Here is a 54,568-nt window from a genome sequence, read left to right on the forward strand (position 1 = left end):
ACCTCCCCGTGCGCGGTGAAGACCGCACGACGCTCACCGGTGACCGAGTCGTCCAGACGGGCGATCTCGGTGGCGGGGGTTATGGTGAGGCGCTCGGAGTGGATCGCCTGGTCCGGAGCCCGGGCGGCCTCCAGCAGCAAAAGAACCTCGCAGGGCCGATCGAAGCTATAGGTCAGGTCGGCCTGGATCGACAGTCGCATGAGGTCCTCCGCGCGCCCAACGCGTGGGAGCAGCCGATGTTGCTGGAGCTCCCAGGCTTAGATGGAAAGAGCCGGTCGGCTGCAAGCCCCTCAGGCCTCTGGCGAGGGACCCTCGCGCATCAGGAAGGCGAGGATTTCGGCGACGGCCACGAACAGCCGCTCGGGAATCTCGCTGTCGACCTCGACCTTGGAGAGCGCCTCGGCCAGCAGGGGATTGTGCTCCAGCGGCACGCCATGGGCCTCCGCGGCGGCGATGATCCGCTCGCCCACCAGGCCGCGGCCGGCGGCCACCACCCGGGGGGCGCCGGGGGCGTCATACTTCAGGGCGACGGCGAGGCGGCGGTCGTTGTTCATGCCGACTGGTCCAACAGGCGCCCGGAGCTGGTGGTGGGCGCGGGCGGCGGTCCCGAATGGATGGCCAGCTCCAGCTGCAGATTGGCGGCCGCCAGGGCCTGGGCCAGCACGGGCTGGGCGGCGCGCAGGCGCTCGGCCGCGTCGGGGCGCAGGACCCAGAGGCTGACGCGGGCCAGGTCGCCGTCGAAGGCCACCTGGGCGTCGATAGGGCCCACCGGCTCGAAGTCGACCGAGAACCGGGCCCGCCACAGAGGCTCCCGCTCCTCGTCGCGGGCGCGGCCCTGGCTATCGCGGCTGATCTCGAACTGCGCAACGCCAGGTCCCTGGGGGGTCTGCAGCGGCGTCTCGAACATCCAGCGGGTGGGCTCGCCTGGCTTATCCGGTTCGGGCAAGGAGGCGAGCTGCAGCAGATCCAGGTGGGCCAGGGCGCCTTGCGTCTCGGCGGCCAGGGCTTCGCCGATGGCGGCGGCGCTGGCGTTCAGCGGCAGGCTGGGCATGGCCGCCTTCTGGGCGGAGGTCGGCGCGCCGCCGTAGGGCGGGCGAGGGGTGGCGCCGGGCGGGCGTCGAGTGGCGGGGCCCAACGCCTGGCGCAGGACCAGCAGGGCGGCCTTGAGGTCGCCGCCCAGCGGCGAGGTCTCGGGATCGGCCGCGAGGTTGGCTTCCAGGAACAGGCCCGATGTCTTCAGCGCGCGCTTGATATCGGCGCCCCGCACCTCGGGGTCCAGCGGGATCAGCTGGGTCAGCATCTGCATCGCGGCGGCCCGGGCCGGCGGGGAGAGGACCTGGGCGCGCAGGGCCTGGTTGAGGTCGGCCATCAGGGGCGCCAGGCCGCTCTGGCGGGTCAGGGCGGTGCGAAGGGCCTGGGCCGTGGCCTGGGCCGGGGTCTGGGGCAGGAGCGGCGCGAGGCCGGGCTGGGTGGAGGTCTTGGGTGCCCCGACCCGGGTGGGCCCCTCGACCGGCTGGGCCGGATCGACCGCGTCGGCCTCCACGGCGCGCTGCATCTCGCGCAGCAGCTGGCCGCCCTGAACGCGGGTGACCGGGCGCACGGGCGTGAGCGCCGGCACCTGGGCGGCGGTGGGGATCGTCCCTAGGGGTGCGACCTTCATGGCGCGGCCTGGCTGGACACGTCCTGATTCTACGGGCGCCGGGTGAAGCGGGTCTTAAGGAAACCGGTCTGTGCGGCGCTCCGCCGGACGCGCGTCGCCGCCGGTCAGGCCGCGCGGCTGGACCGCCGCCCGTCGGTCATCGGGCCGGGGGCTTGGCCGGGGCCTGATAGGGGAGATAGCCGCGCTCGACCATACGGCGCATGGCTTCATACGCCTCCGCCAGCTCCTCATAGGCCTGGCGCAGACGGCCCAGGCGCGAGATCTGTTCGTGGCTGGGGCTTATGGCCTCGCTCAAGGCCAGGGCCTCCTTGACCCACTGGGCGCGGGCCATGGCGGCGGCCACCGCCATTCGTTGGAACTTCTGGGCGTCGGCATGTCCGAGCACCGCGCCGATCACCTCCGTGTTGGAGGCGAAGGCCGTATAGTCGATCTGCTCAAGCTGGCCGCGCATGCGACGCTGAGCATGGGGGTCGTCGTCGGTATCCTGCGGCTCGAAGTGATCGGTCGCGTGCCGGTGGAAGCTGGATGCGCGGGTGGCCATGTCGGCTCCCTCTCCTTGTTCGGCCCTGTTCCTAGGCCGAACAGACCTTCAAACCCGTTAAGAGCCGGGGTCGAGGCACAACCTTACTCGCCTTTTAAGGGTGATTGGAAAGGGTTGCTTCAACTTGCCGGGGCAAGTTGCGCCATCGTGTCACGGGCATGGGTCCGCTGACGCTCCCAGAAGGGGAAGGTGTGCATGACCCAATTCCTGAAACGCTTCATCGCCGACGACTCTGGCGCCACGGCCATCGAGTATGGCCTGATCGCAGCCCTGATCGCGGTCGTCCTGATCGCCTCCATGTCCGTGCTGGGGGAAAAGGTCGGTGGCACCTTCGACAAGGTCGGCAACGAGATGCCGCAATAGCGGCCAGGTCCCAACCCCAGAGGGTTGGAGCGTGACAGTGGGCTCCACCATCCCGTCGCGCTTCAGGCCGGAGCGGCCCCCCCGCTGCTCCGGCCGCCTCCGCGGCCTCGCCGCCCCAAGGTTACTAGACCGCGATACCTGATCACTCGTTCGTCAAACCAAGCCTTGACGAGCCGAGCCCCCCTCCAGTCTGGCGCCCGAAATTGGCTGCCCGGCGCTGGCGACGTCTGGTCGAATTTCTCCACTGGCGCGTGACGCGGCCTTCGGGCTTTCTGCCACTGGGGAACCAATACGGGGGAATCGGCCATGACCGCCGCCAAGCGTCTGAGCCCGGGCTTCATCGTCGCCATCTGCTTCTGCATCGCGGCCCTGGAGGGCTACGACATCCAGGCCTTCGGGGTCTCGGCCCCGCACATGGCGCCCGAACTCGGGCTCAACCCGGGCCAGATGGGGTGGGCCGGCAGCGCGGCGATGATCGGGCTGGTCATGGGCGCCATCACCGGCGGCTGGTTCGCCGACCGGGTAGGACGCAAGCCGGTGCTGGCGGTCTCGGTGGCGGCTTTCGGATTGTTCTCGGTGGCGACGGCCTTCGCCAACAGCTTCGAGACCCTGACGGTGGCCCGCCTGCTCACCGGCATCGGCTTCGGCGGGGCCCTGCCCAACCTGATCGCCATCGCCACCGAGATCAGCACACCCTCGAAACGGGCGGCCACCACCACCAGCATGTTCTGCGGCCTGCCGGCGGGCGGGGCCCTGGTCTCCCTGCTGGCCAGTCACGGCGGCGAGACCGTCGACTGGCGGATGATCTTCCTGATCGGCGGCGCCCTGCCGCTGCTGCTGGTCCCGGTCATCCTGCGGCTGCTGCCGGAGACCCGGCCCGAGCATGATCCCGCCGCCGACCGCGGCCTGGCCCGGGGACTGTTCTCCGAGCGCCGCGCGGTCACCACCTTTCTCATCTGGATCGTGTTCGGCCTGAACCTGCTGGTCACCTACCTGCTGCTCAACTGGCTGCCGACCCTGGTGGTGGCCAAGGGCTTCACCGCCGCCGACGGCGCCGCCGCGTCCCTGTGGTTCAACGCCTTCAGCGTGATCGGCGCCCTGCTGCTGGGCTGGCTGGCGGACCGGGTCGGGTTCCGCTGGCCGCTGCTGGCGGTGTTCCTGGTGCTGGCCGGGGCCATGTACGGCCTGGCCCAGGCCACGGCCCTGCCGGCGACCTTCGGCTTCGCCGCCGCGGCGGGCTTCACGGTGGTGGGGGGGCTCTATGTGCTCTACGCGCTTGCGCCCATCTACTACCCCGTCCATGTCCGGGCCGCCGGCGCCGGGGCGGCCATCGCGGTGGGGCGCCTGGGGTCCATCGCCGGCCCCCTGATCGCCGGCGAACTGCGCGGGGCGGGGTACAGCGCCGACCAGGTGTTCCAGTCCATGGTCCCGGTGGTGCTAGTGGGCGGGGTGGCGGTCCTGACCCTGTTGAGCGTCGGCAAGCCAGTGAAGGCCTAGTTGTTCAGTCCCGATGTGTAGGGGACTCAGTTTAGCTGAGTGCTCACACCGGGAGGAGCTATGGGCCAGATACTCCACGGCAGCGCCACGACCACGCAGGCCATCCGAGCGGCGATACAGCGATCGAAGGCTCCGCTCAAAGAGCTAGCGGCGAGGTATGGCCTCAACCGCAAGACCGTCGCCAAGTGGCGGAAGCGGAGCTTCCTTGAGGACGCGCCGATGGGCCCTAAGGCGCCGCGCTCGACGGTACTGACGGGAGAGGAAGAGGCCGTGGTGGTCGCCTTCCGCAAGCACACGCTGCTGCCGCTGGACGATTGTCTGTACGCCCTGCAGGCGACGATCCCGCACCTGACCCGCTCAGCCCTGCACCGCTGCTTCCAGCGCCACGGCATCAGCCGGCTACCCGAGATCGCCGGCGACAAGCCCGGCAAGCAACCCTTCAAGCGCTAACCACTAGGCTACTTCCACATCGACATCGCCGAGGTCCGGACCGAGGAAGGTAAGCTCCACCTCTTCGTGGCCGTGGACCGGACATCGAAGTACGCCTTCGCCCGGCTGGTGAAGCGCGCCACGGGCATGGCGGCCAGAGCCTTCCTCGATGAGTTGATCTCGGCCGTCCCGTATCAGACCACACCGTGCTCACCGACAATGGCATCCAGTTCGCCGACCTGCCCAAGAACCGTGCGGGACCGACGGCCATGTGGCGCGGCCATCCCTTCGACCGTGCCTGCCACGAGCACGACATCGAGCATCGCCTGACCAAGCCAAACCACCCTTGGACGAACGGCCAGGTCGAGCGGATGAACCGGACTCTCAAAGAGGCCACCGTCAGACGAATTCGCTACGACACCCACAGGCAGCTTGAGGACCACCTCGCCGCCTTCCTGGACGCCTACAACTTCGCCAGGCGGCTTAAGACCTTACGAGGCCTCACACCCTACGAAGCCATCTGCAAGGCATGGGCAGATGAACTGCAACGCTTCAGGCTCGATCCCGTCCACTTGACCTCGGGATTGAACACCTAGAGCACTTTCCGAGCCGGATGACTCGGGAGGGATTCCCTTGAAGCGGCGAGTCTGATTCACCCTGGCTGCCGGTGAGGAGGCCGCCGGTGATGGGCAAGCCTCTTTCTTTGGATCTTCGCGAGCGGGTGGTTGCGGCAGTCGATGGCGGGCTGTCGCGACGCAAGGCGGCGGAGCGGTTTGGGGTCAGCATCTCCAGCGCGATCCGGTGGGCCAGCCTGCGGCGGCGGACGGGCGACGTGCGGCCTCAGCGCCTGGGCGGCGACAAGCGCTCGGCGAGGATTGAGGCGCATGCGCCGCTGATCCTGTCGCTGGTGGAGGCCAGGGGCGACATCACCCTGGTGGAGTTGCGCTCGGCGCTGGCCGAGCGGGGTATCGCCGTGGCGGTCTCCACGCTGTGGCGGTTCTTCGACCGTCACGCGATCACGTTCAAAAAAAGACCGGGCATGCGGCCGAGCAGGCGCGTGCCGACGTCCTGAGCCGCCGTCAGGCCTGGTTCGCCGCCCAGCCCGACCTCGACCCCGAGCGGCTGGTCTTTATCGACGAGACCGGCGCCTCCACCAAAATGGCGCGCCGCCACGGCCGGGCGCCGCGGGGGCAGCGGCTGCGGATGAGCGTGCATCACGGCCACTGTAAGACCACCACCTTCGTCGGTGCTCTGCGCCTTTCTGGGATGACCGCGCCCATGGTGCTGGACCGGGCCATGACCGCGGCCTGGTTCCTGGCTTACGTGGAGCAGATCCTCGCCCCCACCCTCAGCCCCGGCGACATCGTGATCATGGACAACCTGCCCGCCCACAAGGGCGCCGCCGTCCGCCGCGCCATCGAGGCGACCGGCGCGGAGTTGCGCCTGCTGCCGCCCTACTCGCCCGACTTCAACCCCATCGAGAACGCCTTCGCCCAGCTCAAGGCCCTGCTCCGCAAGGCCGCCGTCCGCACCGTCTACAGCCTCGAACGCGCCATCGCTGACGCCATCGACGCCTTCACCCCAAGCGAGTGCGCCAATTACTTCGCCGCCCCCGGGTACGATGCGACGTGATCGGAATCTGCTATAGAGCATTCTGCGACCTGATTGAACCGTTGGGGATTCCCAGTGGCGCGCGGATTCAGCCGGATATCATGCTGGCTAAGATGCAGGCGAGCACGTTGTTCCGGTTAGCACCACCGCGGTCTGGCGGTTCTTCGACCGTCGCAGGATCACGCTAAAAAAAGTCGGCGCACGCTGATGAGAGAAGTCGGCGAGGGTCAGGCCGATCTGGTAGTGGATCCAGGCGTGCTCGCCCAATTCGCTCAGAAGGTCGGCGAAGTAGGTCTCGGCTTCCTTGTTGCGCCCGGCGCGGCGCAGCATGACCCTCAGGGACCCGTGCATTCGGTGCTCGTGGGGCAGGGCCGCGACCGCCCGCTCCAGCACAGGCAAGGTCTCCACGGCGCCCTTGGTGTCCGCGGCGAGCGAGGTCAGATCCAGCCAGGCGTCGACATAGTCGGGCTTAAGCTTGACCGCCAGGTTGAAGCGCATCTCGGCCTTGTCCAACTCGCCGGCGAACCAGTAGGCCCGCCCAAGCGAGCGCTGGTGTTCGGCGTTGGTCGGCTGCTGGCGGAGGATTTTGGTGAAGACCTCGATGGCCGCCGGGTTCTTCAGATCATTCAGGATATTGCCGCGGTTGATCTGCGGCGTCAGGTTCTTGGGATTGATCTTGATGGCGCGGTCCAGGGCCTTGAGCCCCTCCGCCTGCAGTCCCAGCCGGCGCAGCGCGACGCCCAGAATATTCCACAGTTCAAGATCGCGGGGATGGTGCTCCGTGGCCACCCTCGCCCAGTGCTCGGCCTGATCGTACAGCTTGCCGCGGATCAGGACCGCCGTGAAGTTCTGATAGATTCGCGGCGAGACGTTTGGTCCAGTGTCAGCTGTTCGGCCGTCAGGCGAATGCCCTCGGCCCGGTCTCCCGCCCTGAAGGCGGCGTCAGCCGGGGCAAAGCGGTTGTTCGACATCTCGGCGTCCTGTCACGCGTGAGGGCTCGGGAGTCTGAGGCGCCGTCGGCCGCGATTGGGGGTTGGTCATGTGCGGGGCGTTCGCCCGCGGTTGGCGGCAATCTAGAGCGCGGTGGTCGCGGCGCCAACCGGCGTGGTCCTCAGCTCCGATATTCGCGGAAGCGCCACTTGAGGGCCAGGATCGCGGCCGACAGCGCCAGGCAGACGACGTTGGAGGCGGCCACCGGCCAACTTCCGATAAGAATGCCGTAGGCGATCCAAAGGGCGAACCCGGTCACCGTGACCACATACATCCGCAGGGAGACGGAGGTGGCGTCCTTCTCGCGCCAGATCTTGATGATCTGGGGGGTGAAGCTGGCCATGGAGCAGAGCGCCGCCAGCGTGCCCACGATATCGGTCATCGAGAGATTGTTCATGGCGTGGGCCCTCTTCGAGGCCACAGAACGGGCGTCCAAGTCGCGGGTTGCGAAACGCCTGCGAGAAAGGCTCTGGCCGATGGTGTTCCGAGCCAAGGGCAGGCGAAGCCGCGCCCGGTCGTGGGCCGCGGCTTTGCAGGCGGCGTGGACGGGGCGCGATCTCTGTTCTGAGTCTCGGAGGCCTAGAAGGCGATCTGGGATCGCAGGTTCACGGCGCGGTAGTCCTGGCCGATGGCGGCCCCGGCGGCGTTCTTCCGCTCCACGCTGACGTCATAATAGTCGAGCATGAACTTGACGGCGGGGTTGGGGAACCAGTTGACGCCGAGGGTCCAGATAACCTGCTCTCCACCGCGCACCCGCTCGGCGACTATCGGGCTGTTTTCCGCGTAGTTGAGATCGACGGTCGAATAGCGCGCCGCGAGCTCCCACGCGCCCCACTGGCCGTTCGCGCGATCGAACGGCTTGTCGACGCCAGGCGCGTCGAAGGCCGCTGTCGTGGTGTTGTACTTGCGGCGCTCACCGGTCAGCACCCAGCTGCCCTGAGCATACCAGCCGTTGAAGCTGGGGTCGGAGGCGCCGGCGGCCGGGTTGCGGCGGTCGATGGAGAAATCGACGTACTCGGCCTGGAGGTACAGGTTCTGCTTCTGGGCGGCCAATTCCAGGCCGTAGGCCTGGGCGCCCCTGGCGTCGATCTGCCCGGTGTCCACCAGGCGGGAGCCGTCGACCCGCAGTTCAGGACGCTCGCGCAGCTGCAGGGCGTAGCGGGTCCCGGCGGCCGCGCCCAGGTCGGTGGGCTGGGCCACGATGCTGGCGTTCGCGCCCACATGAATCATCCAGTCGGCGCCATGGAGCGGTGTGCCCGCGACCCGCAGGGCGTAGCCCTGCTGTTCGTCGAACGCCGGGGCGTTGAAGGCCGTGGTCCCGGAATTGAGGCTCTGAACCAGGGCGCCGGTGGCGATGGCGGAAGCGAACCAGCGGTCGCCGTTACCGATGACGCCGGCGCCGATGCGAGTGTCGCCGCCGGCCAGGCCGCGGGCGATGTCGGCCACGGCCGGACGTTCCGGGAACAGGGCTCCGTTGGTGGAGGCCGCGTCTTCGAGGCCGAGCGGCGGCGCAAAGGCCCCAACCCGGAAGCGCAGCGGCTTGAGGCCGGAATACTGCACCCACATTTCCTGGATCCGCCCGGAATCCTCGGCTCCAGACCCGCCGAAATCGAAGAGGATATTGTAGTCGAAGGCGCCGAAAACCTTGCCGTCGACGCCGATGCGGGCGCGGCGGAAGTTCGCGCCGCCCGACAGATCGCGGACGGTGACGGCGGCCGGCAGGCGGTCGTGCTGGTCGTACTTGGCGGTGTCGAGTTGCATCACCCCGTGAAGGGTGGCGGAGAAGGCGCCATCGGAGGAGCTGATGGTCGGCTTGCCGCCCGCGATGGAGGCCGTGGTCACCCTGGCCGGCGCGGGGGCCGGGGCGGCCGGCAAGGCGGCGATGCTGGCGGCTGTCGAGACCTTCAGGTCGGCGATCTGGGCCTGCAGCAGCGACAGTTGCGCCTCAAGGGCTGCGATCTTGGCGTCGGTCGCGGGATCGGCCGCGGCCAGGCCGGGCCAGGCCAGGACAAGACCTGCGGCCCCCAGAAGCAGTTTCGATTTAAAAGCCATCTGGCCTCTGGCCCCTCGGTTGTCTGAGTTTTCCGAGACTGTGGTCCGTGGAGATCGGACAAAGCCTATCGGATAAGTAGAGGTTGTTTTTGAACCGGTCGTAGATTTCGAATCGCCCCACCACTTGGGCCGATGTCATGTCAGTGTCATAAGTCTCGGGCCTGCTCAAACTTTGCAGCCGCGGAGAATCGTTTTGTCGCAGACGCCGCCGCGCGGATGGCTCCGGCTTTCGGGCCCGGCGCTGATCACTGGCGGGCTGGGAATCCTTGCTGTGCTGGCCCTGGGCGCTGGGGGGCTGGCCGAGCCGGACGTGGCTACCTGGACGGCGGCCGCCCTCACGGTGTTGGTTCTGGCGGTGGTCTGGCGAAGCGCCCGTGTGGTCGATCCCGAGGGACAGCCACCCCTGGTGCCCACGCGTCCGCCGCACGAAAACGCGCCGCCCTATGTCAGCATCATCAACGCGCTGCCCGATCCGGTGCTGGTGATCGCCGCCCATGAACCCGATGACCTCACAGGTCGGCGTTTCGTCATGGTGAATGACGCCGCCCGCGACCTGCTGCGGATTCAGTTTGAGGCAGGCCTGCTGGTCACCGCCATCCGCGATCCCCAGGTGCTGGAGGCGGTGGACGAGGCCTTGTTCGGCGGCCTCGACAGTCAAGCGGTCTATGAGATGGGCGGCGCCCAGGCCCGGGTCCTGAAGGCCTTCGCCAAGCCCCTGGGCGAAGCGCCCGACGGTTCACGCCTGGCCCTGCTGGTGCTCCGTGACGAGACCGACATCCGCCGAGCCGAGCAGACCCGGGCCGATTTCCTGGCCAACGCCAGCCACGAGCTACGCACCCCGCTGGCCTCCCTCTCCGGGTTCATTGAAACCCTGCGCGGCCACGCCCGCACCGACGAGGGCGCGCGGGAGAAGTTCCTCACCATCATGTCGACCCAGGCCGAACGGATGGCGCGCCTTATCGACGACCTCTTGTCGCTCTCGCGGATCGAGCTCAACGAGCACATCGCCCCTCAAGGCGAGACCGACCTGGCGTCCGCGGTGATGGATGTGATCGACGCCCTGGGACCGCTCGCCCGAGAGCGCGGCGTGACCCTGGTTCCCTGCCTGCCGCCCCGCGGCGTCGCCGTGGTCTCGGGCGATCGGGACCAGATCGTGCAGGTCGCTCAGAACCTGGTGGACAACGCGCTGAAGTACTCGCCACGCGAAGGATCTGTGAAGATCGCCCTGGTGAGCGGGCTGACCGCGGACGCGGCCGCCGCGCCCTTGAGGGCGCAGTCGGCGCGACTGTCCCTGCTGACGCCCGACCACGGCCCTGATCTCTATGCCGCGCTGCGGGTCACCGACTCCGGTGTGGGCCTGAAGCGTGAGCACCTGCCGCGGCTGACCGAGCGATTCTACCGGGTCGAAGGCCAGAAGAGCGGCGAGCGGTCCGGCACCGGCCTGGGCCTGGCCATCGTCAAGCACATCATGAACCGCCACCGCGGGGGCCTGGCGGTGGAGAGCGTGGAGGGGGAGGGGGCGACCTTCAGCGCCTATTTCCCGCTGATTCCGGGCTCTCTCGCCCTGCCAGCCGTCCCATCTCCGGGGGCTGTTACAAAACCGTCGTAGAAGTGTCGTAAGCGGACAGTATTGCGCAGGCAGGTTCCGCGCGGCGTGGGATGACCTCCCATCTTGTTCTGGCTTGGGAGCCGCGATGCTCACCTGGATCGCCTTGCTGGCGCTCTTCCTGTTCTCCGGCGCCACCTATGCCTTTGGACGTCACAAGGCCCAGCGCCTGGCGTCGACCGTCAAGTCGGGCTCGTTCCACTCCCTGCCGGGCTATCATGGCAGCTATGTCGCCCTGTGGGCCGGCCTGCCCGCGGCCCTGATCGTCCTGGCCGCGGCCATGCTCGGCGGCCGCATGGAGGCCGCCCTGCTGCGCGCGGACCCGCCCGCCGCGGTTTCGGCGCTGACCCCCCAGGGCCAGAATGTCTTTTATGACGACGCCCGGGCCCTGGCCCACGGCTCGCAGGCCAGCGAGACGGTCTATGCCGGAGACCTAAAGACCGCCATCGAGGCCAAGGCCGCCCAGGCCAAGCGCCTGGAGCAGCTCATCCAGTACGGCGCGCTCGCCGCGGGCGTGGTGGTGGGTCTGGCCGGCCTCGCCCTGGCCTATCCCCGCATTGGCCCGACCTTCCGGGCTCGCAACCGGGTTGAGGGATGGATCGCCGTCCTGTTCCTGGCCTGCGCGGTCACCGCCATCCTCACCACCGTCGGCATTGTCGGCTCCCTGGTCTGGGAGAGCTGGCGCTTCTTCCAGTCGGTGTCGCCGGTCGACTTCCTGTTCGGGACCCAGTGGGACCCGCAGATCGCCATGCGCAGCGACCAGTACGCTTCCAAGGGCGCGTTCGGCGCGGTGCCGCTGTTCGCAGGCACCTTCCTCATCATGATGATCGCCATGCTGGTGGCGGCTCCCATCGGCCTTTACTCGGCGATCTACCTTTCGGAATACGCCAATCCCCTGACGCGAGGGGTGGTCAAGCCGCTGCTGGAGATCCTCGCCGGCGTGCCGACCGTGGTCTACGGCTTCTTCGCCGCCTTGACCGTCGGGCCGATCTTCCGTGAGGCCTTCAACAACCTGGGCGCCCTGTTGATCGGCGGCCCGCTGGACAGCCTCGGCATCTATCTCAGCCAGGTGCAGAACCAGATGGCCCTGGTGGCGGGCGCCGTGATGGGGATCATGCTGATCCCCTTCGTTTCGTCCCTCTCCGACGACATCATGAACGCCGTGCCCCACTCCCTGCGGGACGGCAGCCTGGCCATGGGCGCCACCCGCTCGGAAACGGTGAAGCTGGTGGTCCTGCCCGCCGCCCTGCCGGGCATCATGGCGGCCATGCTGCTGGCGGTGTCGCGGGCCATTGGCGAGACCATGATCGTCACCATGGCCGCGGGGCTTCAGGCCAAGACCACGCTCAATCCGCTCGATACGGTGACCACCGTGACGGTGCAGATCGTCACCCTGCTGACCGGTGACCAGGAATTCGACAGCCCCAAGACCCTTTCAGCCTTCGGACTGGGCCTGACCCTCTTCGTGATGACCTTCATCCTGAACGTGATCGCCCTGCGCATCGTCCAGAAGTACCGGGAACAGTATGACTGACGGCGCCCTCCCCAAGGACAAGACCGCCTTCCGCCAAGGGCTGGAGACGCGTCTGAAGAAGCGCTACGCCCAGGAGCGACGCTTCCGGCTGTACGGCCAGCTGGCGATCGTCTTCGCCCTCGGCTTCCTCGTGATGCTGGTGGGCCGGATCGGCCTGCAGGGCTATTCCACCTTCATCGACTACCAGGTCACCCAGACCATCTATGTCGACCCCGCGAAGGTGAACGCGGCCGACATCGTCGGCTCCAATTTCGACCGGCTTGTGGCCGAACAGATGCTGGCCAGGATGGGCGAGACCGACGACGAGTCCGGCGAGGCGTCGGGCAAGATGATGGACATCATCTCCAACGACTTCGGCTACCAGCTCCTGGAGATGGTCCGGGATGATCCGTCCCTGATCGGCAAGCAGGTCACCCTGAGCGGCCCCGTGAAGGCCGACGCCGCGCTCTACTACAAGGGTGAGCTGAAGCGCTCCACGCCGCAGGACGAGCGCAAGCTCGACGACCGTCAGCTCACCTGGCTCGACAAGATGCAGGCCTCCGGCGCCGTCTCGAAGGGCTTCAACCTGGACTTCCTCACCAAGTCCGACTCCACCGAGCCGGAACAGGCCGGCGTGCTCGGCGCCGTGGTCGGCTCGGCCATGATGCTGCTGGTGACCGCGGTTCTGGCCGTGCCCATCGGGGTGCTGGCGGCGACCTATCTGGAAGAGTTCGCGCCCAAGAACCGCTGGACCGACCTGATTGAGGTCAACATCAACAACCTCGCCGCCGTGCCCTCCATCGTCTACGGCCTGCTCGGCCTGGCGGTGTTCATCAACTGGATGCACGTGCCCCGGTCCTCGCCCCTGGTGGGCGGGCTGGTCCTGGCGCTGATGGCCCTGCCCACGGTGATCATCGCCACCCGCTCGGCGCTGAAGGCGGTGCCCCCCTCCATCCGGGAAGCGGCCCTGGGGGTCGGCGCCTCGCGCACCCAGACCGTGTTCCACCATGTCCTGCCCCTGGCCATGCCGGGCGTCATGACCGGCGCGATCCTGTCGCTGGCTCACGCGCTCGGCGAGACCGCCCCCCTGCTGATGATCGGCATGATCTCCTTCGTGCCCGGCGTGCCCGAGGGCTTCACCGGGGCGGCCACCGTCCTGCCGGTCCAGGTCTTCATCTGGGAAAATGCCTCGGAGCGCGCCTTCCATGAGCGCACCGCCGCGGCGATTCTCGTCCTCCTCGCCTTCATGATCATCATGAACCTGGCTGCGATCCTCCTGCGCCGCCGCTTCGAACGCCGGTGGTAGTCAGATGATCCGGCGTCAAATCCCAAGGTCCCCCATGCCCGCCCAGCGTGACGACAGCCAGGCCCACGGCTCGGCGCCCGTCCATATCACCGTCGACCGCGCCCACGCCGGCGGTCCCCAGCACGCGATCAAAATCCGCGCCCGCGACGTCAACGTCTTCTACGGTGACAAGCAGGCTCTGTTCGACGTTTCCCTGGACGTGCCGGAAAAGGCGGTGACAGCCCTGATCGGTCCCTCCGGCTGCGGCAAGTCGACCTTCCTGCGTTGCATCAATCGGATGAACGACACCATCCCCGGCGCCACGGTCCGCGGTCGGATCGAACTCGACGGCGAGGACGTCAACGACCGGGCCATCGACCCCGTCATCTTGCGCGGCCGGGTGGGCATGGTGTTCCAGAAGCCCAATCCCTTTCCCAAGACCATCTTCGAGAACGTCGCCTACGGGGCCCGCATCCACGGCCTGACCACCAGCAAGTCCGAGCTGGAGGCCCTGGTGGAAACCTCGCTGAAGAAGGCCGGCCTTTGGGGCGAGGTGGCCGACCGACTGCACCAACCCGGAACCGGCCTGTCCGGCGGCCAGCAGCAGCGCTTGGTGATCGCCCGCGCCATCGCCGTCTCCCCCGAGGTGATCCTGATGGACGAGCCCTGCTCGGCCCTGGACCCCATCGCCACGGCGCGGATCGAGGAACTGATCGACGAGCTGCGCAACCAGTACTGCATCGTCATCGTCACCCACTCCATGGCCCAGGCCGCGCGGGTGTCGCAGAAGACCGCCTTCTTCCACCTGGGCAAGCTGGTGGAGGCCGGTCCTACCGGGGAGATCTTCACCAACCCGCGCGACAGCCGCACCCAGGACTACATCACCGGCCGGTTCGGCTAGGGGAACGGACATGAACGAGCACATCGTCAAATCCTACGAAGACGAGTTGAACACGCTGACCGCCGAGTGCGCCCGGATGGGCGGCCTGACGGAGGCCCAGGTCGGCGACGGCATCGACGCAGTCGTCCGCCGCGACACCACCCTGGCCGAGGCCGTTGTCGCCCGCGACGAGCGGCTGGATGTCCTGGAAGCCGACATCGAGCGCAAGGCGATCCGGCTGATCGCCCTGCGCCAGCCCATGGCCAATGACCTGCGCAAGACCGTGGCGGCCATGAAGATCGCCATGAACCTCGAACGCTGCGGGGACCTGGCCAAGAACATCGCCAAGCGCACCCTGGTGCTGACCGAAGCCGAGCCCATGAGCCCCCTGACCCGCTCCATCGAGCGGATGGGCAAGCTGGTCCTGGGCCGGCTGAAGGACGTGCTGGACGCCTATACCGCGTCGGATCTGGACCGGGCGCTCGCCGTCTGGTCCCGCGACGACGAGGTGGACGAGCACTACAACAGCCTGTTCCGCGAACTGCTGACCTACATGATGGGCGATCCGCGCACGATCACCGCCTGCGCCCACATGCTGTTCGTGGCCAAGAACCTCGAGCGCATCGGGGACCACGCCACCAACATCGCCGAGATCATCCACTACGAAATCACCGGGGCCGAGACGATCGGCTCGGCCCGGCCCAAGACTGACGCCCTGGCGAAGGAAATCTGAGAATGATCCCCTACATCCTGGTGGTGGAAGACGAGGACGCTCTTTCCACCCTGCTGCAGTACAACCTCGAGAAGGAAGGCTACGACGTGGCCGTCGCCACGGACGGCGAGGAGGCCCTGACCCAGGTCAGCGAGCGCCTGCCCGACCTGGTGGTGCTGGACTGGATGCTGCCCAAGGTCTCGGGCATCGAGGTGTGCCGCCGGCTCCGCCAGCGCAGCGAGACCCGCAACATCCCGATCATCATGCTGACGGCGCGGGGCGAGGAGAGCGATCGCATCCGCGGCCTCGACACCGGCGCCGACGACTACATCATAAAGCCCTTCGCCATGAGCGAGCTCTCGGCGCGCATCCGCGCCGTGCTGCGGCGCATCCGCCCGGGCCTCGCCGAGGACCGTGTCCATATCGGTGACCTGGTGATCGACCGCGTGGCGCACCGGGTGAAGCGGGCCGGCAGCGAGATCCACCTCGGTCCGACCGAATTCCGGCTGCTGGACTATCTGATGCAGCATCCGGGACGGGTATTCTCGCGCGAGCAGCTGCTGGACGCCGTCTGGGGCTCGGACGTCTATGTCGAGGCCCGCACGGTGGACGTCCACATCGGCCGCCTGCGCAAGGCCCTCAACCGTCAGGAAGCCGAGGCCGATCCCATCCGCACGGTGCGCTCGGCCGGCTACTCCCTGGATATGGACGCCTGACTTCAGGCGTCTCGGTGCAGGCGTTCCAGGTGCTCGACCTCGGCGCGTGAGCCCAGCATCACGGAAATCCGCTGGTGCAGGTCGGTGACCTCGGCGTCGAGGATGGGACCGTGGCCATCGAAGGCCGCGCCGCCCGCCTGCTCCACCAGCATCGACATCGGGTTGGCCTCGTACATCAGGCGCAGCTTGCCGGCCCGGTCGGGCTCGCGCGCGTCCCAGGGGTAGAGGAAGACGCCGCCGCGCATCATGATCCGGTGGACGTCGGCCACCATCGACGCGATCCAGCGCATGTTGAAGTTCTTGCCCCGGGGTCCGGTCTCGCCCTCCAGGCAGGTCTCGATATAGCCGCGCACCGCCGGCGCCCAATGGCGCAGGTTCGAGGCGTTGATCGCGTACTCCTTGGTCTCCACCGGTATGGTCACGCCAGACCCGGTCTGCAGCCAGTCGCCGGTTTCCGGGTCCAGGGTGAAGGCGTCGACGCCGTCGCCAAGGGTCAGGACAAGGGTGGTCTGCGGGCCATAGACCACGTAGCCGGCGGCGACCTGCGCGCGGCCCTTCTGCAGGAAATCCGCCACGACGGCCGGGCGCGGGGTGTCCACGCGGGGCGCGGGCAGGATCGAGAAGATCGTGCCGATGGAGACGTTGACGTCGATGTTGCTGGAGCCGTCCAGGGGATCAAACAGCAGCAGGTAGCCACCCTCGGGCGTGAGGTCGCGGACCGGATGGATGTCGTCCATCTCCTCCGAGGCCATGGCCATCAGAGCTTGCGACGCGCCGCAGCTTTCCAGCAGCATGTCGTTGGAGATGACGTCCAGCTTCTTCTGGACTTCGCCCTGGACGTTTTGGCTCTCGAGCGCCCCGAACACCTCCCCCAGCGCCCCGCGACGCACCAGAGCGCTGATCTCGGCGCTGGTCTGCACGACCGCCAGAATGAGGTCGGTGAGGGACGGTTGGCAGGCCTTGGCGGCCAGGCAGTCGCGGAGGGTGGTGGGCATCAATCGTCCATCGGAAGGCGCCCGCCAGGGGCTCGCGGACCTAAGATCACAACCGGGTGCGATGGGACAAGCCCTGGCGGCTTGACCCACCGGGTAGCAGGCGAAAGCACAAGCTAGTCAAATTCGGGCGTCACTGACCTAGATTCGAGAATGCAGGCGCGCGTAGTCCGTAATCACTCGCGCCTATGCCCTACGGCGGCGATGGCTCGCATTCAGTGCTCTGAGCTCGTTTACCGTACTGATGACGAGGTTATGTGCTGCCGGATGATCCTCAGGGTCGACTAGGGCTGCCAATACAGACAATTTTGCATAAATGGCATCGTAAGTTGTGGCGCTCAATTTTAGAACGACGGCTGACAACTCCTCACGTTGCTTAAATAGTTCGTCGAGACGCGCGTCAATATCACGCAATTCGTGCGCCGGGCCTAAATTTTCCTGAGCTGTCTCGCTTAGACTTAGCCAGTTGTAGTCACGCGCGAGGGAGCTTTCCACCTCCGCCCATCTTAGCGTCAGCGCTTGGATGCGAGCGTTCAATTTCAGCCACTGGTCGCACACGATGATTGGCTGGATGGCGTTCATTGAGCATGCCCCAACTGCCAATGCACCGGAGCTAGACGGTGTCGCTCGACGGCTTGACGCGGTTCTCGCCTGTTCGAAGAGTGGTGGAGCATTGCCTTATCCAAAAGCGCTACGGCGGCCCTGACGAACTAGGAGAATGCTACTTATCGTCATCACTAGCAATGCTACCTATCGTCTGTCGACGTAGAGTCATCACTTCGTGATCGTTGGAGGATGAAGGGGCCGCCATCAAGATTGCGTCGCACCGTCGCCGACAACGTAAAGAGACTGCGCGCGTCATTGGGCATGAGTCAGGAGGCGCTTGCAGCCGAAGCAGGTCTTCACCGTACCTACATCGGGGCAATTGAACGAGCGGAGAGGAATCTCTCTCTAGATAATGTTGAGCGAATTGCTTCTGCCCTTAGGGTCAAGCCGGCATCTCTTATGGAGTAACTGCATAGGGCCACACATTGTTGCTGCTATTCAGGTTGCTCAATTTCTATGGAGCTCAAAGGATCTGAGCCGCAGCTAGACTCTTCCTCAGCATGGCTGCCGCTTGACCGGCTGGGTCTATCGGGCGAAAGCGCATCATGAACATCCTCCTCGTCGGTTCGGGCGGGCGCGAACATGCCCTGGCCTGGAAGATCGCGGCCTCGCCGCTCCTGGGGCGCCTGGTGATCGCGCCCGGCAACCCCGGCATGACGGCCCTGGGGGAGCTGAGGCCGATCAAGCCCAATGACGTGCCGGCCCTGGTGGCCCTGGCCCGGGAGATCGCCGCCGACCTGGTGGTGATCGGGCCCGAGGTCTCCGTCGAGGCGGGCCTCGCCGACGCCCTGGCCGAGGGCTCCATTCCCTGCTTCGGGCCGGTCGCGCAGGCCGGCCAGCTTGAGAGCTCCAAGGCCTTCACCAAGGCCTTCTGCGACCGTCACAGCCTACCAACCTCGGCCTATGGCGTGTTCGAGGACGCCGCCATGGCCAAGGCCGCCCTCGCCGGCTTCAAGCCGCCCTACGTGATCAAGGCCGACGGCCTCGCGGCCGGCAAGGGCGTGGTGATCGCCGAAGACCTGACGACCGCCGAGGCCGCCATCGACGACGCCCTTGGGGGCCGGTTCGGAACCGCTGGCGCACGGGTGGTGATCGAGGAGTTCCTGGTGGGCGAGATCGGATCGCTGTTCGCCCTGTGCGACGGCAAGACCTCGATCCTGTTCGGCGGCGCCCAGGATCACAAGCGGGCCTATGACAACGAGCAGGGGCCCAACACCGGCGGCATGGGCACCTATTCCCCCGCGCCGGTCTTCACCCCGGCCCTGATGGACCAGACGCGCGAGCGCCTGGCCGAGCGCGCCTTCGCCGGGATCGCGGCGGAGGGGGCCCCCTATCGCGGCGTGCTGTTCGTGGAGCTGATGGCGACCGCGGACGGTCCCAAGCTGGTGGAATTCAACGTCCGGTTCGGCGATCCCGAGTGCCAGGTGCTGATGCTGCGGCTGGAGAGCGACCTGGTCCCCTATCTGCTGGCCTGCGCCACCGGGACCCTGGACCAGATGCCCGCGCCCGTGTGGCGCGACGAGGCGGCCATGTGCGTCGTCATCGCCGCCGAAGGCTATCCCGACGCCCCCAGGACCGGGGCCGCCATCACCGGGGCCGAGCAGGACTTCGGCCCGGACGTGGTGGTCTTCCACGCCGGGACCTCGCGGGACGGCGACGGAACGCTGCGGGCCAGCGGCGGCCGGGTGCTGAATGTCTGCGCGCGGGGGCCCAGCCTGCAGGCGGCCCGCGACAGGGCCTATGCGGCGGTGGCCCAGATCCAACTGCCCGGCGGCTTCCACCGCTCCGACATCGGCTGGCGCGTGCTGGGCAAGACCGCCTGATCTTCGAAGTTCCGGTATGAAGATCGCCTCTTGCCTTGCCGTCAGGGCTGGGGGGTCGGTATGGTGTTTTCAAACACGCGTAAGAGAACAAGGGGAACGCCCATGGCCGAAGTCACCGAGCAGGCGCGCGAGCAGCTCAACACCGGCACCAAAGAGGTCGTGGAGAGCCACAAGTTCGACGAAGCCGCCCTGGCCGCCTGGATGGAAGCCAATGTCGCGGGCTATGCCGGGCCCCTGGAGGTCCGTCAGTTCAAGGGCGGGCAGTCGAACCCCACCTACCAGCTGGTGACCCCGAACAAGAAATACGTCCTGCGCCGCAAGCCGCCGGGCAAGCTGCTGCCCTCGGCCCACGCTGTGGACCGCGAGTACAAGGTGATCACCGCCCTGCACACCACCGGTTTCCCGGTGGCCAAGTCCTGGGGCCTGTGCGTCGACGACAGCGTCATCGGCACCATGTTCTACGTGATGGACATGGTGGAGGGCCGCATCCTCTGGGATCAGAGCCTGCCCCAGTACGAGCCGGCCGAGCGCCACGCCATCTACATGGCCAAGCTCAAGACCCTGGCTGACCTGCACAACACCGACCACGAGGCCATCGGCCTGGGCGACTATGGCCGGCCGGGCAACTATATGGGCCGTCAGGTCGATCGCTGGACCAAGCAGTACAAGGCCAGCGAGACCGAGCACATCGAGGAGATGGAGCGGCTGATCAAGTGGCTGCCCGAGAGCCTGCCTGAGCAGGAGCGCACCTCCGTCGTGCACGGCGACTACCGCCTGGACAACATGGTGCTGCACGCCACTGAGCCGCGGGTGGTGGCGGTCCTGGACTGGGAGCTCTCGACCCTGGGCGAGCCCCTGGCCGACTTCACCTATCTGCTGATGAACTGGGTCAATGGCGGCATCTCGGCTATCCCCGACCTCAAGGCGCACGGCATCCCGACCCTGGACGAGTACGTCGCCGAATACTGCCGGCTGACCAACCGCGAGGCCCTGCACGACCTCAACTGGTTCTTCTCCTACAACATGTTCCGGCTGGCCGGGATCTGTCAGGGGATCGTGGGCCGCGCCCGGGACGGTACGGCCAACAGCCCGCAGGCCGCCGCCATGGCCCTGCGCGTGCCGCAGCTGGCCAAGGCCAGCTGGGCCTACGCCCAGAAGGCCGGCGCTAAGGTTTAAGGGCTAGGTCCAGCAGCGCCTCGAGGGCGGCGTCGTCCTCGAACACCGCTGCGACCGGCCAGGCGCTGATCTTCGCGCGCCACGCCGGCGGCAGGCGCGCCCAGTCCTTTTCGGTGGTCACCAGCCCCGCACCGAAGGTCGCCGCGCGGTCGGCCAGGGCCTGCAGGGTACGTTCGTCATAGGCCCTGTGGTCGGGGAAGGGCGCGAAGTCCTTCAGGTCGCATCCCGAAGCCTCGAGGGACCGCTCCACCTTCCACGGCTTGCCGACGCCGGCGAACCCGACCTGCGGCCCTGACGGGGGCGGGGCCGTGGGCGCCAGCCGGGCGATCAGCACGGGCTTGCCGGCGAACACCGCCACCAGGTCAGGATCGGGCGCCTCCACGTCCGACGGCAGCATCAGGATCACCGCGTCGGCCCGGGCCAGACCGACGGCCAGGGGCTCGCGCAGAGGACCGGCGGGGAAGACCGCCCCGTCACCGAGCGGCCATTCGTTGTTGCGAGTCTCGCCGTCCACCACCACCAGGGACAGGGTCTTCTTGATGGAGGGGTTCTGGTGGCCGTCGTCCATCACCACGGCCTGGGCGCCGGCCCAGGCGGCCGCCAGGGCGCCGTTGGCCCGGTTGCGCGAGATCCAGATCGGCGCGTCGCCGGCCAGCATCAGCGGCTCGTCGCCCACCTGGGCCGCCGTGTGCCCGGTCGGGTCCACCTGCACGGGCCCTTCAAGGGATCCGCCATAGCCCTTGGACAGTCCATGCGCATCGACGTGCCGCGCGCGCAGACGCCTCAGCAGTTCACGCACCACGGGGGTCTTGCCCGTGCCCCCGGCGGTGAGGTTGCCGACGCAGATCACCGGCACGCCGGGGTCGATGGGGGTGGTCTTGGCGATCCGCCGCGCCGTCACCGCCGCCCAGATCCAGGACAACGGTGTCAGCAGGGCGCGGCTGACGGGCGCCGGGGCGTGGTCGCGAACGTACCACCAGCGGGGCGTGGACAGCTTCATGCCGGCAGCAGGGGTTCGAGCAGGGCCATGGCTTGGTCCAGGGCCCCGCCCTGGCGGTCGGCATAGGCCAGGGCGGCCTCGCCCATCCGGCGGCCGATGTGCGGGTAGGTGTCGAGACCCCTCAGATGCCGGGCCAGGTTCGTGCTGTCGGCGGCCTCGATGGCGGCTGCCTGGGCGAAGAGGTCGGCATAGAGGGATGCGGCGTTGAAGGTATGGGGCCCGGTCAGGATCGGCTTTTCCAGGCGGGCCGGCTCCAGGGGATTGTGGCCGCCGATCCCGGGCAGGAAGCCGCCGCCCATCACCACCACGTCCGCCAGGCTGTAGAGCAGCCCCATCTCGCCGAGGGTGTCGGCCACATAGGCGGTGGTCTTGGCCGTCAGGGGCTCGCCTGCCGCCCGCCGGGCGACTTCGAAACCGGCCAGCAGGCCCGCGATCGCTTCGCCCCGCCCGGGGTGTCGAGGCGCGATCACCAGCAAGGTGTCGGCCAGCTCAGCCTGCCGGAACCCCTCGATGACGATCTCGTCCTCGCCCGGATGGGTGTTGGCGGCCAGGACCACGCGGCGATCGCCGACCGCTGTCTTCAGGCGCGCCAGTTCTGCGGCGTCGACGGGCAGGGCCTCGCCCACCGTCTTGAGGTTCAGCAGCTGGCTCGTGCGCGCGCCGAGGCGCTTGAGCCGCATCTGTGTCTCGGTCTCCTGCGGCGCGATCAGGTCGAAGGCGTCTAGCACCAGCTTGGCGGCGGCGGGGACCTTGGCCCAGCCCTGGGCGCTGCCCTCCGTCATCCGGGCGGAGAGGAGGGCCAGTTTCACCCTACGCTCATGGGCGCCAAGGATCAGGTTGGGCCAGAGCTCGCTCTCCACCAGGACGCCAAGGTCGGGCTCCCAATGATCGAGGAAGCGGCGCACGGCGCCCGGCGCGTCCAGGGGGATGTACTGGTGGATCACCTGGGCGGGCAGGCGTTTGGCCAGCAGCTCGGCGGAGGTCCGTGTGCCCGAGGTGACCAGCAGCGCCAGTTCCGGCCGCCTGGCCTTCAGGGCGCTGACCAGGGGCAGCAGGGACATGCTCTCGCCGACACTGACCCCATGAAGCCAGACCAACCGGCCCTCGGGGCGGGTGACGTTGGCGTGGCCCAGCCGCTCCCCCAGCCGCGCGGCGTCCTCCTTGCCGGCCTTCACCCGCCGCGCCAGCAGGGGCCCGGCGAGCGGTTCCAGAAGACCCAGGGCGGCGGCGTAGAGCTGGAGGGAGAGCGGGCGTCTCACACGGCTTCCGCGGGCGAGAGCCGGCAGACCTCGGTCCCGCCGGTCTCCACCTGCAGGGTGCAGTGGCCGATCTTGAACCTCTTCTCGAGACCCTCGCAGGCGGCGTGCAGGAAGGCGTCGCCGTCAGGGTTGTCGGGTCGCGTGACGTGGGCGGTCATCGCCGTCTCGGTGGTGCTCATCGCCCAGACGTGCAGGTCGTGGACATCGGTGACGCCGGGCAGGGCGGTGAGCCAGCCGCGCACCTCGGCCACATCGATCCCCTTGGGCGCGGCGTCGAGGGCCAGGTTCACAGAGTCCTTCAGCAGGCCCCAGGTCCCCAGGACGATGACCCCGGCGATGACCAGGCTGAGCGCCGGGTCGATCCAGCCGAGGCCGGTCAGGGCCATCGCGCCTGCGCCGATCACCACCGCCAGACTTACGGCTGCGTCGCTAGCCATGTGCAGGAAGGCCCCGCGGACATTGAGATCGTCGTGGCCGCGCATGAACATAAGGGCCGTCGCCGTGTTGATCACCACCCCGATGGCCGCGACGATCATCACCGGCGCGGTGGCGACATCGGCGGGCTCGGCGAAGCGGCGCACGGCCTCGGAGACGATGACGCCTACCGCCACCAGGAGGAGGACGGCGTTGGCCAGCGAGGCCAGGATGGTGGCCTTGCGCAGGCCGTAGGTGCGGTTGGCCCTGGGCGCCCGGCGGGCCAGTACGGTCGCGCCCCAGGCCAGTAGCAGGCTCAGCACGTCAGAGAGATTGTGGCCGGCGTCGGCCAGCAGGGCCAGGGACCCGGACCACAGGCCCGCGGCGACCTCGGCCAGGACGAACGCGAAATTCAGCCCCACCCCGACGGCGAAGGCGCGGCCAAAGTCCTTGGGCGCATGGCTGTGGCCGTGGCCGCCATGGGCATGGCTATGCCCGCCGTGATCGTGATGATCATGGTCCTGGTGGTCATGATGCGAGTGATCGTGGGCCATGCCCCTATGTCTCACCCCGTGCGCGTCGGATCAATCCGCCGACACCCTCGCCTCGGCCTGACGGGTGGCCGCCGACAGCCTGGCCGCCCAGTCGGCGGTGAGCGCCTCGATGGCCGCGTCGTCGGCGTCGGCCGGAACGTAGTAGGGCCCCTCCCAGATCGCCGAGCCCCGGCCGAAGGGGGCGGCGACCATGGCGGTGTCCCAGCTCCCCAGCCGTTTGGCGGGAGAGACAGCCAGGCCCACCAGCAGCACCGGCGCGCCCGTGCGCCGGGCGATCTGCAGGGCCCCAGGCGCCATCACCTCGTTGGGACCGCGGGGGCCATCGGGCGTGACGATCAGCACCCCGCCGCCCTTCACCCAGGACATGGCCTCGCGGAAGGCGGCCACCAAGGCGCGGGCCTTGGCCGAGTCGCCCTTCTTGGCCGAGGAGGCGCGGATGGAGGGGAAGCCGTTGTGAGCCATGGCCTGGGCGAAGAACTCCCCGTCGGCCGAGGGCGACACCAGGCAGTGGGCGAGCTTGGATTGTTTCAGGACCGGGGCGATGGTCAGGGCCACCGGGATGCGGCCGTGCCAGAGCAGGGCGATAACCCCTGGCTCGGCGCTCAGCACGGGGTTCACCGCCGCGAGGTTCTCGTGGCGCCAGCGCACGCTGTGGCGGATCAGGCTCATATAGCCGGCCAGGACCCAGCCCAGGAAGGCCTGAACGGCTGGGCGGCGGATGAACTTCTTCACGCGGCGGTCTCGGCCTCGAGGTCCTGGCTGCGGGCCAGGCGCGCATAGAGGCCGCGCTTCTTGATCAGGGAATCGTGGTCGCCGGTCTCCACGACCTGGCCCTTGTCGATCACATAGATGCGGTCGGCGCCGCGCACGGTCGACAGGCGGTGAGCGATCAGAATGGTGGTGCGTCCGGCCATCAGGCGGGCCAGGGCGGCCTGGACCTGGGCCTCGCTTTCGGTGTCGAGCGCGCTGGTGGCCTCGTCCAGCAGCAGGATGGGGGCGTCCTTCAGGAAGGCGCGCGCGATGGCGATCCGCTGCCTCTGGCCGCCCGACAGTCGGGCCCCGGCCTCGCCCACCAGGGTGTCGTAGCCGGCGGGCAGGGAGAGGATGAAGTCGTGAGCGGCGGCGGCCCTGGCGGCGGTCTCGATCTCCGCCTGACTGGCGTCGGGACGCGCATAGGCGATGTTGGCGCGGATGGTGTCGTCGAACAGGAAGGGTTCCTGCGTCACCAGGGCGATCTGGGCGCGCAGGGAGGCCAGGGTCACGTCGCGGATGTCCACGCCGTCAATGGTCACTCCACCGTCGGTGGCGTCGTAGAAGCGGGGGATCAGGTTCAGGATGGTGGTCTTGCCGCCCCCGGAGGGGCCCACCAGGGCGACGGTCTCGCCGCGGCGGACCTCCAGGGTCACGTCCCGCAGGGTGGGCGGACCGCCGGCATAGGCGAAGCTGACGCCCTTGAAGCAGATCGTGGTCTCGCCGCGGGGCAGGGGGGCGGCCCCCGGCTGCTCCCGCACTTCGGGTTCGACGTCCAGGGCGGCGAACAGGCGGCGCGCCGCGCTCATCCCCTCGGCCATCACCGTCGCCAGGTTGGAGAGCTGGCGCAGGGACTGGGAGGCCAACCCCAGGGCCAGGAGGAAGGCCATGAAGGCCCCGACGTTCATGTCGCCCGACTGCGAGCGCCAGCCGGCATAGGCGATGACGGCCGCCGTGATCAGGGTCATCACCAGCTCGGTGGCCGGGGCGGCGCGGGCCCGCGCATTGGCACCCTTCACCAGATGCTTCTGGCGGCGCTGCACCACCTCGGCGACCCGGGCCTCCTCGTAGGATTCGCGGTTCTCGATCTTCACCACCCGAACCCCGTCCAGGCTTTCCATGATGGCGGTGGAGAGGGCCGAGGTCTCGGCCATGGCTCCCTTGGCGGCCTTGGTGGTCTTCTTGGAGAACCGGCGCATGATGAAGCCGGTCAGGGGGGCGGCGGCCACCAGGGTCAGGGACAGCAGCAGATCGTTGGAGACCATCACGGTGATGGCGCCGATCACCGTCAGGGCGTGCTGGGTGTAGTTGATCACCCCGGACGTGGCCGCTTCCCGGATCAGGCTGGCGTCATACAGCACCGACGAGACATAGGCGCCGGAGTGCTGGGTCCGCAGGTGGGCGAGGTCGGCGCGAACCAGCTTGCCGAACAGCTGCACCTGAACATCGCCCACCACGGCGTTGCCGATCTGGTTGACCAGGGAGGCCTGGATCACCTGGGCCAGCGCCCGGCCGATGGCCAGGGCGGCGATGGTCAGGGGCACCATCACCAGGGCGCCGGGCTTGTGGTTGACCAGCAGGTCGTTGATCGCCGGCTCGAAGATCTGAACCAGCTTGGCCGACAGCGCCGCCACGGCGATGGCGGCCAGCATGGCGCAGGTCCAGGCCTTCCAGCGGGGCCGCATATAGACCCCGGCGATCCGCGCGATCAGGGCGCGGGCCGAAAGCTCGGGCTCGGTGGTAGGCGCGGTCATCATCCTGGGGTCGGCTGTCAGGGACGGGAAGTCAAGCTTCCGGCGATGCGCTAAGATGCGGCGCCGCATGGATGAGGGGGTGCGCCAGATGAAGATCTACGGACTGCGGATCTGGGTCGATGACATGGCGGCCGCCAGGCGATTCTATGGGGAGACCCTGAGTCTGACAGCCAAGTGGGACATGGAGATGGCGGTCGGCTACGACCTCGGGATCGACTTGATCGTCGAGCGCGACGACGGGAGCCATGAGGACGAGAACCTGGTGGGCCGCTTCGTCGGGACCTCGATCCAGGTGGACGACATCCAGGCGACCTATGAGGCCCTGAAGGCCAAGGGCGTGCCCTTCCTGGGACCGCCGGAGAAGATGCCGTGGGGCGGGACCCTGGCCCACTTCAAGGATCCGGCGGGCAATACGCTCACCCTGCTGCAATAGCTGGGACCACCCGCCGCGCTTCCGTTTGGCGGCGTCACGGCCTAGTTAGGGGCCGAACACCCGGAGCCCCCCTTGGCCGACTTCGATCTCTCCACGCCCGGCGGGCGGATTTCCACGACGCTGAACTATCTCTGGAACGACCACGCCTATCTGCGGCTGGGCTTCTCCAACGCCCACTGGATCAGCGACGAGCTGGTGCGCACCAACCAGCCCTGGCCGTTCCAGCTGGCGGCGTGGAAGCGCCGCGGCGTCAAGACCATCATCAACCTGCGCGGCGGGTTCGACGCCAGCTTCCACGCCCTGGAGAAGGACGCCTGCCAACGGCTCGGCCTGACCATGGTGGACTTCACCATCACCAGCCGCGAGGTCCCCAGCCGCGCGCGGGTGCACGGCGCGAAGGCGCTGTTCGAGACCATCGAGTACCCAGCGCTGATGCACTGCAAGTCCGGGGCGGACCGGGCCGGGATCATGAGCGTCTTCTACATGCACTTCCGGCAGGGCAAGACGATCGGTGAGGCCCTGGAGCAGCTGTCGCTCAAGTACCTGCACATCAAGCAGGGCAAGACCGGGGTGCTGGACTACACCTTCGAGCGCTACCTGGCGGAGGGTGAACCGGCCGGCCAGACCTTCCTCGAATGGGTCGACAGCCCCGCTTACGACGAGGCCAAAATAAAGGCCGATTTCCGCAGCCAGATGTGGGGCCGGCTGCTCACCGAGGGCCTGCTCAAACGGGAGTAGAACCATGCCCACACGCCGCGCCCTGATCGGTGGCCTGATGGCCGCGCCGGCCTGGGCTCAGGCGGCGGGTGACCCGGGCGAGGCCCTGGCGCGGGCGGCTCGCGCTCAGGTGGGCGTCACCACCGGCTATGACCCGGCCTATGTGCGGCTCGCCTATCCGGGGGGCGATGTCCCGCGGACCACCGGGGTCTGCTGCGACGTGGTGATCCGCGCGGCCCGCGACGCCTGGAGGGCGGACCTTCAACAGCTCATCCACGGGGACATGACCCGACACTTCGGCGCCTATCCCCAGGCCTGGAGCCTGGCCAAGCCTGACACCAATATCGACCATCGCCGGGTGCTGAACCTGGAGACCTATTGGGGGCGGATTGGCGCCCAGATCTGGCGCGCCAGGCGGCCGGCCTTCGGGCGGGGATTCCCGGAGCCTCTGGCGGTGGGCGACATCCTGACCTGGCGCCTGCTGATCGGCGACCGGCCGCATGTGGGGATCGTCACGGCCACCGGCGGGCTCACCCGCGTGGTCCATAACATCGGCCAGGGCGCGCGGGAGGAGAGCCTCGGCATCCTCCTGCAGCTCAAGCCGGTGGGCCACTATCGCTGGCGGCCGCGCCCGGCCTAGTGGTCGTGATGATCGTCCTTGTCGGGCTCGAGCAGCTTGTGGGCGTGGATGATGAAGTATCGCATCAGGGCGTTGTCCACCGTCGACTGGGCCTTCATCCGCCACGCGGCGACCGCCTCGGCGTGGCTGGCGTAGGCGCCCACCAGATCGACCTTGGTCAGGTCGCGAAAGGTATTGTGCTCGAGGTCTTCAAGTTCGCCACCGATGACGAGGTGCAGGAGCTGCTTGTCGGGCATGGCTGAGGTTTCCGAAGTGAATCAATTCCTCAAGGCGATATGCCCGACGCGGTTAAGGATCAATGGCGCCAGTCGCGGCGCGGCGCAGACGAGGCTGGACTGCGAGGGTTCTGCGCGATTGTAGGCGAAGGGGCGGCCAAGATGATCCCCGCAATAGGCGCCGGCCTCGCGAGCGATCAGATCGGCGGCGGCCAGGTCCCAGTCGCTTTTGCGCACGATGGCGATGGCCGCGTCGAAGGCGCCCGAGGCCACAAGGCACATGCGGTAGGCCGTCGAATTGCGGGCCTCGATCCGCATGGCCGGCCAGGCCTGTGGCCAGGAGGGATGCTCGAACATCCGCTGGTCGCCGATCATGCCGCAGCCCTCCACCAGGTCGCAGGCGCTGGCGCGGATCAGCTCCCCGTTCATGTGCGAGCCCTGGCCGGCGACGGCGGTGTAGGTCTCCTCGACATCAGGCGCGAAGACCACGCCGGCGATCGGCAGACCATCCTCCACCACGGCGATGGAGACCGCCCACCAGGGCCGGTCGCGAATGAAGGCCCGGGTGCCGTCGATGGGGTCGACGACGAAGAGCCGGCGATTGGACAGTCGGTCGGTGTTGTCGGCGGTCTCTTCCGACAGCCAGCCATAGTCCGGCCGTGCGGCGCGCAGGCGTTGGGTCAGCAGCGCGTCGGTGGCGAGGTCGGCGTTGGTGACCTGGGTGTTGTCGGACTTGATCTCGACGCTCAGGCCCTCGTCGCGCATGCGTACCGCAAGGCGGCCGGCCTCCAGGGCCGCGGCGACGATCAGCTCCAGATCGGCGCCCGCATCGGTCATTTCCCGGCTATGGCCAGTCCGTCCACGAGGATCGACGGCGCATTGGCCGAACCCCGGAACTCCAGGTCCGATCCGGGGATCAGGCGGGCATAGATGTCGATCAGGTTGCCGGCCACGGTGATCTCAGCCACCGGATAGGCCAGGACGCCGTTCTCGAACCAGAAGCCGGCGCAGCCCACTGACCAGTCGCCGGTATTGCCGTTGAGCGAGGGGCCGAACATCGAGGTGATCAGGACGCCGCTGCCGGCGTCGGCCATCAGTTCCGCCTGGGTCTTGGTTCCGGGCTGCAGGGTCAGGTTGGTGGTGGAGACGCCCGGGGGACCCGCGAGTCCGCGCGAGGCGTGACCGGTGGTGTTCAGGCCCAGCTGGCGGGCGGAGGAGGAGTTCATCAGCCAGGTGCTGAGCACGCCGTCGTCGATCAGGTTCCAGGCGCGATTGCCCACCCCCTCGTCGTCGAAGGGCGAGGAGCCCAGGCCGCGCACCTTGTGCGGGTCGTCGGTGACGTTGATCCCCTTGGAGAAGACCTGGGCCCCCAGCCTGTCCTTCAGGAAGGAGTTGCCCCGCGCGATGGCGGGACCGGAAATGGCGCCGATCAGCGGACCGATCAGCGACATGGCCAGGCGGTTTTCGAAGATCACCGGGGCGGTGGTCGAGTTGATCTTGCGGGCGCCCAGCCTCGCCGCCGCGCGGCGTCCGGCCTCCGCCCCGATGCTCTCGGGCGTCGGCAGGTCGGCCTGCCAGCGGGTGGAGCGGCCGTCATAGCCGCCTTCCATCTCGTCGCCGTCGCTGGCGATCACCGAGACGCCGATGGAATAGCTCGAAGCGCGATGAACGCCGGAAAAGCCGCCCGAGGTCACCAGCCGCCATTGGCCCGAGGAGGTGGAGGCCGATCCGCCGTCGGAGTTGGCGACGCGGGGCATGGCGCGGCCGGCCTCCTCGGCGGCGCGGGCGCGATCCTCCAGCTGCTCCGGCGTCGGCTCGGAGCTGTCGTAGAGGTCGAGGTCCGGGAAGGGGCCTCGCGCCAGGCGGCTGGCGTCGGCGAGGCCGGCATAGGGGTCCTCCGGCGCGAGACGGGCCATGGCCACGGCGCGTTCCACCAGCTTGGCGCGGGCCTCGGCCGAGACGTCGGAGCCGGAGACGGTGGCCTGCTGCTTGCCGACGAAGACCCGCAAACCAAGGTCGCGGGACTCCTCGCGCTCCACCTCTTCCAGCTTGCCCAGGCGGACATTGATGCTCAGGGCGGCGCGCTCGGCGCCGACGGCTTCAGCGGCGTCGGCGCCGGCCTTCAGGGCGGCGGCGACGACATCGGCTAACAGGCTCTCTTCCATCCCGTGGATATGGCCGGGCGCGGGCCCCGGGGCAACCCTGACGTCGTCCAGTCCGGAAGCGGGGCCGCCCCTAGGGTTTGGCGGCCCGCTTCGGCGCCCGGATGCCGAGGGCCTCGCGCATGACCTCGAAGATGTCGGTCTGGTCGATCAGGCCGCCCAGGCGATCGGCCCCCGGTCCCTGGGCGTAGGCGGCGACGTCCTCCCCCGTATGGGCCGCGCTGTTCATCTGAATGCCGGCCGGGGCGCGATAGCCGGGTGCCAGCGTATTCACCGTCGTGGGGTCGACGCGGCTCTCCCCGGCCTTGGGACCGCCTGGACCCGTCTGATAGTTCAGGATGCCGTAGGCCTTGCCGTCCCCCGCCAGCCTGGGCTTGCCCTGCGCGTCAGTGACCAGGCCCAGGATCGGGCTATCGCGGTGTCCGCCGTTGATTGTCAGGCCGTGGCTGTGATCGGCCGTCACCAGGATCAGGGTGTCGGCCCGGTCGGTCATGGCCAGGGCCTGGTCGATGGCGGCGTCGAACTCCACGGTCTCGTTCAGGGCGTCGCGGACCAGGCCGGCGTGGTGGGCCTTGTCGATCAGTCCGCCCTCCACCATCAGGAAATAGCCCTTGGGGTTCTGGGACAGCAGCGAGATCGCGGCCTTGGTCATGTCCGTCAGGCGCGGCGCCTGGACCGGGCGGCTGCTCTCGCGGGCCATGCTTTCTCCGGCGAACAGACCCAGAAGGTGGCGCGTTCCCTTGGGCAGCTTGGACAGGCCCTCGGCGGTGTCAACGAAGGCCGCATTGGGCCGCCTGGCCCATTCCCGCGTCAGGTCGCGGCCGTCGAGCCGCTTGGCCGGGGTGAAGAAGGTCGCCCCGCCGCCCAGGGCCACGTCCAGCCTCATGGCTTCGGGGGCGTCCACCAGTTGGCGGGCGATATCGACGCATCCCTCGGCGGCGGCTTCCTTCGGCATGGCGAAGTCCCCTTGCCAGCTGCGGGCGCTGGTATGGGCGTAGAGCGCCGCCGGCGTGGCGTCGGTGATGGCCGCGGTGCTGACGGCGCCCGTCGACATTCCTCGCTGCTTGACCAGTTCGGCCAGGGTGTCGACCCGGCCGGCGATGGCCGACGCACAGCTCTGGCGATTGACGGTCGCGTCGACACCCAAGGCGCCGTTGATGGTCCGCACCCCGGTCATCATGGCCGAGGCGCCATTGGCCGAGTCGGTCACCAGGCTGTCGGCCGAATAGGTCTTCACCAGGGCGAGGTTGGGGAAGCGTTCAAAGGTCAGCCGGTTCGAGGCGCCATCGACCCCCCGCAGCTGACCCTGATAGATGCGCGCGGCCGTGAGGGTCGAAACCCCCATGCCGTCGCCGACGAACAGGATGACGTTGCGAGCCTTCTGCGGCTCCGCCGACTGGGCGGCTCCAACGAGGGAGAGGCCGACAGCGAGCGCCGCCCCCGCGCTAACAGCGCGTCGAAATCCGAAGGAAGTCCTCACGTCCATCCACTCCCAGACCACCGGCCTCTGTGAAGGGCCGCCGGTCTTTGGAGCCGACAACCCGATCTGGATCTCATCGGCCAGATTGATCACACCCGGATGACGGCGGACGCGATTGGTCGGTTCTTAGGCGCAGGACATCCATCGGCGGCTTGGCTTGCGCCGGATGCAAGGCCCGCTAGGCGATGGCGTAGAACAGCAGGGCCACGCCGATGAACACATAGGCGACCCAGGTGGCCAGGACCCCGATGACCCGGGGGAAAGATGTCCCGCCGCTGTTGGAGAGGCCGATGGCGTGCAGGCAGCGGCCTGTGAACATCACAAAGCCCGCCAGGTGAATGGCCAGGCTGGGCGCGCTGACCAGGGCCAGGACCGCGATCCCGCACATGGCGGCGGGGATGTACTCGGTCGCGTTGCCGAAGGCGCGGATGGCCTGGGCCAGCTCGGGGATGCCCTCGTCGCCCAGGGCCACCTTGTGCTTCTGCCGCTGGCGCACCACCAGCAGGGACAGCACGAGCAGCAGGAACAGGTGCAGCCCGACCCAGAGGGCGGCGGCGTTGCCCGAGAACGATGTTACGGCGTCCATGGTGTCACTATCCCCGATATGCGGCGGCAGTTGGGGTGGAAACGCCCCAAAGGGCAACCCCTGCCGCTATTTGACCGGCGCGCCGCCGCCCGGCAGCCCCAGCCGGGACCATTTCTCGCTCACCAGCTTCACGGTCGCCTCGTCCATGCCGAGCTTCTCGCCCCACTCGCGATGGGTCTCGGGGGGCCATTTGTTGGTGGCGTCCAGGCCGACCTTGGACCCCAGCCCGCTCTCGGGCGAGGCGAAGTCCAGATAGTCGATGGGGGTGCCCTCGATCAGGGTGATGTCGCGGGCCGGATCCATGCGGGTCGACAGGGCCCACATGACGTCCTTCCAGTCGCGGGCGTCGATGTCGTCGTCCACGACGATCACCCACTTGGTGTACATGAACTGCCGCAGATAGCTCCAGACGCCCATCATCACCCGCTTGGCGTGGCCCGGGTAGGCCTTCTTCATGGAGACCACGGCGATGCGGTAGGAGCAGCCCTCCGGCGGCAGCCAGAAGTCGACGATCTCCGGGAACTGCTGGCGCAGCAGGGGGATGAAGACCTCGTTCAACGCCTCGCCCAGCACGGAGGGTTCGTCCGGCGGCCGGCCGGTGAAGGTGGTCAGATAGATGGGGTTCTTCCGCATGGTGATGGCGCTCACCTGGAAGATCGGGAACTGCTCGACGGAATTGTAGTAGCCCGTGTGATCGCCGTAGGGGCCCTCATCGGCATATTCATCAAGAAGAACGTGGCCCTCGATGACGATCTCGGCGTTGGCCGGGACCATCAGGGGGACGGTCTTGGCGGGGACCAGCTCCACCTTGGCGCCGCGCATCAGGCCGGCGAACTGGTACTCCGAAAGGGTCTCTGGGACCGGTGTCACCGCGGCCAGGATGGTGCCGGGATCGGCGCCGATCACCGCGCAGGCGGGCAGGGGCTCGCGCTTGCCGGCGCTCTTCCAGCGGCGGTGGTGCTGGGCGCCCCCGCGGTGGGCCAACCAGCGCATGAGGGTGCGGTCCTTGCCCAGCAGCTGCATGCGGTAGATGCCGAGGTTGTAGTCGTCCTCGCGGTCCTCCGACGGACCCTTGGTCACCACCAGGGGCCAGGTGATCAGGGGCGCGGGCTCGCCGGGCCAGCAGGTTTGAATAGGAAGCTTGTTCAGGTCGATCTGGTCGCCGGTCCAGACGATCTCCTGCACCGGCGCCTTCTTCACCGTGGCCGGGCGCATGGACATCACGGTCTTGGCCAAGGGCAGCATGTCCCAGGCGTCCTTCAGGCCGCGCGGCGGCTCGGGTGCGCGCAGGAAGGCCAGCAGTTCGCCCACCTCGCGCAGCTCGGCGGCGGTGGTGCGTTCCTGGTTGTCCAGGGTGACCCCCATGGCCACGCGTTTCACGGTGCCAAACAGGTTGACCAGGCAGGGCATGCCCGAGGGCTCGCCGTCGGCGCGGGTGACGTTCTCGAACAGGACGGCCGGGCCACCGGTGGCCAGCAGGCGGCGCTGGATCTCAGTCATCTCGAGAACCGACGAGACGGGCTCGGCGACGCGCACCAGTTCCCCGGCGGCCTCCAGCTTGGCGATGAAATCCCGCAGGGACCGATAGGCCATGTGCTCTCCGAAATCAGTTGGCCGGAAGCTAGGGCCCGCCCCCGCCTCTGTCACCCTTTGCGGTGCGGGGCGGGCGGGGTAAAATCAAACCCATGAAACGCCTCGACCTCGACGACATGCCCCCCAAGCTCGCTCAGATGCTCACCGGCCTCGCCGAGGGCGAGGAACTGCTGCTGGTGCAGGGCGGCATGGTGGCCGGCCACCTCACCGGCGGGGCGCCGGTGGCCAAGGCGGGCGAAGGCGAGCCGCCGCCCCCACCCGAGGAGCAGGCCAAGGAAATCTTCGAGCAGTTTCGCTCTATGATGGAGGACGACTTCTAGGCCTTGGCGGCGTCGAATTCCTTGATCAGCTTCTTCGGCGCGATCTGCCGCCACTTGCGCTCCAGGAAGCCGCGGAACGAGCCGGGGTGCAGAGTCTCGATGCGGGCCAGCACGCTGGGATAGTCCTTGTAGTGCGGGGTGATGTGGAAGGTCGTGGGCTCGGCCTCCATCAGCATGTCGCGCTCGTCGAAGCTGACGCCCATCAGCACCACGCTCTGGTCCTCGCCGCGCAGGCGGGTGAAGAACTTGCCGTTCACCTTGTAGGCGGGCGCGCCGTAGGACTCGCCCTCCTCGGCGCCGGGAAACGACAGGATGATCTCGCGCATCTCGTCGGGCGTCATGGGAGTCTCCGTGCTTCAGGCGAGGCTCGCCCCAGGCGCCGCCATCGTCAATCGCGTCCTGCTTGGTGGCGTCAGTAGGCGAGCGCCACCCCGTCCTTGCGCATCTCGGTGGCGGCGGCGTAGCGGCCGGGCCAGCGCTCGATGGCCTGATACCCGCCATAGCCGCCGGGCTCCGGGGCCATGACCCAGCCGATCTTGGCCAGCGCCTGTTTCGTCGCCTCGGGCACGCCGGTCTCCAGGTTGAGCACGCCGATCCCCTGCTGCGCCTCGCCGGTGGGTTCGGTAGAGCCGCCGTGATGCCAGCGCGGCGAGTCGCCGGCTTCCTGAAGGCCGAGGCCGAAGTCCACCATGTTGGAGATGATCTGCGCCTGGCCCTGGGGCTGCATGTCGCCGCCCATGACGCCGAAGGACAGCCAGGGCTGGTCGCCCTTGGTGGCGAAGCCGGGGATGATGGTCTGGAAGGGCCGCTTGCCCGGGGCGTAGAGATTGGGGTGGCCGTCAGTCAGGGCGAAGAGTTCGCCGCGGTCCTGGAGCATGAAGCCCAGGCCGTCGGGCATCAGGCCCGAGCCCATGCCGCGATAGTTGGACTGGATGATGGAGACCATCATGCCGTCGGCGTCGCTGGTGGTGAAATAGGTGGTGTCGCCGTGGCCGGGCGCCTGGCCCGGATTGACCGGGGTCAGGATGGCGTCCGGGCGGATCAGCCTGGCGCGCGCCTTGGCGTAGGCCTTGGAGATCAGCCACTCGGTGGGGATCTTGGCGAAGTCGGGATCGGCGTAGTATCGGGCGCGGTCCTCGAAGGCCAGGCGCTTGGCCTCCACCCCATGGTGGATGGCGGCGGCGGACTGGAAGCCCATCGCCTTGAGGTCGAATTCCTCCATGATGTTCAGGGCCTGCAGGGTGGCCAGACCCTGGCTGTTGGGGGACAGGCCCCAGACGTCCACGCCGCGATAATTGACCCTGTGCGGCGGGTCCCAGCGGCTGTGGTGAGCGGCCAGGTCGGCCTTGGTCATCCAGCCGCCGATGCGCTTGAAATAGCGCTCGATGGTGGAGGCGATCTCGCCCTCGTAGAAGGCGTCGCGCCCGCCATCGGCGATCAGGCCGTAGGTGCGGCCAAGGCCTGGATTGCGGAACACCTCGCCCTCGATCGGGGTCTTGCCGCTGGGCGCCCAGACCGACTTGAAGTTCTCCACCTCCTCCAGCCCGGCGCCCGGCCTGGTGAAGTTCTTGAGGGAGCGTTCCAGGTAGTAGGCGACGTTCTGGCTGACTGGGGCGCCCTCATCGCAGTGGGCGATGGCGGAGGTGAACAGGTCCTTCCACTTCAGCTTGCCGTAGCGCTGGTGCAGGGTCCACCAGGCGTCGACGGCGCCCGGCACACTGACCGAGACCGCGCCATAGGCGGGGATGAGGCCCTTCTTCGAGCGCGCACGCACCGTCTCCAGCGACAGGCCCTTAGGGCTGCGGCCCGAGCCGTTGAGGCCCACGACCTGTCTGGTCTTCGGGTCCCACAGCATGACGAAGCAGTCGCCGCCGATCCCGCAGGCGATGGGCTCGACAAACCCCAGCACCGCATTGGCGGCGATGGCCGCATCCACCGCCGACCCGCCGGCCTTGAGGATCTCGATGGCGGCCAGGCTCGCCAGCGGGTGGGCGGTGGCCGCCGCGCCGTGGACGCCCCAGGCGGCGCTGCGGCTGGCGAAGGTGGCGCCGTCCACGCGGTCGCCGCCGCGCACGTCGGGGCGGTTGCGGTTGGGATTGTCGCCCCGCGCATCAGCCAGGGCGCGGTTGGCCAGGGCGGCGGCGGGGAGGGCGGCGAGGAAGGTGCGGCGGCGCATGCGGGCTCCAAGACTGGACGTCGCGCACTATGACTCAGGCGCCAGGGCGCGTGAAACTTTCCTCGGCGCCCCTATCGCCTTGATGGAGACATCGCTCTGTCAGCCCCCGGCTATCTATCCGAAACTACAGCCCAGGCCCTGCGCCGAATTCAGCCCTCGGTGAATACCGCGAGTTCATTCCCGCTGGGGTCGCGGAAGTGGAAGCGGCGGCCGCCAGGGTAGCTGTAGATGGGCCTGGCGACCTCGCCGCCGGCGGCGGTCACCTTGGCCAGCATGGCCTCCAGGTCCGTGGTGAAGATCACCACCAGGGGCGCCGCCGCAGCCTCGGCCGCATCGGCCTGGAAGCCGCCGTCCAGGCCGCTGTCGTCGAAGGCCGCATAGCTCGGGCCGTAGTCGGTGAAGCGCCAGCCAAAGGCCTCGCCGTAGAAGCTCTTGGTGGCCGGCAGGTCCCGGCCGGGCAGCTCCACATAGTCGATCTTGCCGTCTTCGCGCATTTCGGTCGCCACTCTCTGTTCCGTATTTGTTCTATCTCTAAAAGCTCAGGCCGGGAGAGTCCAGACCGAGGTCTTCTTGACCTCCTGGTCCTCCAACTCGCGGGTGGTGGCGACCTGGTATTCGGCCAGCTTGGTGAGGCCCGAGCGGGGGAAATAGGAGCGGCCCGGATCGCCGATCAGCACGGTGGTCCCCCGCGCGCGGGCGGCGGCCAGCCAGGCCATGACGGCGTCGGCCATGGGCTTTTCGTAGCAGATGTCGCCGGCCAGGATGACGTCGGCCGGCGGCGCGGGCGAGTCCAGCAGGTTGGCGTCAGTGAAATCCACGCTGACCCCGTTGACCTGGGCGTTGAGGGAGAGCGCCGCGCCGCAGAAGCCGTCGATGTCGGCGGCCAGGACGTAGGCCGCGCCGGCCCGCATCGCCGCAATCCCGACGATCCCGGAGCCCGAGGCGAAGTCGACCACCCGCTTGCCGGCGACGACCTCGGGATGGTCGAGGATATAGCGGGCCAGGGCCTGGCCGCCGGCCCAGGCGAAGGCCCAGAAGGGCGGCGGAAGGCCGATCTCGGCCAGGGCTTCCTCGGTCATCTTCCAGATCGGGGTGATCTCGTCGGCGAGATGCAGCACCAGCTCCGGCGTGTGGGGCGGGGTCTGCAGCCGGGTGTTTTCGAGGATGAAGGCGCGGCGGCCCTCAAGGCTGGGATCGATCATCCCCCCGCTTAGAGACTTTCAGTCGAAAACTGAAAGCCTCTAGGTCTTTTGCTTGGTCGCGTGATGGGCGCCTGAACCGGGGGCCACGTCAGGCTGTCACGCTCGCGCGGTCAGGCTTCCCCGCCGCCAGGGACAAGACCTTCAGGTAGCCACCCGGCTCCACTAGCATGCCCTTGGTGACCCCCGCCTTGGCCAGGGCCCGGTGCGCGTGGGGCAGCTGGTAGCAGGGCAGGTGCATGAACATGTGATGTTCGCAGTGGTAGTTCACATAGTAGGGGGCCAGCAGGGCGCGCTCGATCAGGTTGGCCTTTGTGGTGCGGGCATGGCGCAGGGGATCAGGCTCGTCCTTGGCGATGCAGGCGTGCTCGGCGATGTTCCTCAAGCGGGTGATCATCGGATACCAGGTGGCCTGGGGCAGGACCCACAGCACGGGCCAGGCCCACCAGGCGCCGAAGGGCAGGCCGATGGCGGTGATGACCACGCCGCCCAGCAGCCAGCGACGCTTGCGGCGCACCTCCTCGGCCAGGATGGGCAACACGGGCTGACCGGGCTTGCGGGCCTTCAGCCGGGCGACGAGATCGCCGAACCGCTGCTTGAAGAAGGTCTGGCCGGTGAGGTCGCGGACCAGCTTGCGGCGCAGGGACTTGCGCGTGATCGGAAACGGCACCGAGAGGCCGAGGTCCGGATCCTCGGCCTGCTGGGCGAAGCGGTGGTGGGTGAGGTGATAGGGCCGGTAGCGGGCCAGGCCGCCGCCGGTCAGCCACTCGCCGGCCCAGTCGTTGACCTTGAGGTTCCTGTGCAAAGCGCCGTGGGCGGCGTCGTGCATGAGGATGGCGAGGCCCAGCTGCCGACCGCCGATGATCATCACCGCCAGGGGCAGGGTCAGCGGCCAGGCCACCACCATGGCCCCGGCCGCCAGGATGACGATCCAGGCGTGGGCCAGCAGGGCCAGGCCCCGCCAGTTGGAATGGGCGGCGAGGCGCGCCCACTGGTCGGGCGCGAAATAGGTCTTGGGATCGACGCGGGATGCGGCTGCCATGATCACCATTGTCCCACAAAACATCGTGACGAAACAGCGTGACCCAAGGTCACGACAGGTCTTGGGGAAGATGGCCGCGCGGCCTAGGTTGGCGTCAGGATTTCCCCGGAGACCCGAATGCGCGCGCCGATCCGTCTGGCCTTGCTGGCCCTGACCGCAACCTTGATGGCCGGGGGCGCCCAGGCCGCCAGCTTCAATTGCGATCGCGCGCGGACCCAGGACGAACTGACCATCTGCGCGACCCTGAAGCTGAACGACCAGGACGTGCGCATGGCCCAGCTCTACCACATCGCCCAGCATCTGGTGGCGATGGGCGCGCGGGGCGCCATCCAGGACGATCAGCAGGCGTGGCTGAAGACGCGGCGGGCCTGCGGCGCGGACCGCACCTGCCTGGCGCGGGCCTATACCCGGCGGATCGCGGCGCTGAACACCGTGCTGGAGCGCGTCTACCAGAAGGGGCCGTTCTAGGCGTCTCGCCTGAAGGCGCTTAGAGCGCCGAGGCCGGCCCGTCCCACATGCCGGCGGTCATGGCGATCACCAGCAGCAGACCCGCCAGGCTGTTGGACTTGAAGAGGGCCAGGGCGGCCACGCCGTCTCTGACGTCCAGCCGCGCGGCCTGCCGCGACAGGTGGACGCCGAACAGGGCGGCTGGCGGCAGGAAGAGGGGGCCCAGGCCCCCGACCCAGGCCGCGGCCAGGGCCAGGACGAAGGCGGTCACATAGAAGCCGAGCACCGCCTTGGGCGCCGCGTCGCCCAGCCGCAGGGCCGAGGACTTCACGCCGGCCAGGGCGTCGTCCTCCAGGTCCTGGACCGCGTAGATGGTGTCATAGCCCAGGGTCCAGAAGACGCCGGCCGCATAGAGCAGGATGGCGGGCCAATCGACCCGGCCGGTGATAGCGGCATAGCCCAGCAGGGCGCCCCAGTTGAAGGTCAGGCCCAGCCAGGCCTGCGGCCACCAGGTGATCCGCTTCATGAAGGGATAGGCCGCCACAAGGGCCAGGGAGGCGACGCCGAGGCCGATGGCCACCGGCCCCATGGTCAGCAGGATGGCCAGCGAGATCATGGCGCAGGCGACGACGAAGGCCCAGGCCTGCTTGACGCTGATCTGGCCCGCCGGGATCGGGCGGGCGGCGGTGCGCGCCACCTTGGCGTCGAAGTCGCGATCGACGATGTCGTTATAGGCGCAGCCGGCCGCGCGCATCAGGGCGGCGCCGACGAAGAAGGCCGCCATCAGCAGCGGGTCTGACCACCGGCTCTGCATGGCGGCGGCCAGCGCGATCCCCTGCCAGCCCGGCAACATCAGCAGCCAGATGCCGGTGGGGCGGTCGAAGCGTCCCAGTTTCAGCCAGGGGCGCAGGGCCGCAGGCGCGTATCGGTCCACCCAGTTGGTGGGGGCGGCGTCGGGGAGGTGGGTGGTCATCTTGCCCTCTCCATAGCAGCACCGTGGCTTTCGCGCCGCAGTCAGAATTTGGCGTAACGCCGTCGCTTGACGGGGGAATCCGAGCCGCCTAGCTTCCGGCCTCCACACGCGACCGGAAAGGAGGGTCATCAAAGATGAAAGTCATCGCAACGACCACCCTCCGCCGACGCGCCGCCGGGTCCTTCTGCTGACCTGAGAGATTTCCCGGCCCGCGCGTCCGCTGCGCCCGCCCCAAGGGATCCCTCCCGCGACCCGTGCTGGACCTCCAGCCGCTCCCATTCTCCATGACGTCGATGATGCGCGCGCCGCGTCCCTCGCCGTCACCGCACTCCGACGGCTCACATGACGCAAGCCTACGACGATGAGGACGCCAATCGTCCCCGCACCCTGACCAACAGCCAGGTGATCGGCTTCATGGCCGGCCACTGGATGGCCGAGCCTCGGCGGTTCGCGCTGCTCGCCGTGCTGATGCTGGCCTCGACCGCCTGCGACCTGTCGATCCCCTGGGCGACCCGGGCCCTGATCGACGCGGTGGCGACGCCCACCTCGCCCACCGACCAGGCGTGGATCGCCTGGGCCGCGCTCTCGGGGCTCTACCTGGCCTTCTACTGTCTGCGCAGCTTCATGTTCCGCATGTCCAACGGCTACTATTCGCGGATCATGGCGCGGATGGTGACGGGCGCCTTCGCGCGGGTGCAGGCCTTTTCCGCCGACTGGCACGCCTCCAACTTCGCCGGCGCCACGGTGCGGCGGGTGAGCCGGGCCATGTGGGGCTATGACAGCGCCTCGGACGCCCTGCTGTGGATGCTGACGCCAACCCTGATCGTGCTGTCGGGCCTGGCCATCTCCATCGGCCTGAAGTGGCCGGCGGCGGGGATTTTCGTGGCCGTCCTGGTTGTCGCCTTCGCCATCTTCAACATCGTGGTCTCCACCCACTTCATCCGCCCGGCCAACCTGGCCTCCACGGCCCTGGACTCCCAGATCGGCGCCAACCTGGCCGACGCCATCGGCGGCAATCCGGTGGTGAAGGGTTTCGGCGCCGAGGCCCGCGAGGAAAAGCGGTTCAGCGACCATGTCGCCATCTGGCGGACAGCCCAGAACAAGACCTGGGACCGGTTCAACACCGTGGGCTGGGGACAGAACCTGTTCCTGGTGATCCTGCAGGCGGGCCTGACGGGACAGCTGGTCTATGCCTGGAGCCATGGCGACGCGACGCCCGGCGACGTGGCCTTCGGCATCACCTCCTTCATCGTCATGGCCGGCTATATGAGGAACTTCAGCGAGATCACCCGCATGCTGCAGAAGGGCCTCGACGACATGGTGGATGTCGCCACCTACATGCGCACCGAGCCGCAGCTGGCCGACAAGCCGCACGCGGCGCCCTTCCGCGGCGAACTGGGGGAGGTGGTCTTCGACCGCGTGACCTTCGGCTACGAGAACGCCGCGCGGCCGCTGTACCGGGACTTCACCCTGGTGGTGGCGCCCGGCGAACGGGTGGCCCTGGTGGGGCCGACGGGGGCCGGCAAGTCGACCTTCGTCAAGCTGCTGCAGCGGCTCTACGACGTGCAGTCCGGCCGCATCCTGATCGACGGCCAGGACATCGCCCATGTCAGCCAGGGCAGCCTGCGGCGCGCCATCGCCGTGGTGCCCCAGGACCCGGCCCTGTTCCACCGCACCATCGCCGAGAACATCAGCTATGCCCGGCCCGAGGCGACGGAGGACGAGGTGATCCTGGCCGCCAAGCGGGCCCGGGCGCACGACTTCATCGCCAGCCTGCCGAAGGGCTATCACACGCTGGTCGGTGAGCGCGGCGTGAAGCTGTCGGGCGGCGAGCGCCAGCGGGTGGCCATCGCGCGCGCCTTCCTGGCCGACGCGCCGATCCTGGTGCTGGACGAGGCCACCTCGTCCCTGGACGTGGAGACCGAGCGCCAGGTGCAGGCGGCCATGGAGGAACTGATGATGGGCCGCACCACGGTGGTGATCGCCCACCGGCTGTCGACCATCCGGGGCGCTGATCGCATCCTGGTGTTCGAGGGCGGCCAGCTGGTGGAGGAGGGCCGCCATGCGGACCTGGTGGCGCGCGGCGGGGCCTATGCCCGGCTGCACGCCGTGACGGAGGCGGGCGCGTGACCGAGCACTATGAAGAGGTCGACGAGTCGGCCAACCGGGTCCTGAGCAACCGCCAGGTCCTGGGGTTCGTCATGGGCTACTGGCTCCGACGACCGTGGCTGCTGGCCGGCACCCTGGTGACGACCCTGGCCGGGATCGGGTTCGACCTGGCCATGCCCTGGGCGTCGGGGCGGCTGGTGGACGCGGTGACCGCGGGACCTTCGTCGCAGGACACCGCCTGGGTGGCCTGGGGCCTGTTCGTCGGGGTCTATCTGGTGGGCTCCCTCATGCGCAACCTCGCGCCGCGGTTCTGGATTCCCCTGGCGGCCGGCAACATGCGGGAGATCACCGAGGAGGGGTTCGGCAAGGTGCAGTCCTTCTCCGCCGACTGGCACGGCGACAACTTCTCGGGCGCCACGGTGCGCAAGCTGAGCCGCGCCATGTGGGGCTATGACGAGGTCTCCGACGCCGTGGTCATGTGGCTGGGTCCGGCGCTGGCGGTGCTGCTGGGCCTGTCGGTGATGATGATCCTGCGCTGGCCGATGGTGGGCCTGTTCTCCCTGGCCACGGTGATCTTCTACATCGCCTCCAACGTCTTCCTGACCAGCACCTTCGGGCGGCCGCTGAACCTCAAGTCGGTGGGGCTCGACAGCCGGATCGGCGGGGCGATCGCCGACTCCGTCGCCTCCAACGCCACGGTGCGCGCCTTCGGGGCCGAGGACCGGGAGGCGACCCGGATCGCCGGGGTGACCCAGCTTTGGTCCAAGGCGGTCCAGCGCACCTGGACCCGGTTCACCGACATCTGGCTGGTGCAGAACCTGCTGCTCGTCCTGCTGCAGGCGGGGCTTACCGGCCTGCTGCTGCGGCTGTGGGCGCGGGGCGAGGCGACGCCCGGCGACGTGGCCTTCGGGGTCACCTCCTTCATGTTGATGAGCGGATACCTGCGCAACATCGGCGACAATATCCGCATGCTGCAGAAGGGCCTGGACGACGTCGAGGACGTGGCCCGCTACCTGACGCTCGAGCCCCAGGTGGCCGATGCGCCGGGCGCGCCGGCCTTCGCGGGCGACCTGGGGGAGGTGGTCTTCGACCGCGCCACCTTCGGCTACAAGTCGGCGCAGACCGCGCTCTACCGCGACTTCTCGCTGAGGATCGCGCCGGGGGAACGGATCGCCCTGGTGGGGCCGACCGGGTCGGGCAAGTCGACCTTCGTCAAGCTGGTCCAGCGGCTCTATGACCTGGATGGCGGCCGTATCCTGATCGACGGTCAGGACGTGGCCAAGGTGACCCAAGGCAGTCTGCGGCGCGCCATCGCGGTGGTGCCGCAGGATCCGGCCCTGTTCCACCGCACCATCGGCGAGAACATCAGCTACGCCCGGCCCGAGGCGACCCGTGACGAGATCGAACTGGCCGCCCGCCGGGCGCGGGCCCACGACTTCATCACCCGCCTGCCCAGGGGCTACGAGACCCTGGTGGGGGAGCGCGGCGTGAAGCTGTCGGGCGGCGAGCGCCAGCGGGTGGCCATCGCGCGGGCCTTCCTGGCGGATGCCCCCATCCTGGTGCTGGACGAAGCCACCTCGTCCCTGGACGTGGAGACCGAGCGGGAGGTGCAGGCGGCGATGGAGGAGCTGATGGTGGGCCGCACCACCATCGTCATCGCCCACCGCCTGTCGACCATCCGCGGCGCCGACCGCATCCTGGTCTTCGACAACGGCCAGGTGGTCGAGGAGGGTCGCCATGCCGAGCTGGTGAGCCGGGGCGGGGCCTACGCCCGGCTGCACGCGGTGACGATGGGGGCGGTTTAGGCGCCAGGTGAAGTGGTTCCGCCGCCCCCCGAAACTGGTTCGGTATCCGAACTAGTTCTGGGCCGCGGCGAGGCGCAACGCCAGGTCGCCCTTGGGTTCCACGCGGACGCTGCCCAGGCCGAGCCAGCGCGCCATGAGCTGAAGTTCGGTCATCAACCGGCCAGGCGTTTCGCCGTCGGCCGAAGGTTCGGCGTGGGCCGACTGCACCACCAGGACGCCGGCCTTGCGGTCGGCCTTGAGGTCGACGCGGGCGGTGATGGCTTCGCCCTGCAGGAAGGGCAGGACATAGTAGCCATGCACCCGCTTCTCCGCCGGGGTGTAGATCTCCAGCCGGACCCGGACCCCGAACAGCCGCTCGGTGCGCTCGCGGAACCAGATCAGGTTGTCGAACGGCGAGAGCAGGGCGCCGGCGGTGATCCTGCGCGGCCGCCGCGCGCCGGGGTCGAGATAGGCCGGCGGGTCCCAGCCCTTCACCGACACCGGCAGCAGGTCGCCGGCCTCCACCAGCTCCGCCAGACGCGCCTTGGTGTCGGCCACCGGCATGCGGAAATAGTCGCGCAGGTCTCGTTCGGTCGCCACGCCCTGGGCGCGGGCGGCGATGCGCAGCAACTGGCGCTGGGCCTCGTCGCGGGGCGGGGTGGGGGCGTCGCGCACCGACCTGGGATGCACGTCGTCCGGCAGGCCATAGACCCGCTCGAAGGTGGTGCGCCGGGTGGCCGTGGTGATCTCGCCGGCCCAGAACAGGCATTCCATCGCCCGCTTGCCCTCGCTCCAGCCCCACCAGCCGCCGCGGCCCTTTTCGCCGATCTGGAGCTCGCCGGCGGAGATGGCGCCGCGGGCGTGGATCTCGGCCAGCGCCTTGTCGATGAAGGTCCGGTTCTCGCGCAGGAAACGGGCGACCCCCTTCCAGGTCCCGAGCCCCTCGCGGGCGTCGTCCATCCGCCAGCGCATCAGGGGCTGCACGGCGTGGGGGGCGAGGGACGCCTCGTGCATCCAGTATTCGAACAGGGCCGGCTTCTTGCCCCAGGCGATCTCCTCCAGCAGGGGCCGGGGATAGGCGCCGAGCCGGGAGAACAGCGGCAGGTAGTGGGTGCGGCTGACCACATTGACCGAGTCGATCTGCAGCAGACCCAGCCGGTCGATGGTCTTCAGCAGGTGACGTTTGCCGGGGTCGGCCGGGCGGCGATCGGCGAACCCCTGCGCGGCCAAGGCGATGCGCCGGGCCTCAAGGGCGCTGATCGTCGGCGTCACGCCCTTACCGCTCCAGACGTCCGTCGGTGAGGGCCTCGATCACGAAGGGGAAGACGATCTCCGGATCGGGGTTCTTGATCTGCTTGGCGATCTCCTTCGGGGCGATGGCGTTGACGATATGGCGCATGACGTTGAGCCGCCCGGCGTCCTTGTCGTCGTTGCGCACGCAAACCCAGGGACTTGGGGCCGCATGGGTGCGCTTGAGCATCTCGTCACGGGCGGTGGTGTAGTCGTCCCAGCGGCTCTGGGCGGCCTCGTCCAGGGGGCTCGACTTCAGCACCTTCAGCGGGTCGGAGTGGCGTTCGGCCAGGCGCTTGGCCTGTTCCTTCTTGGAGACGTCGAGCCACAGCTTGACGATGTTCACGCCGCTCTCCACCAGCATGGCCTCGAAGGCGGAGACGTCCCGCAGGAAGGTCTCGTGTTCCTCGGGCGTGCAGAAGCCCATCACCGGCTCCACGCCGCCCCGATTGTACCAGGAGCGGTTGAAGATCACGAGTTCGCCAGCCGCCGGCAGGTAGGGCACGTAGCGCTGGAAATACCATTGGCTGCGCTCGCGGTCCGAGGGCTTGGGCAGGGCGACCACGCGGGTGGCGCGCACCGACAGGTGTTCGGTCAGGCGCTTGATCGTGCCGTCCTTCCCCGCCGCGTCGCGGCCCTCGAAGATGATCAGCACCTTGGCGCCGCTCTCCATCGCCTTCTGCTGGAAGCGCACCAGGGCGAGCTGGGCCTGTTCGAGACTGTTGAGGTCGTCGTCGGACTTATCGTTTTTGGACATGGGGCGAACCTAGTCGAGAAATGCCCCGCGGGCAGGGAAAAATCCCATCAGGCGCCTGGTCACCCTGTCTCCCGGGCGGCGCGCATCTAGGTCACCGGCAGGGGCTCCATGCCGAGCGCCCGCCGGAAGGTGTTGTGGTAGTGGTGCAGGGGCGGCTCGTTGCGCCCGAACAGCAGCTGGTCCTGCAGGCCGGCGGCCAGGGCGCGCTGGGTGGTTTCGGCGGTGGCGTAGTCCTCGGCGGCCACCACGGCGGTGAAGCCTTCGGAGAACAGCATGGCCATTCCCGGATTCTCGGCCAGAACCTCGCGGTCGAAATAGTAGCTGATCTGCGAGATCGACCGGCCCGCATTCTCGGGGTCGGGATAGACGCGAACGACCGCGATGCGCTTGTTTCCGACGTTCACCACCACGTTGGGGAACAGGAAATAGACCGGGAAGCCGCCCTGCTCGATGGTCCAGTCGGCCTCGGGCCGCCCTCGCAGATCGTCGATCCCCTTGAGGCACAGGACCATGCGGTGGTTGCGCTGGTAGGACCGGTAGGACAGCACGTCGCCGTGGAAGTTGTTGGCCAGGGTGTCCTTGTGAAGGCGCTTGAAATGGTAGGTCTCGCCAAAGGTGTCGGTGGCCAGCTTCCAGTTCAGCTTCATGTCCAGGGTCTGTTCGTGGGCCAGGACGTAACGGCCCCAGTTCCAGTGCTCCAGATCGTCGGCGACGCCCTGGAACAGGGTCTCGGTGTCGATCACACCCTTCGGATCGGGATGGACCAGCAGGAAGCCGAACCGTTCGGCGGCCGGCAGTTCGATCAGGCCCAGGCACGCCTTGTCGATGGTTCCGAACTGGTCCTCCTGGGGCACGCCGACCAGGGCGCCTGTGGCGTCATAGGTCCAGGCGTGGAAGGGGCAGGAGAACCGCGACTTCCGGCCCCGGCGCGCCTGTTCCACCATCGCCCCGCGATGGCGGCAGGAGTTGAGGAAGGCGCGGACGTCGCCCGCCTTATCCCGGGTCACCAGGATCGGGATGCCGAGGTCGTTGCAGGTGATGAAGCTGCCGGGTTCGGGCAGGTCGGCGGTCATGCCGACGATCTGGGGGTGACCGCGGAAGAAGGTCTCCCATTCGCGTTTGGCGAGGTCGGGGCAGGTGTAGGTGCTGGCCGGGCAGGACATCACCCCGCCGGCGTCGGCGTTCACGCCTTCGTCCAATTGGGTCATCAGCTCACGCAGGACTTCGATCTGGACAGCCGGTTTCATGTCGAGCTTGCCTCGGTGGGGATGGCGGCGCTGAGCACGCGGAAGGTGGTGGCGATCTGGTCGCGCCGCGCCTGGAGCGGCTGGGCGCGGCGGCTGGAGACCCGCAGGCCCTGGTTGACCAGCATCAGGAAGGCGGCCAGTTCGTCGGCCTGGGCCGGGGGGCAGCCGGCGTCTCGCAGGCAGTCCTCGAATCCCGCCTGGACCTGCGCCAGCCGCGCGGCGGCGTGGGCGCTCAGCCCGTCATCGACATCGGCCATTTCCAGCACGGTGTTCACCAGCAGGCAGCCCCATTCGGCCTTGCCGCCGGGCGGGTCGACGACGCTGCGGTCGAAGAACTGGCGCAAGGCCTCCAGGGGCGGCTGACCGTCGCGGGCGCGGGCCAGGATCTGCAGGGTGCGGGTGGCGAACAGGTCCAGGCATTCCAGCATCAGGCCGCGCTTGTCGCCGAAGGCGGCGTAGAGGCTGCTGCGGCTGATCCCCATCTCGGCGAGCAGATCGGGGAGGGACGCGGCCTGGTAGCCTTGACGCCAAAAGACCCGCATCGCCCGGTCCAGGGCGGCGTCACGATTGAATTCGAGGGGCCGGGCCATTGAGATATTCTGGACCGTTCAGTCCAGAATGCAAGCCCGTTGCTGAAGCTGGGCCGGCGGTCAGCCGGTGAGGCGTTTCCTCGCAGGCCGGGCAGCACTAGAACCCTCCCATGATCCGCCTCTTCGTGCCCCACGATCTCGCCGCCACGCTCGCCCTGCCGCTGGACGACGGCCAGAGCCGCTACCTGGCCGCGGTGATGCGCCAGGGGGTGGGCGACGAGCTGCTGGTGTTCAATGGCCGCGACGGGGAGTGGCGAGCGACCATCATCGAGACGGGCAAGCGGCGGGTGATTCTGCGGGCCGACCGGCTGGAACGGGCCCAGGCGATGGGCCCGGACCTGGACCTGGTGATCGCGGTGGTCAAACGCGGGCGGCTGGAGACCATCGTCGAGAAGGCCGCCGAACTGGGCGCGCGCCGGGTCCAGCCGGTGCTGACCGAGCGCACCAACGCCGACCGGGTGCGGGTGGACCGGCTGCAGGCCATCGCCGTGGAGGCCGCCGAGCAGACCGGCCGGCTGGACGTGCCGGAAATCCTTGAACCTGTGAAGCTGGACCGGCTGCTGAAGGCCTGGAGCGGCCGCCGGCTGCTGTTCTGCGACGAGGCGGGGGACGCGCAACCGGTGACGGAGGCGCTTTCCGGTGGGGTTTCTGAACCCTGGGCGATCCTCATCGGTCCGGAGGGCGGGTTCTCGGCCGCCGAGCGCGAACGCTTGCGGGGCTTGGATTTCGCGGTCCCGGCGACGCTGGGCCCCCGGATCCTTCGGGCCGACACCGCGGCGATTAGCGCCATGACCCTGTGGCAAGCTTCGCTGGGGGACTGGCGAACATCTTGAGCTTTGGAGAATTGCGCCCACCTGAGTGAACGGCGTAAAGATCGCCGCCGCTTTGGGATCGACGCCCGTTCGGCGTGTTTGTGTGGGTTGGGGAGATAGATATGGCCGACGTCCTGGGCGACGACCGACCCCTCACGTTCGAGGATCTGGTCCATTGGTTCCAAGAAGGCGAGAAGCCGGCCGACCAATGGCGGGTGGGCGCCGAGCACGAGAAGTTCGTGTTTCGCCTGGGGAGCCACGAGCCGGTCGCCTATGACGGGCCCAAGGGCATCAAGGCGCTGCTGGACGGCCTGACCCGCTTTGGCTGGAAGGGCGTCTACGAGGGCGAGCACATCATCGCCCTGGAGCGCGGCAAGGCCAATGTGAGCCTGGAGCCCGGCGGCCAGTTCGAGCTGTCCGGCGCGCCGCTGGAGACCATGCACGACATCTGCGAGGAGACCGGGACCCACCTGCAGGAGGTCAAGGTCGTGGCCGACGAGCTGGGGCTGGGATTCCTCGGCCTCGGCCACACGCCGCTCTGGACGCGTGACGAGGTCCCGGTGATGCCCAAGGGCCGCTACAAGATCATGCGGGAATACATGCCCAAGGTCGGCGGCCTGGGTCTGGACATGATGTTCCGCACCTGCACCGTGCAGGCCAATCTCGACTTCGGCTCCGAGGCCGACATGGTGGCGAAGTTCCGCACCAGCCTGGCCCTGCAGCCCATCGTCACCGCCCTGTTCGCCAATTCGCCCTTCGTGGAGGGCAAGCCATCGGGCTGGCTTTCCAGCCGCGCGCGCATCTGGACCGACACCGACCCCGACCGCACCGGCATGCTGGGCTTCGTCTTCGAAGACGGGTTCACCTACGAGACCTACGCCCGCTACGCGATGAACGTGCCGATGTACTTCGCCAAGCGCGACGGCAAGTACATCGACCTGGCCGGCAAATCCTTCGTCAAGTTCATGGCCGGCGACTTGCCGGAGATGCCGGGCCAGCGCCCCAGCATCAAGGACTGGGCCGACCACACCACCACCCTGTTCCCGGAAGTGCGGCTCAAGCAGTACCTGGAGATGCGCGGCGCCGACGCCGGGCCCTGGGGCCGGCTCTGCGCCCTGCCGGCCCTGTGGACCGGGATCTTCTACGACCAGGCGGCGCTGGCCGCGGCCTGGGACCTCTGCAAGGACTGGTCGGTGGACGATCACGAGCGCCTGCGCGCCGACGTGGCCCGTATCGGGCTGAAGGCTCAGGTCAACGGCCGCAGCGTACAGGACGTCGCCAAGGACATGGTGGCGATCGCCCGCCAAGGGCTGAAGAACCGCAACCGCCTGAACGGCGGCATGATCGACGAGACCGGCTATCTCACCGAACTGGAAGAAATCGCCGACAGCGGCGTGACCCCGGCCGAACGGCTGCTGGAACTGTACAACGGCCCCTGGGCCGGCGACGCCAGCAAGGTGTTCGAGGCGTTCGCTTACTAAATGGCGCGTTCCTTCTCCCCTTGCGGGAGAAGGTGGCCGGTCGGAGACCGGTCGGATGAGGGGTCACGGTCCCTCCTCCGAACAACTTTCGAGGCCACATGTTGAGAGGCCAGCGCGACCCCTCATCCGACCCTGCTCCGCAGGGCCACCTTCTCCCGCAAGGGGAGAAGGCTAGCTGTAGTCAGACCCGCTGGGTCCCCGGCGCATCATTGGTGTTGGCCGGCCAGTGTTCCTTCTGGCTGGCGCCGGCGCCTGAGTCGGTGTGCAGGACCGCCTCGTCGATGGCGCTCCGTTCGGTGTGGACGTGGGTCGGGTCGACGGTGTCGTCGTCCACGGCGTAGATCTCGAACTTGTCGGGATAGAAGGCCAGCCGCCCGCGGATCTGCTCCATGGCCGGGAAAGGCTCCTCATAGGTCCAGACGCCGTTCTCCGCGAACTGGCCGTCCATCAGCACCGTGTAGTAGGCCGCGTCGCCCTTGTAGGGGCAGTGGGTCGAGCGGTCGGTGCGGGAGAGGTACTCCATGGAGACGTCCTCGCGCGGGAAGTAGATGGCCGGCTTGTAGGCGGCTTCCTTCAGGACCAGGGCGTCGCCCGAATCGGCGATGACGTGGCCGGCGAACTTCACCCGCCAGCGGCCTTCGCCGGGGCTGATGGTGATGGGGTGGTCGGGACCGGGGATTTTCATGGGAATCGCCTCCTTGCGCGGACTCAACGCCTGAGATGGGGGGGCGGGTCCAGCGTCACCATGCGGGGGGTGGCCGCTTGCTTGTGCTGGCGACTTGACCGTGATCTTCTCCCGCCAAACCAGCCCGGCGGGGGTGAAACAACCCCGATGCATGCCGGCCTCCCAGGGATCGGAAGACCGTCTTCATGTTGAACCTCGTTGTCATGCTCGGGATCGTCGTCACGATTGTGACCGGCCTGCCCGTGCTCCTCCAGATGCTCAAGCACCACCCGCGTGGGCTGATCATCCTGTTCTTCGCCGAGATGTGGGAGCGCTTCTCCTACTACGGGATGCGCGCCATCCTGATCTTCTACCTCACCCAGCACCTGCTGTTCGACCAGGCCACGGCCTCGGCGCAGTACGGCTCCTACACCGCGCTGGTCTATCTGCTGCCCCTGCTGGGCGGCCTGCTGGCCGACCGCTATCTGGGCACCCGCAAGGCCGTGGCCTTCGGCGCCCTGCTGCTGGTGGCCGGTCACGGGATGATGGCCTATGAGGGCCGCCCCGCCACCCAGAACCTGGTCTATGCGGGCCAGAGCTACGAGGTGGCCGCCACCGGCCGCGTCGACGCCCGCCAGGCCCACCTGATCGTCGGCGGCAAGCCCTATGAGTTCGGTCCCGCCGAGGGCGGCGGCCTGGAGATCAAGGGCCTGGGCGAGGCCGGCCCGCTGCCGCAGGTCCTGCCCAAGGACAGCTTCAAGATGGAGACCACCCAGGACCAGAGCGGCGTGAACGCCTTCTACCTGGCCGTCTCCCTGATCATCATGGGGGTGGGCTTCCTGAAGCCCAACATCTCCACCATCGTCGGACAGCTCTATCCGCAGGGCGATCCGCGGCGGGATTCAGGCTTCACCCTCTATTACTATGGCATCAACCTGGGCGCCTTCTGGGCCTCGATCCTGTGCGGCCTGCTGGGCCAGACGGTGGGCTGGTGGGCGGGCTTCGGCCTGGCCGGGGTCGGCATGGCCCTGGGCTTCATCGTCTTCGTCCTGGGCAAGAAGCACCTGGACGGCAAGGGCGAACCGCCGAACCCCGAGCTGCTGACCCGTCCGGTGGTGGGGCCGATCAACCGCGAATGGCTGATCTACGGCGCCTCCATCCTGGGGGTGGGCCTGGTCTGGCTGCTCGTGCCGCACAACGCCATCGTGGGCCTGGCGCTTTCGATCTCCATCGTCGCCTCGCTGGCGGCGATCGCCTGGATCATGGTCGTCGCCTGCAAGACCTGGGTGGAGCGCCAGCGGATGATGCTGGCGGTGATCCTGATCTTCGGGGCGGTGGTGTTCTTCACCCTGTTCGAACAGGCCGGCACCTCGCTGAACCTGTTCGCCTCCACCAATGTGGACATGACCATCACCCAACAGGCGGTGACCTTCCTGGGCGTTCCCATCGGCACGCCTGAGCAGATCGCGGCCATCGGCCTGAACCCCGCCAGCGACTTCTTCATCGACTCCACCATCGGGGCCGCCCAGACCCAGTCCTTCAATGCGGGCTTCATCCTGATCTTCGCCCCGATCTTCGCGGCGATGTGGGCCTATCTCGCCAAGCGCAACATGGACCTGAACCCGACGATGAAGTTCGGTCTGGGCCTGCTGCAGGTGGGTCTCGGCTTCCTGGTGGTGGTCTGGGGCGCCGGCTTGGCGGACTCCGCCTTCCGGGTGCCGCTGATGCTGCTGGGCTTCCTCTACCTGCTGCACACCACCGGCGAGCTCTTCCTGTCGCCCGTGGGCCTGTCGGAGATCACCAAGCTGTCGCTGCCCTCGGTGGTCAGCTTCATGATGGCGGTCTGGTTCCTGTCCTCGTCCATCGCCCAGTTCGTCGGCGGCAAGATCGCCGGCCTGATGGGCACCGAGAGCATCGGTGGTCAGGTGCTCGATCCCCAGGCGGCCCTGGCGGCCTCCCTGAACGGCTTCACGACCCTGGGCTGGGCCGGCGTCGGCTGCGGCGTGTTCTTCGTGCTGATCAGCTTCCTGGTCCGCGGCTGGGCGCACGGCGAGGAAGTCTCGGCCAAGCCGGAGTAAGAGAGCGTTTTCCTCCCCTGCGTCGCGGGGGAGGAAAAGCCTCGGTCACCCGAAGCTCTTCCTGACCCGGACGTAGAAGACGCGGCCGACCTGGATGTCGCGGTCGTCGATGGCTGTCAGCGGGTTGGCGCCGCGGGGGCCGGAATAGAGCTGGCGGGTGTGGCGGAAGCCGCGCGCCGTCGCGTTCTGGATCTCCGCCCGGACCAGCAGGTCAGGCTTGGGCTTCCACTCGGCGAACAGGGTGACATAGGTCTTCAGCTTGTCGGTAGAGATCTGGTCGAAGCGATAATAGGTCTCGCGCCAGGCGCCGAAGGCGTCGACCCCCCAGGTCGCCCGCCATTGCGGCAGGTCCTGGGAGAAGTGCGCCTCCCAGTCGAGGGGACGCAGCCCGGAAATCTCGCGCTTGGCGCCCGTGGTGGGGTCGGTGACCTCCGAGCGGCGCCAGGTGGAGTCGCCGCGCAGCTGGGCGCCCGGAATGAAGCGGTCCAGCGGCAGGGTCAGGGTGACCTGCAACTCGTCCTTGGTCCCGTCGCCGATATTGCTGGGGGCGTCGAAGGCGCCGGACGGCCCGAAGACCGGGGCGCGGTCGATGGCGTCGGTGAGCGCGAAGTGGCGCAGGGTCAGGACCGCGGCGCCCTTGGTCCAGAAGCGCTGCTCGATCGCCGCCTCGCTCACCCAGGCCTGTTCCGGGACCAGGTCCGGATTGCCGGCGGTGATCACGCCGGTGCCGAGCGACGACGTGGCCACGAAGTCGTCGAAGTCCAGCTGGCCCACCACCCGCTCGAAGCGCAGCCGCACCTGGGTGTTGGCGCTGGGGGCCCAGGTCGCCGCCACCCGGGGCTTGGTGTAGTAGAGGGTCTTCTCCAGGCTGACGTCGCCGTCCGAGGAGATGGCCGAGCCCTCCTCGCGAACACTGCCCTCGACGGTCCAGGTCTTGGTGGGCCGCCAGACGGCCTTCACGAAGATCTCGCCGCGCTTCTCCTCCACCGTGACGTTGGAGGCGGGCAGGGGGATGGCCACCCCGTCCTGGGAAAAGGCGGTCTTGCTCTCCAGCTTGTTCAGAGCCGCCTCGGCGCCGGCTTCCCACGAGAGCGTCTCGGATTGGCGGAACTTGAACACGCCCCGGCCGATGGTCTCGCTGATGTCCTTGCCCAGCTTGAAGTCGAAGTCGGTGGGGGTCGAGCGGAACCGCGAGCCGTAGGAATAGTCCTCGGTCTGGTGGAGCAGCAGGAGCTCCAGATTGTTGCGGGCGCCCAGCTCACGCTTGAAGTTGGCGCCGACCTCTGTCTGGAAACGGTCCTGCCTGTCGTTGGAGGACTCCAGGCCCGTGACCGGGAATTTCAGCCAGTTGAGCTCGTTGTAGCGATAGTTGTCGTCGAAGACGCGGCCGTTGACCCGCAGCTTGCCGCCGAAGGCCGGCGTCTCGTAGGCGCCTGAGCCGATCCACTGGTGGACCGCGCCGTGGCTGTCGATGTCGGAGCGCTCCACCACCACGCCGGCGGGGTTGAGCACCAGGTGCGGGCCCTCCCCGGCGCCGTCGTCGATGCCCTCGCCGTAGCGCAGGCTGCCTTCCAGGCGCCCTGGCCGGCC

Annotated in this window: 55 protein-coding genes and 1 pseudogene (2 of these 56 only partly in view); 23 read left to right on the forward strand and 33 right to left on the reverse strand. The window is 68.3% G+C overall.

Going from position 1 to position 54,568, the window contains the following annotated elements; all coding sequences use genetic code 11:
* From Q8N10_RS02765 to Q8N10_RS02780, 4 genes are all read right to left on the reverse strand, one after another.
* Window positions 1-200, reverse strand: the 5' end (the start) of a protein-coding gene (locus Q8N10_RS02765) for a transglutaminase family protein (protein WP_304777008.1). The gene continues 577 nt to the left of window position 1, outside the view; only the first 200 of its 777 coding nucleotides appear in the window; its start codon is at window positions 198-200; its stop codon lies beyond the left edge, outside the window.
* Between the two features lie 90 nt (window positions 201-290).
* Complete coding sequence (locus Q8N10_RS02770) at window positions 291-554, reverse strand: EscU/YscU/HrcU family type III secretion system export apparatus switch protein (protein ID WP_304777009.1); 264 nt, start codon at window positions 552-554, stop codon at window positions 291-293.
* Entirely contained in the window at window positions 551-1,660 is a 1,110-nt protein-coding gene (locus tag Q8N10_RS02775; RefSeq protein WP_304777010.1) for a flagellar hook-length control protein FliK, read from the reverse strand. The genes Q8N10_RS02770 and Q8N10_RS02775 overlap by 4 nt, the downstream gene beginning before the upstream one ends.
* 136 nt (window positions 1,661-1,796) lie before the next feature.
* Entirely contained in the window at window positions 1,797-2,201 is a 405-nt protein-coding gene (locus Q8N10_RS02780; RefSeq protein WP_304777011.1) for a hypothetical protein, read from the reverse strand.
* 195 nt (window positions 2,202-2,396) lie between these two features.
* On the opposite strand from Q8N10_RS02780, the gene Q8N10_RS02785 reads away from it, so the two are divergent.
* From Q8N10_RS02785 to Q8N10_RS02800, 4 genes and pseudogenes are all read left to right on the forward strand, one after another.
* Window positions 2,397-2,564 carry a Flp family type IVb pilin gene (locus tag Q8N10_RS02785; RefSeq protein WP_304777012.1) on the forward strand — a complete coding sequence of 56 codons (168 nt, stop codon included), beginning with the start codon at window positions 2,397-2,399 and terminating at the stop codon, window positions 2,562-2,564.
* 306 nt (window positions 2,565-2,870) lie between these two features.
* On the forward strand, window positions 2,871-4,061 hold the full coding sequence (locus Q8N10_RS02790) for an MFS transporter (protein WP_304777013.1): 1,191 nt from the start codon (window positions 2,871-2,873) through the stop codon (window positions 4,059-4,061).
* Window positions 4,062-4,121: 60 nt separating this feature from the next.
* Window positions 4,122-5,086, forward strand: a pseudogene (locus Q8N10_RS02795) (IS481 family transposase).
* A gap of 89 nt (window positions 5,087-5,175) precedes the next feature.
* A protein-coding gene (locus Q8N10_RS02800; RefSeq protein WP_304777014.1) for an IS630 family transposase occupies window positions 5,176-6,122 on the forward strand; the annotation gives its coding sequence in 2 pieces (ribosomal slippage) (window positions 5,176-5,512 and window positions 5,512-6,122; 948 coding nt in all).
* Window positions 6,123-6,209: 87 nt separating this feature from the next.
* On the opposite strand, the gene Q8N10_RS02805 is transcribed toward Q8N10_RS02800, so the two are convergent.
* The 3 genes from Q8N10_RS02805 to Q8N10_RS02815 all read right to left on the reverse strand — a co-directional run bounded on the left by Q8N10_RS02805 (window position 6,210) and on the right by Q8N10_RS02815 (window position 9,143).
* Window positions 6,210-6,959 (reverse strand): tetratricopeptide repeat protein, encoded by a 750-nt coding sequence (locus Q8N10_RS02805; RefSeq protein WP_370690194.1) that lies wholly within the window; start codon window positions 6,957-6,959, stop codon window positions 6,210-6,212.
* 253 nt (window positions 6,960-7,212) lie between these two features.
* Complete coding sequence (locus Q8N10_RS02810; protein ID WP_304777015.1) at window positions 7,213-7,488, reverse strand: SemiSWEET family sugar transporter; 276 nt, start codon at window positions 7,486-7,488, stop codon at window positions 7,213-7,215.
* Between the two features lie 182 nt (window positions 7,489-7,670).
* The gene (locus Q8N10_RS02815; protein ID WP_304777016.1) at window positions 7,671-9,143 is read right to left on the reverse strand and encodes an OprO/OprP family phosphate-selective porin; all 1,473 of its coding nucleotides are present in this window, start codon (window positions 9,141-9,143) and stop codon (window positions 7,671-7,673) included.
* A gap of 193 nt (window positions 9,144-9,336) precedes the next feature.
* Here Q8N10_RS02815 and Q8N10_RS02820 point away from each other — a divergent pair, with 193 nt between their 5' ends.
* From Q8N10_RS02820 to phoB, 6 genes are all read left to right on the forward strand, one after another.
* On the forward strand, window positions 9,337-10,752 hold the full coding sequence (locus Q8N10_RS02820; RefSeq protein WP_304777017.1) for a cell wall metabolism sensor histidine kinase WalK: 1,416 nt from the start codon (window positions 9,337-9,339) through the stop codon (window positions 10,750-10,752).
* 85 nt (window positions 10,753-10,837) lie between these two features.
* On the forward strand, window positions 10,838-12,283 hold the full coding sequence (gene pstC / locus Q8N10_RS02825) for a phosphate ABC transporter permease subunit PstC (protein ID WP_304777018.1): 1,446 nt from the start codon (window positions 10,838-10,840) through the stop codon (window positions 12,281-12,283).
* Window positions 12,276-13,568 (forward strand): phosphate ABC transporter permease PstA, encoded by a 1,293-nt coding sequence (gene pstA, locus Q8N10_RS02830; protein WP_304777019.1) that lies wholly within the window; start codon window positions 12,276-12,278, stop codon window positions 13,566-13,568. The genes pstC and pstA overlap by 8 nt, the downstream gene beginning before the upstream one ends.
* A gap of 34 nt (window positions 13,569-13,602) precedes the next feature.
* On the forward strand, window positions 13,603-14,448 hold the full coding sequence (pstB, locus tag Q8N10_RS02835) for a phosphate ABC transporter ATP-binding protein PstB (RefSeq protein ID WP_304777020.1): 846 nt from the start codon (window positions 13,603-13,605) through the stop codon (window positions 14,446-14,448).
* 10 nt (window positions 14,449-14,458) lie between these two features.
* On the forward strand, window positions 14,459-15,160 hold the full coding sequence (phoU, locus tag Q8N10_RS02840) for a phosphate signaling complex protein PhoU (protein ID WP_304777021.1): 702 nt from the start codon (window positions 14,459-14,461) through the stop codon (window positions 15,158-15,160).
* Between the two features lie 2 nt (window positions 15,161-15,162).
* Window positions 15,163-15,855 carry a phosphate regulon transcriptional regulator PhoB gene (gene phoB / locus Q8N10_RS02845; protein ID WP_304777022.1) on the forward strand — a complete coding sequence of 231 codons (693 nt, stop codon included), beginning with the start codon at window positions 15,163-15,165 and terminating at the stop codon, window positions 15,853-15,855.
* 2 nt (window positions 15,856-15,857) lie between these two features.
* On the opposite strand, the gene Q8N10_RS02850 is transcribed toward phoB, so the two are convergent.
* A complete protein-coding gene (locus Q8N10_RS02850; protein WP_304777023.1) occupies window positions 15,858-16,850 on the reverse strand; it encodes a class 1 fructose-bisphosphatase in 993 nt (330 codons plus the stop codon).
* Between the two features lie 183 nt (window positions 16,851-17,033).
* Window positions 17,034-17,429: a hypothetical protein gene (locus Q8N10_RS02855; RefSeq protein WP_304777024.1), complete on the reverse strand. Its 396-nt coding sequence runs from the start codon at window positions 17,427-17,429 to the stop codon at window positions 17,034-17,036.
* Window positions 17,430-17,642: 213 nt separating this feature from the next.
* Between Q8N10_RS02855 and Q8N10_RS02860 the strand changes: the two genes are divergently transcribed.
* The 3 genes from Q8N10_RS02860 (at window position 17,643) to Q8N10_RS02870 (ending at window position 20,452) form a co-directional block, all read left to right on the forward strand.
* Window positions 17,643-17,861 (forward strand): helix-turn-helix domain-containing protein, encoded by a 219-nt coding sequence (locus Q8N10_RS02860; protein ID WP_304777025.1) that lies wholly within the window; start codon window positions 17,643-17,645, stop codon window positions 17,859-17,861.
* A 137-nt stretch (window positions 17,862-17,998) separates the two neighbouring features.
* Window positions 17,999-19,276 carry a phosphoribosylamine--glycine ligase gene (gene purD / locus Q8N10_RS02865; protein WP_304777026.1) on the forward strand — a complete coding sequence of 426 codons (1,278 nt, stop codon included), beginning with the start codon at window positions 17,999-18,001 and terminating at the stop codon, window positions 19,274-19,276.
* A gap of 102 nt (window positions 19,277-19,378) precedes the next feature.
* Window positions 19,379-20,452, forward strand: coding sequence for a phosphotransferase family protein (locus Q8N10_RS02870; protein ID WP_304777027.1), 1,074 nt, complete (start codon window positions 19,379-19,381; stop codon window positions 20,450-20,452).
* On the opposite strand, the gene lpxK is transcribed toward Q8N10_RS02870, so the two are convergent.
* From lpxK to Q8N10_RS02895, 5 genes are read right to left on the reverse strand one after another with little or no spacing between them, the layout of a single operon-like run.
* Window positions 20,442-21,452: a tetraacyldisaccharide 4'-kinase gene (gene lpxK, locus Q8N10_RS02875; protein ID WP_304777028.1), complete on the reverse strand. Its 1,011-nt coding sequence runs from the start codon at window positions 21,450-21,452 to the stop codon at window positions 20,442-20,444. The two genes, Q8N10_RS02870 and lpxK, sit on opposite strands and share 11 nt — an antisense overlap.
* Entirely contained in the window at window positions 21,449-22,711 is a 1,263-nt protein-coding gene (locus tag Q8N10_RS02880) for a 3-deoxy-D-manno-octulosonic acid transferase (protein WP_304777029.1), read from the reverse strand. Before Q8N10_RS02880 ends, lpxK begins: the two co-directional genes overlap by 4 nt.
* Window positions 22,708-23,679, reverse strand: coding sequence for a cation diffusion facilitator family transporter (locus Q8N10_RS02885; RefSeq protein ID WP_304777030.1), 972 nt, complete (start codon window positions 23,677-23,679; stop codon window positions 22,708-22,710). The genes Q8N10_RS02880 and Q8N10_RS02885 overlap by 4 nt, the downstream gene beginning before the upstream one ends.
* Before the next feature lie 30 nt (window positions 23,680-23,709).
* Window positions 23,710-24,411: a lysophospholipid acyltransferase family protein gene (locus tag Q8N10_RS02890; protein WP_304777031.1), complete on the reverse strand. Its 702-nt coding sequence runs from the start codon at window positions 24,409-24,411 to the stop codon at window positions 23,710-23,712.
* Complete coding sequence (locus tag Q8N10_RS02895) at window positions 24,408-26,183, reverse strand: ABC transporter ATP-binding protein (protein WP_304777032.1); 1,776 nt, start codon at window positions 26,181-26,183, stop codon at window positions 24,408-24,410. Before Q8N10_RS02895 ends, Q8N10_RS02890 begins: the two co-directional genes overlap by 4 nt.
* 88 nt (window positions 26,184-26,271) lie before the next feature.
* Here Q8N10_RS02895 and Q8N10_RS02900 point away from each other — a divergent pair, with 88 nt between their 5' ends.
* From Q8N10_RS02900 to Q8N10_RS02910, 3 genes are all read left to right on the forward strand, one after another.
* Window positions 26,272-26,616: a VOC family protein gene (locus tag Q8N10_RS02900; RefSeq protein ID WP_305663863.1), complete on the forward strand. Its 345-nt coding sequence runs from the start codon at window positions 26,272-26,274 to the stop codon at window positions 26,614-26,616.
* Window positions 26,617-26,688: 72 nt separating this feature from the next.
* Complete coding sequence (locus tag Q8N10_RS02905) at window positions 26,689-27,354, forward strand: beta-lactamase hydrolase domain-containing protein (protein WP_304777034.1); 666 nt, start codon at window positions 26,689-26,691, stop codon at window positions 27,352-27,354.
* Window positions 27,355-27,358: 4 nt separating this feature from the next.
* Window positions 27,359-27,973 (forward strand): DUF1287 domain-containing protein, encoded by a 615-nt coding sequence (locus tag Q8N10_RS02910; protein WP_304777035.1) that lies wholly within the window; start codon window positions 27,359-27,361, stop codon window positions 27,971-27,973.
* Here the strand turns inward: Q8N10_RS02910 and Q8N10_RS02915 are convergent.
* The 6 genes from Q8N10_RS02915 to Q8N10_RS02940 all read right to left on the reverse strand — a co-directional run bounded on the left by Q8N10_RS02915 (window position 27,970) and on the right by Q8N10_RS02940 (window position 34,009).
* The gene (locus Q8N10_RS02915) at window positions 27,970-28,209 is read right to left on the reverse strand and encodes a DUF4170 domain-containing protein (protein WP_304777036.1); all 240 of its coding nucleotides are present in this window, start codon (window positions 28,207-28,209) and stop codon (window positions 27,970-27,972) included. The genes Q8N10_RS02910 and Q8N10_RS02915 overlap by 4 nt on opposite strands.
* Window positions 28,210-28,230: 21 nt before the next feature.
* On the reverse strand, window positions 28,231-29,025 hold the full coding sequence (locus tag Q8N10_RS02920; RefSeq protein ID WP_304777037.1) for a 3'(2'),5'-bisphosphate nucleotidase CysQ: 795 nt from the start codon (window positions 29,023-29,025) through the stop codon (window positions 28,231-28,233).
* Window positions 29,022-30,353, reverse strand: coding sequence for a TldD/PmbA family protein (locus Q8N10_RS02925; protein ID WP_304777038.1), 1,332 nt, complete (start codon window positions 30,351-30,353; stop codon window positions 29,022-29,024). The genes Q8N10_RS02920 and Q8N10_RS02925 overlap by 4 nt, the downstream gene beginning before the upstream one ends.
* A gap of 70 nt (window positions 30,354-30,423) precedes the next feature.
* Complete coding sequence (locus Q8N10_RS02930) at window positions 30,424-31,836, reverse strand: alkaline phosphatase (RefSeq protein ID WP_370690193.1); 1,413 nt, start codon at window positions 31,834-31,836, stop codon at window positions 30,424-30,426.
* 172 nt (window positions 31,837-32,008) lie between these two features.
* Window positions 32,009-32,416: an MAPEG family protein gene (locus Q8N10_RS02935; RefSeq protein WP_304777040.1), complete on the reverse strand. Its 408-nt coding sequence runs from the start codon at window positions 32,414-32,416 to the stop codon at window positions 32,009-32,011.
* Between the two features lie 66 nt (window positions 32,417-32,482).
* Window positions 32,483-34,009, reverse strand: a complete 1,527-nt coding sequence (locus Q8N10_RS02940) for a UbiD family decarboxylase (protein ID WP_304777041.1) — start codon at window positions 34,007-34,009, stop codon at window positions 32,483-32,485.
* A 92-nt stretch (window positions 34,010-34,101) separates the two neighbouring features.
* Between Q8N10_RS02940 and Q8N10_RS02945 the strand changes: the two genes are divergently transcribed.
* A complete protein-coding gene (locus Q8N10_RS02945; protein WP_304777042.1) occupies window positions 34,102-34,329 on the forward strand; it encodes a hypothetical protein in 228 nt (75 codons plus the stop codon).
* Here Q8N10_RS02945 and Q8N10_RS02950 read toward each other — a convergent pair.
* From Q8N10_RS02950 to Q8N10_RS02970, 5 genes are all read right to left on the reverse strand, one after another.
* Entirely contained in the window at window positions 34,326-34,670 is a 345-nt protein-coding gene (locus Q8N10_RS02950) for an MmcQ/YjbR family DNA-binding protein (RefSeq protein ID WP_304777043.1), read from the reverse strand. The two genes, Q8N10_RS02945 and Q8N10_RS02950, sit on opposite strands and share 4 nt — an antisense overlap.
* Before the next feature lie 71 nt (window positions 34,671-34,741).
* A complete protein-coding gene (locus Q8N10_RS02955) occupies window positions 34,742-36,505 on the reverse strand; it encodes a gamma-glutamyltransferase family protein (protein WP_304777044.1) in 1,764 nt (587 codons plus the stop codon).
* A gap of 149 nt (window positions 36,506-36,654) precedes the next feature.
* On the reverse strand, window positions 36,655-36,999 hold the full coding sequence (locus Q8N10_RS02960) for a VOC family protein (RefSeq protein WP_304777071.1): 345 nt from the start codon (window positions 36,997-36,999) through the stop codon (window positions 36,655-36,657).
* Window positions 37,000-37,044: 45 nt separating this feature from the next.
* Window positions 37,045-37,707 carry a methyltransferase gene (locus Q8N10_RS02965; protein WP_304777045.1) on the reverse strand — a complete coding sequence of 221 codons (663 nt, stop codon included), beginning with the start codon at window positions 37,705-37,707 and terminating at the stop codon, window positions 37,045-37,047.
* An 88-nt stretch (window positions 37,708-37,795) separates the two neighbouring features.
* Entirely contained in the window at window positions 37,796-38,746 is a 951-nt protein-coding gene (locus tag Q8N10_RS02970; protein WP_304777046.1) for a fatty acid desaturase family protein, read from the reverse strand.
* A 117-nt stretch (window positions 38,747-38,863) separates the two neighbouring features.
* Between Q8N10_RS02970 and Q8N10_RS02975 the strand changes: the two genes are divergently transcribed.
* A complete protein-coding gene (locus Q8N10_RS02975) occupies window positions 38,864-39,214 on the forward strand; it encodes a lysozyme inhibitor LprI family protein (protein WP_304777047.1) in 351 nt (116 codons plus the stop codon).
* A gap of 19 nt (window positions 39,215-39,233) precedes the next feature.
* On the opposite strand, the gene ubiA is transcribed toward Q8N10_RS02975, so the two are convergent.
* Window positions 39,234-40,166, reverse strand: coding sequence for a 4-hydroxybenzoate octaprenyltransferase (gene ubiA / locus Q8N10_RS02980; RefSeq protein WP_304777048.1), 933 nt, complete (start codon window positions 40,164-40,166; stop codon window positions 39,234-39,236).
* Between the two features lie 342 nt (window positions 40,167-40,508).
* On the opposite strand from ubiA, the gene Q8N10_RS02985 reads away from it, so the two are divergent.
* On the forward strand, window positions 40,509-42,296 hold the full coding sequence (locus tag Q8N10_RS02985) for an ABC transporter ATP-binding protein (RefSeq protein WP_304777049.1): 1,788 nt from the start codon (window positions 40,509-40,511) through the stop codon (window positions 42,294-42,296).
* Window positions 42,293-44,080 carry an ABC transporter ATP-binding protein gene (locus Q8N10_RS02990; RefSeq protein ID WP_304777050.1) on the forward strand — a complete coding sequence of 596 codons (1,788 nt, stop codon included), beginning with the start codon at window positions 42,293-42,295 and terminating at the stop codon, window positions 44,078-44,080. Before Q8N10_RS02985 ends, Q8N10_RS02990 begins: the two co-directional genes overlap by 4 nt.
* 51 nt (window positions 44,081-44,131) lie before the next feature.
* On the opposite strand, the gene Q8N10_RS02995 is transcribed toward Q8N10_RS02990, so the two are convergent.
* The 4 genes from Q8N10_RS02995 to Q8N10_RS03010 form a co-directional block, all read right to left on the reverse strand.
* Complete coding sequence (locus Q8N10_RS02995; RefSeq protein WP_304777051.1) at window positions 44,132-45,331, reverse strand: winged helix-turn-helix domain-containing protein; 1,200 nt, start codon at window positions 45,329-45,331, stop codon at window positions 44,132-44,134.
* 4 nt (window positions 45,332-45,335) lie between these two features.
* Window positions 45,336-46,106, reverse strand: coding sequence for a polyphosphate kinase 2 (gene ppk2 / locus Q8N10_RS03000; protein ID WP_304777052.1), 771 nt, complete (start codon window positions 46,104-46,106; stop codon window positions 45,336-45,338).
* 86 nt (window positions 46,107-46,192) lie between these two features.
* The gene (locus Q8N10_RS03005) at window positions 46,193-47,353 is read right to left on the reverse strand and encodes an aromatic ring-hydroxylating dioxygenase subunit alpha (RefSeq protein ID WP_304777053.1); all 1,161 of its coding nucleotides are present in this window, start codon (window positions 47,351-47,353) and stop codon (window positions 46,193-46,195) included.
* Window positions 47,350-47,943, reverse strand: coding sequence for a TetR/AcrR family transcriptional regulator (locus tag Q8N10_RS03010; protein ID WP_304777054.1), 594 nt, complete (start codon window positions 47,941-47,943; stop codon window positions 47,350-47,352). Before Q8N10_RS03010 ends, Q8N10_RS03005 begins: the two co-directional genes overlap by 4 nt.
* A 110-nt stretch (window positions 47,944-48,053) precedes the next feature.
* Here Q8N10_RS03010 and Q8N10_RS03015 point away from each other — a divergent pair, with 110 nt between their 5' ends.
* Window positions 48,054-48,776, forward strand: coding sequence for a 16S rRNA (uracil(1498)-N(3))-methyltransferase (locus Q8N10_RS03015; RefSeq protein WP_304777055.1), 723 nt, complete (start codon window positions 48,054-48,056; stop codon window positions 48,774-48,776).
* A 101-nt stretch (window positions 48,777-48,877) separates the two neighbouring features.
* Window positions 48,878-50,236, forward strand: a complete 1,359-nt coding sequence (locus tag Q8N10_RS03020; protein ID WP_304777056.1) for a glutamate--cysteine ligase — start codon at window positions 48,878-48,880, stop codon at window positions 50,234-50,236.
* Window positions 50,237-50,417: 181 nt separating this feature from the next.
* On the opposite strand, the gene Q8N10_RS03025 is transcribed toward Q8N10_RS03020, so the two are convergent.
* The gene (locus Q8N10_RS03025; protein ID WP_304777057.1) at window positions 50,418-50,921 is read right to left on the reverse strand and encodes a DUF427 domain-containing protein; all 504 of its coding nucleotides are present in this window, start codon (window positions 50,919-50,921) and stop codon (window positions 50,418-50,420) included.
* A gap of 188 nt (window positions 50,922-51,109) precedes the next feature.
* Between Q8N10_RS03025 and Q8N10_RS03030 the strand changes: the two genes are divergently transcribed.
* Window positions 51,110-52,978, forward strand: a complete 1,869-nt coding sequence (locus tag Q8N10_RS03030; RefSeq protein ID WP_304777072.1) for a peptide MFS transporter — start codon at window positions 51,110-51,112, stop codon at window positions 52,976-52,978.
* A 45-nt stretch (window positions 52,979-53,023) separates the two neighbouring features.
* Here Q8N10_RS03030 and Q8N10_RS03035 read toward each other — a convergent pair whose 3' ends face one another.
* The gene (locus Q8N10_RS03035; protein WP_304777073.1) at window positions 53,024-54,421 is read right to left on the reverse strand and encodes a TonB-dependent siderophore receptor; all 1,398 of its coding nucleotides are present in this window, start codon (window positions 54,419-54,421) and stop codon (window positions 53,024-53,026) included.
* Window positions 54,319-54,568 carry the end of a Plug domain-containing protein gene (locus Q8N10_RS03040; protein ID WP_304777058.1) on the reverse strand. The gene runs 482 nt beyond the window's last position, so the window shows 250 of its 732 coding nt (coding positions 483-732); the start codon falls outside the window, past its right edge — the gene reads right to left on this strand; it ends in the stop codon at window positions 54,319-54,321. The genes Q8N10_RS03035 and Q8N10_RS03040 overlap by 103 nt, the downstream gene beginning before the upstream one ends.

Origin of the sequence: Phenylobacterium sp., assembly GCF_030693625.1 — a bacterium.
GTDB lineage: Bacteria > Pseudomonadota > Alphaproteobacteria > Caulobacterales > Caulobacteraceae > Phenylobacterium > Phenylobacterium ferrooxidans.

What these genes read in the sequence shown, in the direction of transcription:
- Q8N10_RS02955 (WP_304777044.1), bottom strand. Translation starts at nt 36,505, where the DNA reads ATGCGCCGCCGCACCTTCCTCGCCGCCCTCCCCGCCGCCGCCCTGGCC.
- Q8N10_RS02965 (WP_304777045.1), bottom strand. Translation starts at nt 37,707, where the DNA reads ATGATCGATCCCAGCCTTGAGGGCCGCCGCGCCTTCATCCTCGAAAAC.
- purD (WP_304777026.1), top strand. Translation starts at nt 17,999, where the DNA reads ATGAACATCCTCCTCGTCGGTTCGGGCGGGCGCGAACATGCCCTGGCC.
- Q8N10_RS02870 (WP_304777027.1), top strand. Translation starts at nt 19,379, where the DNA reads ATGGCCGAAGTCACCGAGCAGGCGCGCGAGCAGCTCAACACCGGCACC.
- Q8N10_RS02860 (WP_304777025.1), top strand. Translation starts at nt 17,643, where the DNA reads ATGAAGGGGCCGCCATCAAGATTGCGTCGCACCGTCGCCGACAACGTA.
- pstB (WP_304777020.1), top strand. Translation starts at nt 13,603, where the DNA reads ATGCCCGCCCAGCGTGACGACAGCCAGGCCCACGGCTCGGCGCCCGTC.
- Q8N10_RS02915 (WP_304777036.1), bottom strand. Translation starts at nt 28,209, where the DNA reads ATGCCCGACAAGCAGCTCCTGCACCTCGTCATCGGTGGCGAACTTGAA.
- Q8N10_RS02985 (WP_304777049.1), top strand. Translation starts at nt 40,509, where the DNA reads ATGACGCAAGCCTACGACGATGAGGACGCCAATCGTCCCCGCACCCTG.
- pstA (WP_304777019.1), top strand. Translation starts at nt 12,276, where the DNA reads ATGACTGACGGCGCCCTCCCCAAGGACAAGACCGCCTTCCGCCAAGGG.
- ubiA (WP_304777048.1), bottom strand. Translation starts at nt 40,166, where the DNA reads ATGACCACCCACCTCCCCGACGCCGCCCCCACCAACTGGGTGGACCGA.
- Q8N10_RS02790 (WP_304777013.1), top strand. Translation starts at nt 2,871, where the DNA reads ATGACCGCCGCCAAGCGTCTGAGCCCGGGCTTCATCGTCGCCATCTGC.
- Q8N10_RS02775 (WP_304777010.1), bottom strand. Translation starts at nt 1,660, where the DNA reads ATGAAGGTCGCACCCCTAGGGACGATCCCCACCGCCGCCCAGGTGCCG.
- Q8N10_RS02960 (WP_304777071.1), bottom strand. Translation starts at nt 36,999, where the DNA reads ATGCGCGAAGACGGCAAGATCGACTATGTGGAGCTGCCCGGCCGGGAC.
- Q8N10_RS02920 (WP_304777037.1), bottom strand. Translation starts at nt 29,025, where the DNA reads ATGACCGATGCGGGCGCCGATCTGGAGCTGATCGTCGCCGCGGCCCTG.
- Q8N10_RS02885 (WP_304777030.1), bottom strand. Translation starts at nt 23,679, where the DNA reads ATGGCCCACGATCACTCGCATCATGACCACCAGGACCATGATCATCAC.
- Q8N10_RS02780 (WP_304777011.1), bottom strand. Translation starts at nt 2,201, where the DNA reads ATGGCCACCCGCGCATCCAGCTTCCACCGGCACGCGACCGATCACTTC.
- Q8N10_RS02950 (WP_304777043.1), bottom strand. Translation starts at nt 34,670, where the DNA reads ATGACGCCCGACGAGATGCGCGAGATCATCCTGTCGTTTCCCGGCGCC.
- Q8N10_RS02855 (WP_304777024.1), bottom strand. Translation starts at nt 17,429, where the DNA reads ATGAACGCCATCCAGCCAATCATCGTGTGCGACCAGTGGCTGAAATTG.
- Q8N10_RS02925 (WP_304777038.1), bottom strand. Translation starts at nt 30,353, where the DNA reads ATGGAAGAGAGCCTGTTAGCCGATGTCGTCGCCGCCGCCCTGAAGGCC.
- Q8N10_RS02930 (WP_370690193.1), bottom strand. Translation starts at nt 31,836, where the DNA reads ATGGACGTGAGGACTTCCTTCGGATTTCGACGCGCTGTTAGCGCGGGG.
- Q8N10_RS02770 (WP_304777009.1), bottom strand. Translation starts at nt 554, where the DNA reads ATGAACAACGACCGCCGCCTCGCCGTCGCCCTGAAGTATGACGCCCCC.
- Q8N10_RS02970 (WP_304777046.1), bottom strand. Translation starts at nt 38,746, where the DNA reads ATGGCAGCCGCATCCCGCGTCGATCCCAAGACCTATTTCGCGCCCGAC.
- Q8N10_RS02935 (WP_304777040.1), bottom strand. Translation starts at nt 32,416, where the DNA reads ATGGACGCCGTAACATCGTTCTCGGGCAACGCCGCCGCCCTCTGGGTC.
- Q8N10_RS03005 (WP_304777053.1), bottom strand. Translation starts at nt 47,353, where the DNA reads ATGAAACCGGCTGTCCAGATCGAAGTCCTGCGTGAGCTGATGACCCAA.
- Q8N10_RS03025 (WP_304777057.1), bottom strand. Translation starts at nt 50,921, where the DNA reads ATGAAAATCCCCGGTCCCGACCACCCCATCACCATCAGCCCCGGCGAA.
- Q8N10_RS02940 (WP_304777041.1), bottom strand. Translation starts at nt 34,009, where the DNA reads ATGGCCTATCGGTCCCTGCGGGATTTCATCGCCAAGCTGGAGGCCGCC.
- ppk2 (WP_304777052.1), bottom strand. Translation starts at nt 46,106, where the DNA reads ATGTCCAAAAACGATAAGTCCGACGACGACCTCAACAGTCTCGAACAG.
- Q8N10_RS02850 (WP_304777023.1), bottom strand. Translation starts at nt 16,850, where the DNA reads ATGCCCACCACCCTCCGCGACTGCCTGGCCGCCAAGGCCTGCCAACCG.
- Q8N10_RS02895 (WP_304777032.1), bottom strand. Translation starts at nt 26,183, where the DNA reads ATGACCGCGCCTACCACCGAGCCCGAGCTTTCGGCCCGCGCCCTGATC.
- Q8N10_RS02810 (WP_304777015.1), bottom strand. Translation starts at nt 7,488, where the DNA reads ATGAACAATCTCTCGATGACCGATATCGTGGGCACGCTGGCGGCGCTC.
- phoU (WP_304777021.1), top strand. Translation starts at nt 14,459, where the DNA reads ATGAACGAGCACATCGTCAAATCCTACGAAGACGAGTTGAACACGCTG.
- pstC (WP_304777018.1), top strand. Translation starts at nt 10,838, where the DNA reads ATGCTCACCTGGATCGCCTTGCTGGCGCTCTTCCTGTTCTCCGGCGCC.
- Q8N10_RS02900 (WP_305663863.1), top strand. Translation starts at nt 26,272, where the DNA reads ATGAAGATCTACGGACTGCGGATCTGGGTCGATGACATGGCGGCCGCC.
- Q8N10_RS02785 (WP_304777012.1), top strand. Translation starts at nt 2,397, where the DNA reads ATGACCCAATTCCTGAAACGCTTCATCGCCGACGACTCTGGCGCCACG.
- Q8N10_RS02945 (WP_304777042.1), top strand. Translation starts at nt 34,102, where the DNA reads ATGAAACGCCTCGACCTCGACGACATGCCCCCCAAGCTCGCTCAGATG.
- lpxK (WP_304777028.1), bottom strand. Translation starts at nt 21,452, where the DNA reads ATGAAGCTGTCCACGCCCCGCTGGTGGTACGTTCGCGACCACGCCCCG.
- Q8N10_RS02975 (WP_304777047.1), top strand. Translation starts at nt 38,864, where the DNA reads ATGCGCGCGCCGATCCGTCTGGCCTTGCTGGCCCTGACCGCAACCTTG.
- Q8N10_RS03020 (WP_304777056.1), top strand. Translation starts at nt 48,878, where the DNA reads ATGGCCGACGTCCTGGGCGACGACCGACCCCTCACGTTCGAGGATCTG.
- Q8N10_RS02910 (WP_304777035.1), top strand. Translation starts at nt 27,359, where the DNA reads ATGCCCACACGCCGCGCCCTGATCGGTGGCCTGATGGCCGCGCCGGCC.
- Q8N10_RS03010 (WP_304777054.1), bottom strand. Translation starts at nt 47,943, where the DNA reads ATGGCCCGGCCCCTCGAATTCAATCGTGACGCCGCCCTGGACCGGGCG.
- phoB (WP_304777022.1), top strand. Translation starts at nt 15,163, where the DNA reads ATGATCCCCTACATCCTGGTGGTGGAAGACGAGGACGCTCTTTCCACC.
- Q8N10_RS03015 (WP_304777055.1), top strand. Translation starts at nt 48,054, where the DNA reads ATGATCCGCCTCTTCGTGCCCCACGATCTCGCCGCCACGCTCGCCCTG.
- Q8N10_RS02815 (WP_304777016.1), bottom strand. Translation starts at nt 9,143, where the DNA reads ATGGCTTTTAAATCGAAACTGCTTCTGGGGGCCGCAGGTCTTGTCCTG.